The organism is Tritonibacter sp. SIMBA_163 (assembly GCF_046535935.1).
Classification (GTDB): Bacteria; Pseudomonadota; Alphaproteobacteria; order Rhodobacterales; family Rhodobacteraceae; genus Epibacterium; species Epibacterium scottomollicae.
The window spans coordinates 167,956-222,491 of the sequence record NZ_JAWJBP010000003.1 but is presented as its reverse complement, the minus strand read 5'-3'; the positions used below and the strand labels follow the sequence as shown (position 1 = coordinate 222,491).

The window sequence follows — 54,536 nt, the reverse complement described above, 5'->3', positions numbered from 1 at the left end:
ATTGCGGCGCACAGTATGAGGTGCCCGAGGACGTGATCCCGGACGACGGGCGCGATGTGCAATGCTCCAATTGCGGCGATACCTGGTTCCAACCCTCCGCTCAGATGCAGGCACAGGCGGAGGCGGCCCCGGAAGAGGATAGCGCACCGGTGCAGGCCGCGCCCTCTCCCGCGCCAGAACGCGAACCGGACCCTGTTCCGCCAGCCCAGCCAGAGCCGCAGCCCGCCCCGGAACCGCAGCCAATCCCTGAACCACAGCCTGAGCCACAGCCAGACCCCACCCCGCAGGAGGTGCCCGAGCCGGAACCAGAAGACCCCTGGCCGCCCACGCCAGAGCCGGAGGTGCAGACTGCGCGCTCCGAGGCGCCGCAGGAGGAGCCCTCCGTGGTTGTGGACAGCCCCGCCTATGCCGCGGCTGACGGTTCGGATGACGACGACGAAGAGGACGACACGGCAGAGGCGCCGTCTCATATGGCGGTCCCGCCTCCGGCAACCGCAGAGGCGGCGCCACGGCGGCGGCTCGATCCGGAGGTTTCGCGCGTGTTGCGCGAAGAGGCGATGCGCGAGGAGGCCCTGCGGTCTGGTGGAGAGGGGCTTGAAACCCAGACGGAGCTGGGTCTTGAGACCCCAGCCGAAGATGAAACCGCCCGGCGGACCCGTGAAGCACAGGATCGCGTGGCGCGGATGCAGGGACAACCGTCACCGCCGCCCGACCGTCCCGCGCCGGAGGTCACATCCCGCCGTGGCCTGTTGCCAGATATCGAAGAGATCAACACCAGCGGCCCCGGAGAGGCGAAAGCTGCGCCACCGCCCGTGGACGCGGAGCGCCCCGCCCCGCGCAAGAGCGGGTTTTCGCGGGGGTTCCTGCTGGTGATTCTGCTGATGGTGGCGGCGATCCTCGTCTACACAAATGCGCCGCTCATTGCCGAACGGCTGCCGCAGGCCGATCCCTATATCAGCGGCTACGTGGCCTGGGTGGATCAGTGGCGGCTGTGGCTGGATACGCAAGCCAAGGCGCTGGCCGCAGAATAAACGGCCGATACCACAGAGCAAAGCCGCGCATCCCCTTCCGGGCTGCGCGGCTTTTGCGTCGGCATCTCTGCATCAAAACTTGTCGAGCAGCCGCTGCAGGTAGTTGCGTTCGCCTTCGCTGCGCTCACGTTCGCCGGCGCGGCGACGGATTTCCTCCAGCAGATCCCAAGCGCGGCGATAGGCCTGCCCGTTGCCGATGGTATCCGAGCGCAAGGTATCACCGCCCTGCCCCCCGCGATCCCGGCCCAGAGGGTCCAGCGCGTTGCCCTGTCGATTGCCCTGCCCTTGCTGAGTGCCGGGTTGCTGGCCCTGCTGCTGTTGCTCTGCCATGGCCTCGCCCAATGCCCGCATACCGTCGCGCATGGCCTCCATGGCCTCGGACTGGCGGTCGATGGCTTCTGCGTAATCGCCTCCGCGCAGGGCCTCCTCGGCGCCCTCCATGGCCCGGCCGGCCTGATCCAGGCTGTCGCGTGCGGCCTCGCCCTCGGCGCCGCCCAGGGGCAGGCCGTCACGTTGGCGTTGCAGTTCGTTGCGCAGGGTCTGTTGACGCTGCGCCAGATCCTCGGGGCTGTTGCCACCGGCGGATCCCTGTCCGCCTTCGCCCTGCTGTTGCCCCTGCTGCTGGCCGGGTGACTGGCCATCGCTGCCCTCGCCCCCTTCGCCGCCACCCTCATGGCTGTCGCCGCGACCAAGGCCGCCATTGCGCCCTTCGTTGCCCTGGCTCTGGCCACGTTGCGCATTGGGATTGAACTGTTCCTGCAGGTCGCGGAATGCCTGATCGGAGAGGCCCTGCTGTTCGCGCAATGTATCCGCGAGCCCTTCCATCGCCTCCTGCCCGGGATTGCTGCCCTCTCCGGCCTCGCCCTGCGTGACCTGCATATTCTCCATCATCTGCTGGAACTCGCGCAGCGCCTGCTCTGCCTCCGCCATGCGGCCCTGCTCCATGAGGTCCTGAATGCGGTCCATCATCGCCTGCAGATCCGACTGGCTGAGCTGAATGGCGTTGTCCCGGCTCTCGCGCCCGTCCTCCCCTTCGGCCTCGGACTGGGCCTGACGCGACAATTGGCGCATGTAATCCTGCGTTGCCTCGCGCAGCTCCTGCATGAGGCGCGCGATTTCCTCGTCACTGGCGCCATCGCGCATTGCCTGGCTCAGACGTTCCTGCGCCTGTTGCATGCGCGCCAGCGCGTCGCCGACATCGCCATCCTCAAGCTGGTTCGCCAGAGCCCAGAGAGCCGCTGCAATCTCGTCCTGATGCTCGGCGCTCAGCTCTGCCTCGGTGGTATAGCCTTCCAGCCGCTTCAGAATGGTGCGCAGTTGCAGGTAGTTGCCCATGTCGTGAAAGACGTCCTCGGGCCGATGTGTGAGTGTGCGCAGGATCTGCGCCACACGTGGGCCATTGGAGCGCGCCCAGAGAAGATCGCGGCGCTGTTCGATCAGGGCCGCCGCCATGGGGTCAAAGAAACGCCGGGCAGTCAGCGGCGCGGACAGGGTTGCAGGCGTGCTCTGCTGCGCGGCCGCATCCTCGGATCTGAAGCTGTAGGTTACCGGCATATTCGCCCAAGGGTGCGCCGAAAACTCCTCGACCAGCGCCTCGCTGAACAGACGGCGGTCCCCTGTCAGGGACAGGGGCAAGGCCAGCTCGACAGGCGCACGGGGGTCGGGCGTGGTGGCCAAGCCGTGGCGGCGGTCCAACGCGTCCTCATCAAGGGTGATCACGATACTGCCCCCCACCACGCCATAATCATCAGAGGCGCTGAATGGCAGCGTCAGGGTGCCATCTGCGGAGAGGTCCGGCTCCCCGGCGATGGACACGCGCGGGGCTTCATCCTCGATCACCTCGATCTGCCAATCGCGCCCGCCGGGGCCGTCGATGGTCAGATTGCCCGCCTGCGTCACCACAAAGCTCTGCTCGGGTTCGGAGGCAGAGGGCAGCTCTCCGGTGCGGCCGGAGATGGTCTCGGCCAGGGTCAGATCGCCAACCTCGCCATAAAACCGCAGGGTTATCTGGCTGTTGTCGGGAATGCGCAGCGACGGGTCCGTCATGTCACCGAGGTAAAGCGTTGGCAGACCGGTATAGCGCGGCGGCTCCACCCAGCCTTCCCACGTCGGCCCCGAGAGGCCCGCGGTGCCGCTGCCCGGCATGAGATCAGCGACCGACCCGGTGCGCCACGCAGTGCCGAACAGCGCCCCGGTCACCAGCACCAGAAGCGCCACGTAGCGCAGGGCATAGGGGTCACGATCCGCGATGCGCAGGTTGGGCGCCGGCGCCTCGGCCTGCGCCGCGCGGGCTGCCATTCGATCCTGATGGGCGCGCCACAGCGCGATGGAGGCGGGATCCCGCGCACCGGAGGCCTGGGTGTCCAGAATCGCGGCAATCGGGCGGCCCGGAAGGGTCTCGTCCAGTCGCAACAGCGCCTCGTACCGAGTCGGCCAGCGAAAACGCCATGCTCCCCAGATCAGCGCGGCGACGGCGCCTGTTGCCACCAGAACAGCCAGTGTCCAGACGGCCTCCAGCAGGATCCAGTCGAGTATCCCCAGCAGCACCAGACCAAGCGCCAGAAACAGGATCGTGGCCAGCGGCCAGAAGGCGCGCCAGATCCGCTCTGCCACCATACCCAGACGCGTAAACGTCAATGCACGGCGCAGCGGTGCCAGCGCCGCCGCGCTCTGGGTCGGGTGCTCCTCGACAGCTGTGTCGGGGGGGATGTGCTCGGTCATACCGCTCTGCCTCCGCGCGCGGCCCGGCAAAGACGGGGCCGCCTGTCGTGTGGCCACTGCCCCCGGAGGCCCGACCGCATGTGTGGCTTCACATGCGCGGTCGGGACTGCCGTGACGGTCAGAGCCACTCCGGGATGGTATCGCGATTTATCATGTCGTCAAAGGTCGGGCGTTGCCGAATGACTGCAAATTGATCGCCATGCACCAGAACCTCGGGGATCAGCGGGCGGGAGTTATACTCGCTCGACATCACCGCGCCATAGGCCCCGGCACTGCGAAAGGCGACCATATCCCCCGCTTCCAATGGCGGCATAAGCCGCGCCTTGGCAAAGGTGTCGCCGCTTTCACAGACAGGACCGACGATATCATAGGGCTGCGGCTCAACGCCGGGCGTGGCTTCGGTGACGGGCACGATATCGTGGTAGGCCTCGTACATCGCCGGGCGGATCAGGTCATTCATCGCACCGTCGAGGATCAGGAAATCGCGACCTTCGCCGTGTTTCACGTAGATCACCTTGGACACCATCAAACCCGCATTGCCGGCAATCAACCGGCCCGGCTCGATTTCGATTTCGCAATTCAGATGGCCCAGCTCTTCCTTGATCATCTGGCCGTATTCGACCGGCAGCGGCGGGGCTTCATTTGATCGCGTGTAGGGAATGCCCAGCCCGCCCCCAAGATCGAGGCGGCGGATATCGTGGCCATCCTCGCGCAAGGCCTGCGTCAGATCCGCAACCTTTTGATAAGCAAGGCGGAACGGGTCGAGATCCGTGAGCTGAGAGCCAATGTGAACGTCGATCCCGATGACCTCAAGCCCCGGCAGGCTGGCGGCATGGGCGTAGACCTCGCGGGCGCGCGCAATGGGGATGCCGAACTTGTTTTCCGATTTTCCCGTCGCAATCTTGGCGTGGGTTTTGGCGTCCACATCCGGGTTCACCCGCACGGTGATCGGCGCGGTCGTGCCCAGCTCCAAAGCGACGGCGTTGATCACCTCCATCTCCGGCTCGGACTCGACGTTGAACTGGCGGATGCCGCCGCTCAGCGCGTAACGGATTTCGTCAGCCGTCTTGCCAACGCCGGAAAAGACGATCTTGTCGCCCGGCACGCCTGCGGCTTTGGCGCGACGGTATTCGCCCTCGCTCACCACATCCATGCCCGCGCCCGCCTCGGCCAGCGTCTTCAGGATGGCCTGATTGGAGGCCGCCTTCATCGCGTAGCAGACCAGATGGTCGGTGCCCTCCAATGCCTCGTCGAACAGGCGGAAATGGCGCAGCAACGTCGCGGTGGAATAGACGTAGAACGGCGTGCCCACCGTAGCGGCAATCTCGGCTACGGGGACATCTTCGGCGTGCAAAACGCCATCGCGATAGAGAAAATGATCCATGGCCCGCGTTTAGGGCAAAAACAGACCCTTGGGCAAATGATTCCAATGTGCGGGTACAGTCTTTGCAGCCGCTGCGGGCTGGACCTGCCGTTTTATCGAGAGGGGTGGCGGTGGTTCACCGTTACCGGCAGGACGCGAGGCAGGCCATGTCAGTCGCCCAGAACAACGCCCACGCGGGCTTCGCCCGAGATATGAATGCCCGGCTCTGTTGGCTCTGAGCGTTGTTTCAGGGGCGCGCCAGAGTAATCGCAGCCCGCCACAACGGCCAGACACAGGATCAATGCAGTGCGGATCATAGGCCGATACTCACGGAAACGGGGCCTTTGCTGACCCCCACCGCGCCACCCAGATGGACGCCGCTGCCAGAGATCCCGAGACCCGCATTCAGGCTCGGGCGCACGGGTTCGCCGTCCACACCGCAGGCGGTGAGCGACAGAACAAGACCGAGAGCAATCAGAACACGGGTCATAGGGGTCTCCTAAAAGCGGGCCTCAGCCCAGGATCTCTTTCCAGCGGGCGACCTGCGCGCGCACTTCAATGGGCGCGGTGCCCCCGTAGGACGTGCGCGAATTCACCGAATTCTCCACACCCAACACGGTAAAGATATCCTCGGTGATGCCGTCATGCACGCTTTTCATGTCCTCAAGGCTGAGATCTGGCAGATCCACGCCGCGCGACTCGGCCATCGCCACCAGCGCGCCGGTCACATGGTGGGCATCGCGGAACGGCACCTTGAGCACCCGCACCATCCAATCCGCCAGATCGGTGGCGGTGGAGAAGCCGGACCCAGCCGCCGCGGCGAGGCTGTCGCGGTTGGCGCTCATGTCCTTGACCATGCCCTGCATCGCCGCCAGCGCCAGCATCCAGTTGTCGGCGGCATCAAAGACCTGTTCCTTGTCTTCCTGCATGTCCTTGGAATAGGCCAGCGGCAGCCCCTTCATCACCATCATCAGCGCGGTGTTTGCGCCAAAGATCCGGCCCACCTTGGCGCGGATCAGCTCGGCGGCGTCGGGGTTCTTCTTCTGCGGCATGATCGAGGAACCGGTGGAGAAGCGGTCCGACAGGGTCACAAAACGGAACTGTGCCGACGACCAGATCACCAGCTCCTCGGCAAAACGGCTGAGGTGCATGGCGCAAATCGAGGCGACGGACAGGAACTCCAGCGCGAAATCGCGATCCGACACGGCATCCAGCGAGTTGGCGGTGGGGCGGTCAAAGCCCAAGGCGTTGGCGGTCATGTCGCGGTCGATCGGAAAGGAGGTCCCGGCGAGCGCGGCAGAGCCAAGCGGCGATTCGTTCATCCGGGCGCGCGCATCGCGGACACGGGACAGATCACGGCCAAACATCTCGACATAAGCCATCATGTGGTGGCCCCAGGTCACCGGCTGTGCAACCTGCAGGTGGGTGAAGCCCGGCATCACCCAGTCGGCACCCGCCTCGGCCTGGTCGACCAGTGCGGCGATCAGCGCCTCCAGCCCCTTGGCGGCGGCGTCCAGCTGGTCGCGCACCCAGAGTTTGAAGTCGGTCGCCACCTGATCGTTGCGCGAGCGGCCCGTGTGCAGACGGCCCGCCGGTTCGCCGATGATCTCCTTCAGGCGCGATTCGACGTTCATGTGGATGTCTTCCAGCGCGGTGGAGAACTGGAACTGACCGCTTTCAATCTCTGACAAAACGGTGAGCAGGCCTTCACGGATCGCCTCGGCATCATTATCCGTAATCACACCGGCCGCGGCGAGCATCGCCGCATGAGCCCGAGAGCCCGCGATGTCCTGTGCTGCCATGCGCTGGTCGAACCCGATCGAGGCGTTGATCGCCTCCATGATCGCGTCCGGTCCGGCGGCAAAGCGGCCGCCCCACATCTGGTTCGAGGTCTTGTCTGTCATGGCCCAACCCTGGAGATACTATGCGTCTTGTTCGTCAGCTTTCCCTTTATATGGCCCTTGCCCTCGGTGCAAATGCCGCCTTCGCCGCCGATCTTAGCACCGTCGAGGCCCTGCGCGAGGGCGACATGCAGAAATTGGTTTTCCACAGTGAGGCCAAACCGGCCTCTGACGCGGCTTTCGAGCTGGCAGATGATGCCGGTCAGGCGCATCTGTCTGACTATGAAGGCAAATATGTGCTGGTGAACTTCTGGGCCACCTGGTGCCCGCCCTGTCGCAAGGAAATGCCGATGCTCTCGGCCCTGCAGGACGAATTCGGCGGCGACACTTTCGAAGTTCTGACGCTGGCGACAGGTCGGAACAATCCCGCCGGCATCAAGAAGTTCTTTGACGAGATCGGCGTGACCAACCTGCCGCGCCATCAGGACCCCAAGGGCGCCGTAGCCCGCGACATGGCGGTGCTGGGCCTGCCGATCACCGTCATTCTGGACCCAGAAGGCAATGAAATCGCCCGGTTGCGGGGCGAAGCGGACTGGAATTCCGACAGTGCCCGCGCCGTGATCGGTGCATTGGTGGCAGGCTCCTGACTGCAACTGCCCTGCCCTCTCGTCCCGCGAGAGGGCAGCTAGATAAAATGCCGTTCTTAATCCCCATGCAACTCTTTTGGAAGATTGTAGGGTCATTGGACAACTCGATCGGCGTCCACAACCGCCCGGTCGCCGCAAACCGATGGGGTTTTGAAGGTGAAGAAAAGGCATTTCTGGAAAACCGACATCCCGGAAGGGGCGGAAAACCCGCTCTCTGCAGCCGTAGTGGCCCGGGATCGCAACGTCGTGGACATGGTGGCGGAGGCGGTCAAACACGACCAGACCCTTCTGGCCTATCAGCCCATTGTACAAAGCCACGCGACAGACATGATCGCCTTCTACGAGGGCTACATCCGTGTGATGGACGCCACGGGCCGTATCATCCCGGCACGGGAATTCATGAGCGTGATCGAAGAGCGCGAGTTGGGGCGCAAGCTCGACTGTCTGGCACTGGAGCAGAGCCTCCGGGTACTGCAGCGCAATCCCAACGTACGCATGTCCGTCAATATGTCCGCCCGCTCCATCGGCTACAGCCAGTGGAACAAGGTACTGGAACGCTTTCTCGAAAACAGCGAATTCCTTGGCGAACGGCTGGTGCTGGAGATTTCCGAAGCTTCCGCAATGGCGGCACCAGAGCTGGTGATCGACTTCATGGACCAGATGCAGCAACACGGCATTGCCTTTGCACTGGATAATTTTGGCGCCGGCACCACGGCAATCGGGCATTTTCGCGAGTTCTTCTTCGATGCGGTGAAGATCGACGGGCAGTTTGTCCGGGGCGTTCATGCAAACCACGACAATCAGGCCGTGATCCGCGCCCTGATCGCGATCGCCAAGCAATTCGACATGTTCATCGTTGCCGAATCCGTCGAACGGCAAGAGGACGCCGAATTCCTGATCGAGGCGGGTGCCGATTGCTTGCAAGGCTTCCTCTATGGTGCTCCGTCGATCACCCCACCCTGGCAGGCGGAAAACGACGCGCGCGCCCGCGCCTGAGGTCGCCCGAAGCACCGATTCGCGGCGCTTGCCCTGAACGCGTCAGACCCAGTCTGTTTTTCAGGCTGGGTCTAAGGCGTCCCTGATCTGCCCCCGATGCGACCAGCTGTCTGTGCCGCCTGGGGGCGGTGTCTGCACCATCACAGCCCATGCCGTGCAACGCCGCCTTTTTGCGCGGGTGTTACGCTGCCGCACTCGGAACAGTTGCTGCAGGTGCACGGTTGGGCTATTCCATGGCGGAAGGGAGGAGACGTCGCACAAGCCGGGTGACGCTTAAGCACCCCACCGCGTCGGCGTTTCCGCAGAACATGCAGAGGACTGACCGAATGACCAACGTAGTAATCGCATCCGCCGCGCGCACCGCCGTCGGCAGCTTTGGCGGCGCGTTCGCCAACACGCCCGCCCACGATCTGGGCGCCGCCGTGCTGGAGGCCGTGGTGGCCCGCGCCGGCATCGACAAATCCGAGGTCTCGGAAACCATCCTCGGCCAGGTGCTGACCGCCGCTCAGGGGCAAAACCCTGCCCGCCAGGCCCATATCAACGCTGGCCTGCCGCAGGAAAGCGCCGCCTGGAGCATCAACCAGGTCTGCGGCTCCGGCCTGCGCGCCGTGGCACTCGGGGCCCAGCACATCCAGCTTGGTGATGCGTCCATCGTCGCCGCAGGTGGTCAGGAAAACATGACCCTCAGCCCCCATGCCGCCAACCTGCGCGCCGGTCACAAGATGGGCGACATGCAGTATATCGACACGATGATCCGCGACGGCTTGTGGGATGCGTTCAACGGCTACCACATGGGCCAGACCGCCGAGAACGTCGCCGCAAAATGGCAGATCTCCCGCGATATGCAGGATGAATTCGCCGTCGCCTCGCAGAACAAGGCCGAAGCGGCGCAGAAGGCGGGCAAATTCGCCGATGAGATCGCCGCATTTGTCGTCAAGCACCGCAAGGGCGACATCACCGTGGATCAGGACGAATACATCCGCCACGGCGCCACCATGGCCGCAATGCAGAAACTGCGCCCCGCCTTCACCAAGGACGGCTCGGTGACCGCAGCCAACGCCTCCGGCCTCAACGACGGTGCCGCCGCCACCCTGCTGATGAGCGCTGATGAGGCCGAAAAACGTGGCATCGAGCCGCTGGCACGCATCGCCTCTTATGCCACCGCCGGCCTGGACCCGTCGATCATGGGTGTGGGGCCGATCTACGCGTCCCGTAAGGCGCTGGATAAAGCTGGCTGGTCCGTGGATGATCTGGATTTGGTCGAGGCCAACGAGGCCTTCGCGGCGCAGGCCTGCGCGGTCAACAAGGACATGGGCTGGAACCCCGAGATCGTCAATGTGAACGGCGGCGCCATCGCCATCGGCCACCCGATCGGCGCATCCGGGTGTCGCGTACTGAACACGCTGCTGTTCGAGATGAAGCGCCGCGGCGCCAAGAAGGGTCTTGCCACGCTCTGCATCGGTGGCGGCATGGGCGTCGCTATGTGTGTTGAACGGCCCTGAACCCGGGACAACGCAGATTAAGTGACTAGAATATCAGCAAGACTTGGGGCGCTTTCGGGCGCCCTTTTCTTTTTCGTTCTCACGTTACAATCTCCGGTTTAGTGTTACCTCATCGGCCAGCGTGCGGCATCAGGATGATGCAGCATGTTGGTGGTGAAATTTTATTGCTACGCAATCACCTCGCGTGCAATAAGATTACAAGTGAAGTAAAGAAGTTGGAGGAACTCTCATATGGCTCGTATTGCCCTTGTTACCGGCGGATCACGCGGTATCGGCGCCGCAATTTCCAAAGCGCTCAAGGCACAGGGCTGCAATGTTGCCGCGACCTATGCCGGCAATGACGCAGCGGCTGCGCAGTTCACCGAAGAAACCGGAATCAAGACCTACAAGTGGAACGTGGCCAGCTATGAGGAGAGTAAGGCCGGGATTCAGCAGGTCGAGGCCGATCTTGGCCCCATCGATATCGTGGTCGCCAACGCAGGCATCACCCGCGACGCACCGTTTCACAAGATGCAGCCCGAGCAATGGCAGCAGGTGATCGACACCAACCTGACCGGGGTATTCAACACCGTACATCCCGTTTGGCCGGGGATGCGAGAGCGCGGCTTTGGCCGGGTGATCGTGATCTCATCCATCAACGGTCAGAAGGGCCAGTTCGCACAGGTGAACTATGCCGCGACCAAGGCCGGGGACCTCGGCATCGTGAAATCGCTGGCACAGGAAGGTGCGGCCAAGGGCATCACCGCCAATGCAGTCTGCCCGGGCTATATCGCCACCGAAATGGTGATGGCGGTGCCGGAAAAGGTGCGCGACGCGATCATCGGCCAAATCCCCACCGGGCGTCTGGGTGAGCCCGAAGAAATCGCCCGCTGCGTGGGCTTCCTCGCCTCGGACGAGGCATCGTTCATCAACGGCTCCACCATCTCGGCGAACGGCGGTCAGTTCTTCTCCTGACGGCTGATTTCGACGACATCAGGTACAGCAAGGGCCGGCTCATCTCGAGCCGGCCCTTATCTCATCCCGTAAGTGCCTGTGTTGAGCTCGCGCGCGCTCAGGCCCAGCGGGAAACCCGGATGCCCGGGGCCGAAGTCCGGCGGCGAGCAAAGATCCATGAGATCGCGTCGCGCAGGACCTGCGCACGCGCTTCGTGAGCCCGGGCCATGCCCTGTTTCACTTCGGTTGTTGCAGCATATTCAATCATCCTGGCCACCTTTCGGTTTAGCGTCTCTGTTGTGACATCAATATGCGCATTTGTAGCATTGACGACAAACGAGAGTTTTGAGACCTTCAGTTAAATTATTCTTGAGTGATACATGTCCAGCAACCTGCCCCCACTCACCGCTTTGCGCGCCTTTGATGCTGCGGCGCGACATATGTCCTTTGCCAAGGCGGCGGACGAATTGAATGTCACACCGGCCGCCCTGTCGTTTCAGATCAAGTCGCTGGAAGAGCACCTGGGGGCGCCCTTGTTTCGCCGCCTGAACCGCGCGGTGGAGCTGACGGAGGCCGGAACCGCATTGGCGCCGGGCGCGGATGAGGGGTTTCGGGCACTGGCCGCAGCCTGGCAGCAGGCCCGGCGTGTGCTGGACACCACCTCGCTCACGGTGACGGCGGGGCCTGCGTTGACGGCAAAATGGCTGGCACCGCGGCTCTATGAATTTGCCCGAAGCCATCCGGAGATCGACCTGCGCCTGTCAGCCGGCCTGCGGAGGGTCGATCTGCGGCGTGACAGTGTCGATGTCGCAATTCGATTCGGCTATGGCGATGACGAAGGGCTGGTCTCGCAGGAGGCCCGCGCCGAATGGCTGACGCCGGTGATGACGCCAGAGCTTTTTGCGCAATACCCCACCCCGGACAGCCTGCGCAACGCGCCGCTGATTTACGATGACAGCATCAGTTTTCTCACCCCGCCCTGCGATTGGCCGACGTGGTTCCGCGCCGTTGGATGGGAGTTCACCCCCGGCCCCGGCACGCATTTTTCCAACGCCGATCATGCCATTGATGCGGCCTGCGCCGGTCTGGGCGTGGCGCTGGGACGACGCCCGATGATCATCAAGGACGTACAAGAAGGTCGCCTCGTGGCGCCCTTCAAGGTCGCCATCGAAACCGATGCGCGTTTCCGTTTCCTGTGTTTGCCAAGCACCAAGGACCGCCCACAGATCAAAGCCTTTCGCGAATGGTTCTTTGCAGAAATTGAGAAAACTGCGCATATGTGGGACGATTTCGACATCATCCCTGCCAAGGATCTCTGACTTAAAATGTCCCGCACTCGCGCCACCGCCATCGGCTTTGTCGCCGTCCTGCTCTGGGCGCTTCTGGCGCTGTTGACTGTGGGGTCCAGCCCGACGCCACCGCTGCTGCTGAACACGATCTGTTTCACCATTGGCGGTATTATCGGGTTGATCTGGGTGCAAGTGACCGGCAGCTGGGCGCAGCTGCGCCGGGTGCCACTGCGGGTCTATGCCTTTGGCTCCATCGGGGTGTTCGGGTACCACGCGCTTTACTTCTCTGCCCTGCGCGCGGCACCGGCTGCGGAGGCCGGTCTGATCGCCTATCTCTGGCCGCTGCTGATCGTGCTGTTTTCCGGCCTCCTTCCGGGTGAGCGGTTGCGCCTGGGGCATTCTGTCGGCGCGCTATTGGGGTTTGCCGGGGCGGCCTGCATCATCACGGGCGGCGGCGTCGGCTTTCAAGCGCAACACCTGCCAGGCTACGGCCTCGCCTTGCTTTGTGCGGTGTTTTGGTCGAGCTATTCTGTCGGCTCTCGCTTGCTGGGCAGCGCCCCGACCGCATCTGTCGCGGTGTTCTGCCTTCTGAGCGCGGTCGCCTCCGGACTGCTGCACCTGCTGCTGGAAGACACCGTATGGCCCATTGGCGCGCTTGGCTGGACCTCTGCTTTGTTGCTCGGCCTCGGACCCGTCGGCCTTGCGTTTTATGTCTGGGACATCGGGGTCAAGCAGGGGGACATTCAAATGTTGGGGACCAACTCCTACGCGGCGCCTCTTTTGTCGACCTTGATTCTGGTCGCTGCAGGGATCGCGGCCCCCTCATGGGGGTTGGCACTGGCAACAGCACTGATCACCGGCGGTGCATTGCTGGCCGCACGCGCATCGGGCACCGCGCGCGTGAAGCCACCGATAAATCGCACATTGCGGTAGGCCGGCAGCAGTTTCCAACTTTTGAAATAAATAAAGGCCCTGCGGATTGCAGGGCCTTGGCTGTCTCGGGGTCAAATTTTGCCCCTGGATCGCGTTAAACCACGGCGGGCTTACGGGACTTGGCGCCGGGGACGGTGCTGGACGTGCAGTCGCCCCCGCGCCGCTTTTGTCATCAGGCGTGATGGAGGCGTTCGATCTCATCCTTCAGGCGCAGCTTTTCCTTTTTAAGGGATTTGATGTGCATTCGGTCGGTGGCCGGGGATTTCTCTGCTCGTTCTACTTCAAAGCTCAGATGCTCGTGCTTCTTCTTCAGTTGGTTGAGATGCGAGCTGAGGCTCATGTCATTCCTCCTTCTACAAAGCTTGAGTAATCTACATGGGGATTGGAGCATGCTTCTTTCAACCTGTCACGCTGCAAGCGCACAATTCGGCATGGTTCTTTTGGACAATTTGTAACTTTTGGCTAGTTCCCGCCTATACCGGCGGGCGATTAGGCAGGTCCTGTCCGAATTCTCACATGCCGACCACAACACCAGCGCAAATTGTCACGACCACCTTGTTCCACGGCCACCGTATCAGCTGCCGGGCCAAGGCAGCTCCGCTGCGGAGCGTAGAATCGCGCGCACCGGCGCACTGTAGTCCTCGCCGTCCCGTTCATGCGCCGCACCCTCATGCAGGATCAACGGGGGATGCAGGCAGAAGTCACCTCGTCCGCCCTTGCGGGCCCGCAGGATCACCAACTCAGCCGCGCGCCCGACACGCGGGGCCAAGGGCAAGACCTCAAGGGAGCCAAGCCGCCCGTGCGCGGCCGCGATCATGTCGGGCAGACGATCTGCCCGCTGAATCATATGCAGGTACCCTCGGGGGGCCAGTCGCCGCGCTGCCGTCTCGAACCAGAGATCCAGCGGCGTGCCTTCGCCAAGTGCCGTGCGCCGACCTGCATCCTGGGCAGGGCTATGAGCCCCGGCGCGATAATAGGGCGGATTGGCAATCACATGGTCAAAGCTCTGCTGGCGCAGCTCTGCCGGAAGCGCAGTCAGATCGGCGGTCCAGATGCGGGCTGACGCCGCGTTGGCGGCGGCATTTCGACGCGCAAGATCCGCATAAGGCGCCTGCAGCTCCACCCCGCAGAGCGCCAGATCGGGCACCCGCGCGCCCAGACACAGCAGCGCCTGACCGGCGCCGCAGCCAAGCTCCAGAACCCGCTGCCCAGCCCGGGCATTGACCGCGGCGGCCAGAAACACCGGGTCCACCCCCGCGCGATACCCGGATCGGGGTTGTAAAAGCGTGATTTTTCCGCCGAGAAAACCGTCCGCACTCAGCTCCGCGTCGGTAAACCCAACCGCATCATCCACGGTCGGACACCGGCAGATCATTGTCGCGCATCACCACCTGCGCATCCTCCAAATCATCGGGATGCACCAACAGGCGGCGGGGGAAAATTCCTATGCCGCCCTCGAGCACGCTCATATTTACGTCCATTTCAAAGCAGTCTATACCCTCTCCGTCGAGAAGAGCGGAGGCAAAGGCGATGACCGTAGGGTCTGTGCTGCGCAAAAGTTCCTTCATATCATGGATCTAAGGGCAAGACCGGGGTCTTGTCGAGCCTATCAGTCGGGAATGTGATGAACCAGGTGATGACGCAGAAACCCCATGAAATGCTGGCTGCCACCCTCGCCGAGGAGCTGGACGCCGTGAACCTGCTGATCCGCGAGCGGATGGCCTCGAAACATGCGCCCCGCATTCCCGAGGTGACCGCGCATCTGGTCGAGGCAGGCGGCAAGCGTCTGCGCCCGATGCTGACGTTGGCGGCGGCGCGGATGTGTGGCTACGAGGGCGATCACCATCTGAAACTGGCAGCAACGGTCGAGTTCATTCATACCGCGACGCTGCTGCATGATGATGTGGTCGACGAGAGCGCGCAGCGCCGGGGGCGGCCCACCGCCAACCTGCTGTGGGACAACAAAAGCTCGGTCCTGGTTGGGGATTACCTCTTTGCCCGCAGCTTCCAGCTGATGGTGGATACCGGATCGTTGCGGGTGCTGGATATCCTCGCCAATGCCTCGGCCACGATTGCCGAGGGCGAAGTGCTGCAGATGACGGCGGCCACCGACCTGGGCACCACCGAAGACATCTATCTGCAGGTGGTGCGTGGGAAGACGGCGGCGCTGTTCTCCGCCGCGACCGAAGTGGGCGGTGTCATTGCAGGCGCGCCCGAGCCGCAGGTGCAGGCGCTGTTCGACTATGGTGATGCGCTGGGGATCGCCTTCCAGATTGCCGATGATCTGCTGGATTATCAGGGTGATGCGGCAAAAACAGGCAAGAATGTCGGCGATGATTTCCGCGAGCGCAAGCTGACCTTGCCGGTGATCAAGGCGATCGCGCAGGCCACGGATGAGGAGCGCGCTTTCTGGGAGCGCACCATCGCAAAGGGGCGCCAGCAGGACGGCGACCTGGAACACGCGCTGGAGCTGATGGCGAAATACGCCACGCTGGAGGCCACTCGCGTGGATGCCGTCGCCTGGGCCGAAAAGGCAAAAACCGCACTGACAGCCCTGCCAGAGCACCCGATCCGCACGATGCTGATTGACCTGGCTGATTACGTGGTGTCGCGGCTGCATTGATCCGAGAGGCCGGTCAGCCAGACATCCCCGCGCTCTGTGCGGCAGGGGATGTCGTTGGAAATTATCCGAGCTCCGTGGCCACGCACCACCAGTCGGGATGCTCTGCGCCGATCTCATAGGCGGCAAAATGCGCGGCCTTCAGGCTTGGGTAGAGCGCGAAACAGGTCGCGCCAGAACCCGACATCCGCGCCATCAACGCATCGCGCGAGCTGCGCAAATCCCCCAGGGCCCGTTCGATCAGCGGGGCCACGGTAAGGGCGGCAGGCTCCAGATCGTTGCGCTGCGCCGCCAACCATTCGGCGCAATCCTCGACACCGTCGAACAGCGGCATATCAGCGGGCATGACGGTATTTTCACGTTCTTCCAGCGCCGAGAACACAGCGCCTGTCGGCACCTCGACACCAGGATTGACCAACAATGCGGGCAGCTTCGGCAGGGGCACGGGGGTGATCTCCTCACCGATGCCCTGCATGCGCGAGGCACGTGCTGACATGCACACAGGCACATCCGCGCCCAAAGACAGCGGCAAGTCTGGCGGCACAGGCACCCCCTGCTCCTGCAGCGCAGTTAGCAGCGCCGCGGCATCGGATGAGCCGCCGCCAATGCCGGCCCCATGCGGCAGGTTCTTCTCCAGATCAATCTGGCCGCGCCAGCCCGCCCCTTCAGCCGCACGCCAGACCAGATTGCGCTCGTCTTCCGGCACGCCCCTGGCAAACAGTCCGGTCACAGACAGCGATAAATCCGCGCCGGAGGTCAGCCGCAACCGGTCGCCGACATTGGCAAATGCCACAAGACTGTCGAGCAGATGATACCCGTCCGCGCGGCGACCGGTCACATGCAGGGTCAGGTTGATCTTGGCCGGGGCAAAGACCTCAGCTGTCGTCATTGGCGACCTGCAGGGGCTTGGCCCCCTCCTCGGCCAGCACCACGTCCAGACCGACATCCAGCTTGCGCCGGATGCGCTCTGGATCGGCCTCGGCATCCGCGTCATCGGGGTCGACGAAGGACAGCGCACGCTTCCACTGAAACTCTGCCTCCAGCTTGCGCCCAACGGCCCAATAGACATCGCCCAAATGGTCATTCACCACAGGGTCCACCGGCATCAACTCCACCGCGCGTTCCAGGTGACCAACTGCCGCCTCATAGTCGCCAAGCCGGTAAAGCACCCACCCGAGACTGTCGACGATGTAGCCGCTATCTGGACGTGCGGCGACGGCGCGTTCGATCATCGACAGCGCCTCGTCGAGATTCTCCTGCCGCTCCACCAGCGAATAGCCGAGGTAATTGAGCACCTGCGGCTGGTCCGGGTCGATCTCCAGCGCGGCGCGGAAGTCGGCTTCTGCTGCATCCCAATTCTTGAGACGTTCGTGGCAGATGGCACGCGCATAGAGCAGGAACCAGCGATTGTTCGCCCCCTCCGGGCTAAGCTCCAGCGCACGATCATATGCTTTGACTGCACCGGCATAATCTTCCTGCTGGCGCATCAGATCGCCGAGGTCGATATGCACCGCGATGTGCTGCGGAAAGTCGCGCACCAGCTGTTCCAGCACTTCGGCCGCGGCCTGCGGGTTGGCGGACCGGCGCAGGGCCTCGGCACGGCCCAGTTCGGCGGCGTGGAAATCGGGATGATCACGCGGCACCTGTTTGTAGGTGGCAATCGACAGCTCGTAGCGTCCCATCTGATCCAGCAGACCGGCGCTGAGCAGAATGGCGTCCACATGCGCCGGGCTAAGGGTCGCGGCCATCCGCGCATACATCAGCACGTAGTCATTGGCCGCCTCTCCCGACAGGGCCTGACCGAGGCTGAAGAAGACCTCTGCCATACCATCGCGCGGCGTCGGGGCGATGGAGAACGCTGCAGTCTCTCCGGCGGCCAGTCGGTCGGCCAGGTCGCTCAGCGCCGGATCGAACCCTTCGCCGAAACTCTCGACGAGCACCTCCAATGCCTGTTCGCTGCGCCCCAGCTGCGACAGCACCTGCACGCGCGCGATCGCGGCCCGGCGGGATGACCGGCCCAGTTGGCCCTCGTTGGCAGCAAAGAGGTCTTCCGCACCCTCGTAATCACCGACGGAGGCCAGCGCCAAGGCCTTGTGATACATGGCAAAGAAGCGCAGCCCATCTTGCTGTGCGACCGCGTCGAACTGCTCCAGCGCGTGCGAGACCGCCCCCTGGCCCATATAGGCCCATGCGTCCAGCAGCCCATCGACCAGCGGGCTGATTTCAAATTGTTCGGAATCGCGGGCCAGCAGCCCATCGTAGTCGTCCTGCAGGGCGAGATTGCCCGCCATGACGATATTGGCCACCTGGCTGCGCACGCCTGCGCCCCACATCCGCTGCGCCACCGGCAGTGCGGATTTCACATCCCCAAGCGCCAATTGTGCGTAGACGAGGTTTTCCATCAGCGTGACGTTCTGCGGATCGCGGACCAGCGCACGGGTGTAATATTTGGCCGAAGCGGCAAAGTCGCTATCGTAAGTCGCCGCCCGCCCGGCCAGATAGGACCCAGCTAGCCCGTCCGCCACGGCCATCGGGCCCGTGGTCAGAAGAAGCGCCGCTGCGCAGGTCAGGGAACGAAGATAGGATACTGGCACGAAGGGGCCTCCCCAGCATGATCACAAGAAAACTGGAGGCGAGCGTAGACCCCGGATTCTCAATGCGCAATGGGGCGACCCGCAGGCCGCCCCATCAAAACGATCATCATGGCAAATCTGCCCGTCACATATTCGGGTAGTTCGGCCCGTCGCCACCCTGTGGCGTGGTCCAGTTGATGTTCTGGCTCGGGTCCTTGATGTCGCAGGTCTTGCAGTGGACACAGTTCTGGAAGTTAATCACGAACTCTGCCTTGCCGTCCTTTTCGACCACCTCATAGACACCCGCCGGGCAGTAGCGCTGCGCCGGCTCGTCGTATTTGGGCAGGTTCACGGAGATCGGCGTGTCCTTATTGCCCAGATGCAGGTGGCAGGGCTGGCTTTCTTCGTGGTTGGTCGCCGCGAAGGACACGTTGGTCAGCCGATCAAAGGACAACACGCCATCCGGTTTCGGGTAATCGATGGTCTTGTGCTTCTCGGCCGGTTCCGTCGCCTCGGCATCGTTTTTGCCATGACCAAGGGTGCCAAAGAGAGACAGGCCAAAGAGGTTGTTGGTCCACATGTCGAAGCCACCCAGCGCCAGCGACGCGGTGAGGCCCCATTTGGACCACATCGGCTTGACGTTGCGAACCATCTTAAGGTCCTTGCCGATGGGGCCGTCGCGCACGTCGTCCTCGTAGCCGGTCAGCTCGTCCGAGGCGCGGCCCGCCTGGATTGCAGCATAGGCGGACTCTGCAGCCGCCTTGCCGGAGAGCATGGCGTTGTGATTGCCCTTGATGCGCGGCACGTTGACCATGCCAGCAGCACAGCCCAACAGCGCGCCGCCCGGGAAGGTCAGCTTCGGCATCGACTGATAGCCGCCCTCGGTGATGGCGCGGGCACCATAGGCCACGCGTTTGCCGCCCTTCAGCAGCTCCGCCACCATCGGGTGATGTTTGAAGCGCTGGAACTCCATATAGGGGTAGAGATGCGGGTTCTTGTAGTTGAGGTGCACCACGAAGCCCACATAGACCTGATTGTTATCAAGGTGATAGATGAAGGACCCACCGCCCGCGTTGGAATTCAGCGGCCAGCCCATGGTGTGGGTGACGGAGCCTTCCTTGTGCTTGGCGGGATCGATCTCCCAGATTTCCTTCATGCCGAGGCCGTATTTCTGCACTTCCTTGCCATCGGCCAGACCGTATTTGGCGATCACTTCCTTGGAGAGCGACCCGCGCACGCCCTCGGACAGGAAGACGTATTTGCCGTGCAGCTCCATGCCTGGCTCGGTGTTGGGGCCGTAAGAGCCGTCTTCCTCAAGGCCAAAGACCCCGGCAACGACGCCTTTGACTTCGCCCTTGTCGCCATAAACCAGCTCGGAGCAGGCCATGCCGGGGAAAATCTCGACGCCCAGCTCCTCGGCCTGTTCCGCCATCCAGCGGCAGACATTGCCCATGGAGACGATGTAGTTGCCGTGGTTGTTCATCAGCGGCGGCATCGGCGCGTTGGGGATGCGGATCTGGCCCGCTTCGCCCAGCATGTAGAAATTGTCGTCCTTGACGGCGACGTTCAGCGGCGCGCCCTTTTCCTTCCAGTCGGGCATCAGCGCGTCCAGACCGCAGGGGTCCAGAACCGCGCCGGACAGGATATGCGCGCCGACCTCGGATCCCTTCTCCAGCACCACGACGTCCAGATCGGCGTCGAGTTGCTTTAGACGGATCGCGGCCGACAGACCGGCGGGACCGGCCCCGACGATCACAACGTCGTATTCCATTGCTTCGCGTTCAATCTCGGCCATTCGAGGTGCTCCTTGGCTATCGTACGGACCCGCGCGTCTGGTCCTTGGCTGGTGGGCGCATGCGGCATGCGCTGGCGGTTGGGCGCAACATTCTTGCGCGGTTGCTTAGCGGTTGCAGCATGGAGAGGTCAATCCATACCCTACGTAGGATCCCTGAAAGACCCGGAAATGCGACATAGGGCGCGCCGGATTTCGTCACCCGAAGCGCAAATAACGGCGTTAATCGACAGGAGTGTCAAGTTTCGGGCCGATCCCCCATCAGATAACGCGGTCCCTGCCCGTTTTTTGCGGCTTTATCCTCCGCATTATAGAGCGCGCAGGTGGGCAGCGACAGGCAACCACAGCCGATGCAACCATCCAGATCGTCCCGCAGTTTCTCAAGGGTTGCGATTCGCGCGTCCAGATGGGTGCGGAACCCGGCCGACAGACGCGACCAGTCGTCCTTGGTCGGGGTGCGCTTGTTGGGCAGGCTCTGCAGCTGCTCGCGGATCTCCGGCAGTGTGAAGCCGAATTTCTGTGCGATCATGATGAAGCTCAGCCGCCTTATGTCGGCGCGGTGGAACCGGCGCTGGCCGCCGGCATTGCGCCAGGGTTCCAGCAGGCCCTGCGCCTCGTAGTAGCGGATCGCCGAGACCGCGAGGCCGGTGCGCTCCGCCAGATATCCGATCGACAGTCCATGTGATGCGGGCATATGTGCCTCCTGTCTTGTCGCGTCGTGTCGCCCTCGCCGCGCAGCGAAACCCGAGCGGAAAAAATTGTGCGTCAGTCAAAAAAACCTCTTGAGCTAAAGTTAGGTTTAGAAATTACCAAGGTCACAGGCAAGCAAAATCGAAAGGAACCACAGCCATGACCGCAACGCTCGAACACGCGAATCTCTGTGTGAGTGATCCGCACAAGACCGCCGCATGGATGGAGAAAATATTCGGATGGCATATCCGCTGGCAGGGTCCGGCACTGAACGGCGGGTACACCGTGCATGTGGGATCAAAGTCCAGCTACCTCGCGCTTTACTCCCCGGCCGAAGAGCTGACGGACCCCCCAAGACCCTATTCCACCAAGGGCGCATTGAACCATCTGGCCGTGATCGTCGATGATCTTGATGCCGCAGAGGTCGCCGTGAAGGAGGCTGGATATGCGCCCATGAACCATGGCGACTACGAACCGGGACGGCGGTTCTACTTTCACGACGAGGAGGGGGTGGAATATGAGCTCGTTCAATATGATTGATCTGCTGTTTCTGGCCGCCCAGGGTCCACGCGGGCTGCGGGATTTCGGCCTTGGTCGACGCCATCGTACAAATCACCCGCGTCAGCCCAGCCTGTCCGCCCCGCTGCCCTTGCGCGCGGCATGGCTGCGTTAAACACCCGCAACAGCCAGCAAAACCCTGCACAAGGATTGCAGCCCCCCTTGCAATTGCGTCCGCGATTGGGTCAGGTATTTGCCAACACGACGGTTCGCCCCGCTGCTCCTTGCGGCGGGGCGGCGGCGTTCATAAGACATGAAACAATAAAAGAACGAACCACGAAAGCGGACAAGACCATGGAAAAGATCCCGATGACGCCTGCGGGCTTTCAGGCCCTCGAAACGGAGCTGAAAACCCTCAAGAGCGTGGAACGCCCCGCTATCATCCAAGCCATTGCCGAAGCTCGTGAACTTGGGGATCTGTCGGAAAACGCCGAATATCACTCCGCGCGCGAAAAGCAGTCCTTTATCGAGGGCCGCATCAAGGAACTTGAAGGCGTGCTGTCGCTCGCCGATGTCATCAACCCGGCCAAGCTGTCCGGCTCGATCAAATTCGGCGCAAGCGTCACCTTGGTCGATGAAGATACCGACGAGGAAAAGACCTGGCAGATCGTCGGCGAGCATGAAGCCAACATCGAGGCCGGCCTGCTGAACGTGAAGTCCCCCATCGCGCGCGCCTTGATCGGCAAGGAAGAAGGCGACAGTGTGGATGTGCGCACGCCCGGCGGAGTGCGGTCCTACGAGATCCTCAAGATCGACTACGCCTGAGACAACGCCAGGCATTCCAAAGCAACAGAGCGGGCAGACAATGACCAGCGACGTCAGTCAAAAGGACCAGCCGGCCGCCAACGGGCAGTCCGGTTTGGCATTGCCGGAACTGGAAAGCAGCCCGCGCATGTCGCTGGGTCTGGCCGAAGTTGTTGCGATGGCGCTTGGCGTATTGTGGCTGCTGGTGGTCGGGGCCGTCTACCTCATGGCCCCGGAGATGGCGCTCGCGACCGAGTGGAATGCGCCACTGGTGCGCATTCTGGCTGTGATGTTGCCGGTGCTGATGCTGCTGGTGGCCGCCATTGCCATGCGCTCTGCCCGGATCATGCGTGAGGAGACCGAGCGTCTGCACGGGGCGATCTCAAGTCTGCGCCACATGTATCTGGCACACACGCAGGCCGCGGCGGTCGTGACAGAACCCTCGGTCACCAAAAAGCTGGACGAGATCGCAGAAACTGCACGCAAGACGGAAACGGTGCTGGCCACCTTTCAGTCCACCCGTGGCGCGCCGACGCGCCTGGCGATCCCGTCAAAGGCGATGGAGGCCGTTACGGAACAGGGCTCGCTCGAATTGGGCACCTCGGCCGAAGACCTGTCGCCGCCGCTCTCGAATGAGCACTTTGTGCGCGCCCTCAACTTCCCGGAATCGGCGGAGGACGAAGAAGGGTTTGTGTCGCTGCGTCTGGCGCTGAAGGACCGGAATACCGCACAGGTGATCCGCGCGGCCCAGGACGTGCTGACGCTGCTGAGCCAGGAGGGCATCTATATGGATGACCTGCGCCCGGACCGGGCCCGTCCCGATATCTGGCGCCAGTTCGCCAATGGCGCCCGTGGTCGCGCGGTCGCCGCCCTTGGGGGCGTGCGTGACCGCTCCTCGCTGGCGCTTTCGTCGGCGCGGATGAAGCAGGATCCGCTGTTTCGCGACAGTGCCCATCACTTCCTGCGCTGCTTCGACCAGATGTTCACCCGTTTCGAGGCCGAGGCCACGGATGCGGAAATCTCCGCCCTAAGCGACACCCGCACCGCCCGCGCCTTCATGCTGCTGGGCCGGGTGGCGGGCACCTTCGACTGAACCGGGCCGTGGCTGGGGGTTTCCCTTCAGAGGCATGCGCCGTGACGGAGCCCAGCCTGCGGCCGGCCAAGGCATCGGATGCCTCCAGCCTCGCGGCCCTGTCGCTCGAGGTCTGGATCGGCACCTACCTGCGTCAGGGCATCTCGGCCCATTTTGCCGACCATGTGCTGGCGGACTTTACAACTGCACGCATGCTGGACCGGATCAAGGACGAGCGCCAGACGCTGATCGTGTCGCAGAACCGGGATGGCATCGACGGCTACATCCGTCTTTTGCGAGACAGTCCTGATCCGGTGGCGGGAGATCACCAGACCGAGGTCGCCACGCTCTACGTGCAGCCGCGCCACCACGGCAGAGGTCTTGGCCGTGCGTTGCTTCACGCCGGCATGGAGGCTGCACGAGAGGACGGCGCTTCCTCCCTCTGGCTGAGCACCAACTCCGAGAACACCCCGGCTATCGCCTTCTATCTGGCGCAGGGGTTCAGCCGGATCGGGATAAGTGATTTCCGCATCGACGATCAGGCCTATCAGAACGACGTGTTTGCCCGCGGCTTGTAATCCCACCGTGGAGGGCACTCGCATCCCGGATAGGGGGAGGGCTCCCGCCCGTCGGACCTGCATTGAAAATGCCGTCCCTCCCGTTGGGCCGCGCGCCCTTCGGGCGCGTGAAACACCTCAGGACAGGTGATCGATAACCTCGGCTGTCTCACCGCCCACAGCGCGCCCGCAGGGGGCGCTGCCGGGCCCAAACGGGGGTGGTGGCATCTGTGATGCCGCCGCGCTCGGCGGGAGCCTCCCCGCCCCAGCGGCCAAGCCTCAGCCCATGCCAAAGCTTGCGTAAGGGATGAACCGCACCGGGTCACCCGGTGCAATCTCTGCCGCACCGTCGGGCAGCTCCACCAGCCCCTCGGCCCAGCTGAGGCCTGAAATGCGGCCGGAACCCTCGGACTTGAACACCTCTGCCTGCCCGTCCCGCATCCGCGCCCGCAGATACTCACGCCGCCCCGGCTTCTTGCGCTTGGCAAATCCGGCAGGCACGTCAAAGCCCTGCGGCGCAGCCCAGCCCGCACCTGCCATCAGCCCCATCGCGGGGCGGGCAAAGACCAGCGTGCAGACCAGTGCGGCCACCGGGTTGCCCGGCAGGCCAAAGACCGGCGTGCCATCCCACATGCCAAGTGCCAGCGGACGGCCCGGTTTGAGCGCAATACGCCATTCCTGCATCGCGCCTGCGTCCCGCAACAGGGCCGAGACATGATCCTCGTCCCCCGCCGAGGCACCGCCACTGGTCAGGATGACATCCGCTCGCAACGCCGCATCATCCAGCGCCGAGCGCAGGGCCTCGCGGTCATCGGCGACGCGGCCCATGTCGACGGCCTCAAACCCGAACTGCCGCATCAGTGCCAGCAGCATCGGCCGGTTGGCGTCATAGATCTGACCCAGCCCCGCCTGCTGCCCCGGCTCGACCAGCTCATCTCCGGTGGACACCACGGCCACACGCAAGGGTTTGCGCACCACAAGCTGTGACAGCCCGGTGGCCGAGGCCAGCGCCAGATCCGCCGGTGTCACCACCCGGCCCATGGGTAGGATCACGTCGCTCGCCGTCACGTCTTCGCCGGCCTTGCGCGTATTGGCGCCCTGTTTGAGCGGCCCGTTGAAGGCGATCTGCTCCCCATCCGTGCGCACATCTTCCTCGAGGATCACGGTGTCGACCCCCTCGGGCAAGGCCGCGCCGGTCAGGATGCGGATCGCCTGGCCCTCTGGTACCACACCGTCGAACGGCACCCCCGCCGCCGCGCGCCCCACGATCAACGGCAACATATGTGCGCCGTCATCTCGCCCGCCGGCAAACCCGTAGCCATCCACCGCCGTATTCGGCTGCGGCGGGTTGGAGCGCAGCGCCACCGCGTCTTCTGCCAGCACCCGCCCCAGCGCCTCGGCCAAGGCCACGCGCTCTGCCCCGGTCACCGGACCCAGCCGGTCGCGCAACAACGCCAGCGCGTCATCGACCGGCGTCCAATCCACCCCCTGCGGCAGGGCGAAGCAGTCGTTGCTGAGAGGGGGCGGGGTTAGGGTCATCGGTCAGGCTCCACGCCGAGAATCCAGCCCTCTTCCAATGCGATAGGGGCGGTCACGGTCAACATCTGCCTCAGGTCTGCCACAGGGCGGGAGGCGAGGTCCAGTGCGACGCGGTGCACTTGCCAGGCATCCTTGATCCAGCCCTCCGGTGCCGGGCCTGCCAGCAACGTCGGCCAGATCTCCAACAGCGCCACCGGTGCGTCCAGTGGCTCGAACGGCCAGGCCGCCATATGGGGCGCAAACCGCGCGCGGAGGCGATGCAGCACTGGCAGCCCCATCATCACCTGCCCGCCGACGGAGCCCGCACCGGACATCTGCCAGCAGGTAAAACTGCCCTTGGCGCGATGTTCCACCTGCCGACGATCAGGAAAAGGGTTATGATAGAAGGTCTTGCGACGCGGCAACCCGGTTATGTCGCGCTTCAGCCCATTGCCCCAGAATGGCCCGTTGCCACCCCAGCGTTCATTCAGCATGCCTGCAATATCAAAGCGATTGTTGCCGGTTGGTGCATCCTCGACACGCTCTGCAAACCAGCGCCACAGGGCGAGCGGCTCCGGTCTGCCGGTCAACTCCTCGGAAAAGCCCGCTGGATACCCGAAGGGAAAATCAAACCCCAGCGCCAGCCTGCGCCCGGCTGTCAGCTCACCCTCAGTCAGCGTCGCCAGCCAGTCCTCGGCCCGGGCGCGATTGCGCAGATAGATCGGATCCTCAGCCACCCCCTGTCGCACCACACAGGCCCAGATCGCATCCTTGCGCGGGCGGGCGCCGGTGTCATTGCCGCCGGACCAGTCTACCATGGCAAAGGTCTCAAAGGGTGTCAGAGGCCCAGCTCCGCGGCGATGAAATCGGCTACCCCCTTGGTGTCGTCCAGATCAAACACCGGGCGATCCAGCGTCAGCGGCGTGTCAGAGGCCACCGCGCGGATGGTCGGATCATCCGGCGCAATCAGCGGCTTTCCAGCCTCGGTGCGATGCGCCTCGATCTTCGGGTGTGGCTCGCGCTTGAAGCCTTCGATCAGGATCAGATCCACCGGGCGCATGCGGGCCAGCAACTCGGTCAGCGACGGCTCAGCCGCGCCGCGCAGCTCCTGCATGATGGCAACGCGGTTGGGCGAGGCCAGCACCACCTCTGCCGCGCCTGCCGTGCGATGGCGAAAACTGTCGGTGCCCGGCTGGTCCACATCCGTGGCGTGATGAGCATGTTTGAGGGTGGAAACCGTGAGACCGCGCGCCGTGAACTCCGCCACCAACCGCTCCATCAGCCCGGTCTTGCCGTTGTTCTTCCAGCCGGTGACACCGTAGAGCTTCACCACAACCGCGCCCCTGTCTGCGCCAGATTTTCGGCCTGAGCCAGATCCTCGGGCGTGTTGACGTTGAAGAAGGGATCGAACGGCTCCGCCTCAAACAACGCCTCGCGGCCATTATGCTGATCGGTCCACAAAACCACCTTGCGCAGGCCGCCCTGCAGCGCCGCACGCAGATCATCACGCAAGGCCACCGGCCAGAGGCCGAAGGTGGGGTGGCGGTTCACACGGCCCTTGCCACCGGACTTCAACACCTCCGCGCCGCTCTTGGGTGTGGTGGCAAGCACCAGCGGATGCGTCTGCCCGTCTGAGGCCGCAACCAGCCGCACCACCAGATCGGTGGGAAAGAACGGCGTGTCGGCGGCAGCTGTGACAATCGCATCCGCGCCCTCCTCCGCCGCCCAATCGAGGCCAGCAAGCACCCCGGCCAAGGGTCCGGCAAAACCGTCGATACTGTCAGGCACGACTGGCAGGCCAAGACCCTCGAACCGTGCCGCATCGCCATTGGCGTTCAGCGCCAGCCCGGAGACCTGCGGCGACAGCCGGTCGATCACACGCGACATCAGGTTTTGCCCGCCAAGGCGCAACAGGCCCTTATCGCCCCCGCCCATCCGCGTGGCGAGGCCACCGGCGAGGATCACACCGAGAGGTTGGGTCATGTCATGTCTCCCTTGCGGCCTGCGCCCAGAGCGGTATCGCCGCGACGCGCGCCGAGTGGGCCTCGATGGCCCCGAGGTGCGCCCCTGCCCGCCCCGTTCATTGCGCGCTTTTCCTGCGATGTTTGCGCTCTTCTTCCGGCATTGCCTTTGGATCCACATCCCGCAGCAGCCGCTCCTCACCTGCCAGACAGACAAACCGCTGTCCGCGCATGCGGCCGATCAGCGTCAATCCAACCTGCCGCGCGATCTCCACGCCCCAGGCGGTAAAGCCCGAGCGCGAGGCCAGAACCGGAATGCCCATCATCGCGGTCTTGATCACCATTTCCGAGGTCAGCCGCCCGGTGGTATAGAGGATCTTGTCCGCCGCCTCGACGCGCTCGGAGAGCATCCAGCCGGCGATCTTGTCCACCGCGTTGTGGCGGCCCACATCCTCCATATAAACCAGCGGACGATCCTGATGGCACAGCACTGTGCCATGAATGGCCCCCGCCTCGAGATAGAGCGAGGGCGTACGGTTGATCTCATGCGCCAGCGCATAAAGCCAGGAAGTCTTGACCGGGGTCGCGGACAGGCTCACGTTCTCCAGTCCCGCCATCATGTCACCAAAGACCGTGCCCACGGCGCAGCCCGAGGTGCGGGTCTTCTTCTGCAGCTTTTCCTCATGCGAGGTCTCGATCTCGGTGCGCACAACCACTGTTTCGACTTCTTCGTCGTAGTCGACGCGCGTCACCACATCGTCAGGCAACAGCATGCCCTGATTTTTCAGGAACCCGAGCGCCAGATACTCCGGGTAGTCACCGATGGTCATCGCGGTGACGATTTCCTGCCGATTGAGGTAGATCGTGAGCGGGCGCTCCTCGACCACCGCGATCTCGGTTTGCTGTCCCAGATGATCGGTACCGGTCACCGCACGGGTCAGCCGCGGGTTGCCGGGGGCGGGGGCGATCAGGTACCCAGACTTTTTTTGCAGCTTTGACAATTGCCAACTTCCTCCAACCCTCGTAGCCATGTGTCACGTAACCTAAGGCCCGGCCATGACAATCTCCACCGTGAAATCCGCCTTCTGGAAGGGCATGCGCGACAGCGCGCCCTTTGTTCTGGTCTCCGGGCCTTTTGGACTGCTGTTTGGCGTCCTTGCCGCCGAGGCAGGCCTGAACGTGCTTGAGGCAACCTCTTTCTCGTTGGCGGTGTTTGCGGGATCGGCGCAGTTTACCGCATTGCAACTGATGCAGGAACAGACGCCGACCCTGATCGTGCTGGTCTCTGCACTCGCGGTCAATCTTCGGGTGGCAATGTATTCGGCCTCGCTGACGCCATATCTGGGTGGCGCACCACTGTGGCAACGCGCTTGTGCGGCCTATCTGACGGTCGATCAGGCCTATGCGCTGTCGATGATCGAATTCGAGCGTCGCGCAGACTGGGGCGTATCCGAGCGCATGGCCTATTTCTTCGGCACCAACGGGCTGGTGGCCCCCGCCTGGATGGCGGCCACCATCACCGGCGCGCTGGTTGGCGCGTCGATCCCCGACAGCCTGGGACTGGATTTTGTCCTGCCGATCGCCTTCCTTGCGATGATCGGCCCGATGCTGCGCACGCCAGCTCATGTGGTGGCCTGTTTCACCGCCTGCGCGGTTTCACTTCCGGCAGCCCTGATGCCCTATAATCTGGGCCTGATCATCGCAGGGCTGGCAGGCATGATGGCGGGTGCGCAGGCCGAGCTGTGGTTTGAACGCCGCACGGCACGCACGGAGGAGGCCGAAGGATGAACGGCACAGAGATGACATTTGACCGCAGCACACTCTGGATCGTGATCGTCGGGCTGGCGATTGGCTCTTACGCGCTGCGATTTGCCTTCATCGGCTTGGTGGGCAACAAGGCGATGCCGGACTGGCTGATGCGCCACCTGCGCTATACAGCCGTTGCAATCATTCCCGCGCTGGTGGCGCCGCTGGTGGTCTGGCCTGCGCCCACGGATGGCGAACCGAGCCTTATCCACTTTGCCGCTGCGGCCCTGACCTTTGCAGTCGCCGTGTTTTCCAAGAACGTGCTGCTCGCCATGATCACCGGTGCCTGTAGCCTCTGGTCGCTGATGTATCTGTTTGGCTAGACGGTTGGGCCAACCTCTGCGGTCACGTCAATTTCAGTGACTGGCATTCAAATCAGCGCGCGGCCAATAGAAAAGGGCGCTGTTGCCAGCGCCCGGATCACAAAATCAGGTCTCTCAGATCAACGCCAACCCTGAGGCCTGCGAGGTCAGATGCGTCACGAGTCCGCTTCGGCATTCAAAGTGACATTCCCTGCCGCAAGGCCGGATTGCAGATCATCACTGTCATCTTCGTAGAATTTGTCCGTCACCACGCCGGGCACCTGTGCAAACTGTTCCTGCAGCTTGACCGGATAATAGGTCACGTCGATGCCCTCGAAACCCGGAATTTGTCGCAGAATGGAAGAGGTTGCATTGGCACAGAAGGCCCCCGGCACCCGCCCGTTGGTGGTGACCAACTGATAGGCCGTCTGTGCCTGCGCCGGTGTCAGCTCGACAGTCTGTGTAACAACATGGAAGGTCGAGCGCGCGTGGGCGCTGCGGTAGGCTCGAAAGACACTCGGCGAGATACCGTAGAGCACGTCCTGACGCTCCGGCACCACATCGGCATAAAACGATCCGGCCGGATCAAAGATCACCCGCTCGGAGGCGTTGACCATAAGCGCCGTATGCCCGCCCTGCCCGGTCCGGTTGTTGACCACCGTGACCAGCGACATCGACGGGTTGCCCGCGTCACGATAGGCGACGCGCGCAATTGTGTCCGGGTCGGCATCCGGGCGCTGAGGTGCCGCGCACCCCGCGAGAGCTGCGCAGAGCGCAAGAATCAGGATCGGCGTCCGCATGCAGCTAAGCTCCGGTGCTATGGATCGGGTCAGGTGGCGAAAACTGCCAGGAACAGGGCAAAGACCACCAAAGCGATGGTAACGCGGGTCACAAAGGTCATGAAACCCGCATAGGTTTTTTCCTGAACGCTATAGTCCATGCTGCCGTGCTTGTGTTCAGCCATTTCTCGAGATCCTGTTCGCATCTGTTCACTTGAAGCTGGTGATACTGGATTTCCAAACCGCTGTCACCACCCCTATCGCGCCACAGACGCAATGGGGCTGCAACGGGCCATAGGCATGACAAGGCTTTGCAAATTCTCGTTCAGGTGCCGCTCATCCGCCGGCAACGGACCCTGCCCCGTCGCGCGATGCGCAACAAAGCAGAGCCGTTTGAGCATACCTTGTCTCGTGGCACCTCATTGGGAACGGTTGTCAGGCCGCATCTTCCAGTTCCGCCACCAGACGGAAGCCAATGCGTTTGGCTGGCTCTTCCGGTTTGGGTTTGGGCATTGCCCGCAAGATCACGTTGAGCTGGCTCACATGCTGCACCAACTGCGTTTTGGCCCCCCGCGAATCGCTACCGTAGAAGGTCACGATATCCGGGTCGAAATACCCCATGCCTTCGATCCGCAGCACGCCGGCATCACCGCCGGCAAAGCCCATGGCGACCTCGTGTTCGCCATCCAGCGTCTTTTCGAAGTTCTGGATATAAAGGATCATGCGTTCATAGGCCCAACGCGCCGGGCTCTTCTGCTCCGGAGACGGCACCTTCTGCATAGGTGCGGGGACATCCTTCAGCGCTTCAGGCGCATCCGGATCGGTGTGAACCTCGCGATGGCAGGGCAGCGCCGCCGCCTCTGCCACTTCGGCGCTGGTTGAAATCTTGTCATCCATTGGAAAATCCCCGGGTCGTCAAAGTTTCAACCAAGGTGGCAGGCTTAACGCCGTTGGTAAACCCAAGCCTCATCATCGCGCCGTGTGCGCGAGACCTGGCCGGTGCGGTAGAGGTGATTCACATGGGCCACCGCCTCCACCAGCGCGAGGCCGTATTCGCCGGGGCCGATCTTGCGCTTGAACAAGGGCGGGAAACACTCCGCGGCGCATTTGGGGGTATCGAGGTGGTCGAGCAACCGCTCCAGCGCACCATGATGGTTGTCGATGAGCTGGCGCATCCGCAGTGGCAGTCGGGTAAAGGGCAGCTTGTGACCGCCCAGCGCCAGATGGTCGGGACGGGCCAGCGCCGCCAGCCGCTCGCAGGCTTCCAGCCATTCGGCCAGAGGGTCGGCCTCGGGCTCAGTCGCATAGACGCCGATATTGGGGCTGATGGACGACAGCACCTGATCGCCAGTCAGCACCAGATTGTCGTCCCGGCTCCAGAATGTTGCGTGCTCGGGCGCGTGGCCATTGCCCATATGCACGTCCCAGTCACGCCCGCCCATGCGGAACACATCGCCCTGCTGCACCCGGGTGAAGCCCAGCGGCATCGGGTAGACCGTGTCGGAGAAGTTGAAGGGTCGTTCTGCCTTGCGCGTGGCGTAGGTGTCCGCATCCATACCGGCGCTGCGGTAATAGGCCAGAGTTTCCGACGGCCATTCCTCCTGCACATCGAGCGTCAGCATGCGCGCAAACAGCCAGGCGGTCCGGGTGGTCACCAGTTCCGCGCCATGTTCGGACTGGAACCAGCCCGCATTGCCGATGTGGTCGGGGTGATGATGGGTCACCACGACGCGCCCTACCGGCTTGCCGCCCAAGGGCCCGGCCATCAGCTGTTCCCAAATGCGGCGGGTCGTTTTTGACGACATGCCGGTGTCCACCACGGTCCAATGATCGCCCTCATCCAGCGCATAGACATTGACGTGGTCGAGCTTCATCGGCAGCGGCAGCCGCATCCACAGGACACCTTCGGCGACCTCGATGGCCTCTCCTTTTGCGGGCGGTTCTTGCCAGGGCGTGCGCGGGGCGACTTCGGGAACAGAGGCCATATACTCAGCCCGCCAGTTCTTCGGCGGTGAGGGCAAAGGCACCCGCTGCGCCCTCTTGCGCATGCACCAGATAGGCCGCGTGCTGGGGCAGCATCCGCTTGATATAGAAGCGTGCGAGTTTCTCGCGCGCACCGCCCTTGTCGGCGAGGGCTGCGGCCAGGTGGTAGTGACCACCCAGAACCCGCGCGAAGGCCATCAGATAGGGCACCGCGCCCGCGAAACGGTCCTGCATGTCGGCCTCCACCAGCCATTCGGTGGCCTCGCGCAGGGTTTCGCAGGCCTGCCAGACCGCCTCGGCCATTTTGGGATGGGTGGGGCGGGCCCGTTCGGCCTGTTCCTCGATCTCGTCGATCAGCCGATGCGCCATCTCGCCGCCGTCCATCATCTTGCGCGCCACCAGATCCATCGCCTGAATGCCATTGGTGCCCTCGTAAATCGCCGTCACGCGGACATCGCGGTAGAACTGCGCGGCGCCGGTTTCCTCGATGAAGCCCATGCCGCCATGGACCTGCACCCCCTGTTCCGCCACACGGATGCCGGTTTCCGTGCCAAAGGCCTTGGCGATCGGCGTCAGGAACGCGGCGCGGGTCTTCCACTCCGCTGCGCCGGTGGCGGTCCCCATGTCGATGGCACCGGCGCAGGCCAGCATGATGGCGCGCGACGCATAAACATCCGCCTTCATTTCCATCAGCATCCGGCGCACATCGGCATGGTCGACAATGGTACCTGTCCCGCCTTCAACCGGCGTTTTGCCTTGCTTGCGGTCCAGCGCATAGGCCAGCGCGTGCTGATATGCGCCTTCCGCCACGCCGACGCCCTGGCCGCCCACCCCGAGGCGGGCATTGTTCATCATGGTGAACATCGCCGCCATGCCACCGTGCTCGCGGCCCACAAGCCAGCCGGTGGCGCCATCATATTGCATCACGCAGGTGGGAGAGCCATGCAGGCCCATCTTGTGCTCAAGGCTGACCACCTTGAGGTCATTCGCCTTGCCGGGATTGCCGTTCTCGTCCGGAATATACTTGGGCACCAGAAACAGCGAGATCCCCTTGGTGCCCGCCACCCCGTCCGGCAATCGTGCCAGCACCAGATGGCAGACGTTTTCGGCAAAGTCGTTGTCACCCCAGGAGATATAGATCTTCTGACCGCTGACCGCATAGGTGCCGTCACCATTCGGCTCTGCCTTAGACGAGAGCGCGCCCACGTCCGACCCTGCCTGCGGCTCCGTGAGGTTCATGGTTCCGGTCCATTCGCCGGAAATCAGCTTCGGCAGATAGACATCCTTCATCGCGTCCGAGGCGTGATGTTCCAGCGCCTCGATCTGGCCCTGGCTCATCAGGGGCGCCAGTTGCAGCGACAGGCAGGCGCCGGACATCATCTCGTTAACCGCAGTGGTCAGCGACATCGGCAACCCCATGCCACCATACTCGGGGTCTGCGCTCATGCCGACCCAGCCGCCACTCGCAATGGCCTTGTAGCCGTCACCAAACCCGGAGGAGGTCCGCAACACCCCGTTTTCCAACCGCGCCGGTTCCAGATCGCCGTTGCGCTGCAAAGGGCCCAGCACCTCGTCACACATCTTGCCCGCTTCGGTCAGGATGGCGCTGGCCACATCGGAATCTGCCTCGGCAAACCGGTCGGTGGCGGTGATCTGTTGGTAACCGAGGATATCCTGCAGCAGGAACTGATATTCGGAAACGGGGGCGCGGTAGCTCATCGGGCGGGACCTCTTGTGATCGGGCGGGCGTCTCAAACGGAGCACATCGACGGGGTGCGGAGTACCTTGGCATCCGGTCCGCTACCCGTTATCTACTGTGCCTTGGTCATTTAGGTAAACAGCTCCGGTGTCCGCGCAATCAGAACGCCGCGTCAGGAGCCATGTGACGGAGCGACCAAACGGAATATGACGCCGGGACATGCACCGATGAGCGAGACCAGAATAGAGACCGAGGCGCTGACGCCCTCGCGTGCGGGCATTGATCACGCCGCCGCACTGCTGCGGGCCGGTCAGCTGGTGGCGTTTCCGACAGAGACGGTCTACGGGCTCGGCGCCGATGCGCGCAATGGCGCGGCCGTGGCGGCGATCTATGCCACCAAGGGGCGCCCCTCGTTCAATCCGCTGATCGCCCATGTGGCAGATGTGGCCGCGGCGCAGAAGCTGGTACAATGGAATGATTGGGCCGAGGCGATGGCGGCGGCCTTCTGGCCCGGTCCGCTGACGCTGGTGCTGCCCCTGCGGGAGGGCCATGACGTGTCACCGCTAGTGACTGCCGGGCTTCAGACGCTGGCAGTGCGTGTGCCGGCCAAAGCCTGCGCACGCGACTTGCTGGCCGCGGTGGATGGTCCGGTGGCCGCACCTTCGGCCAATCCGTCGGGTCGGATCAGTCCAACCACTGCCGAACATGTGCGGGTCGGCCTGGGCGGCAAGATCGCCGCGATCCTGGATGATGGACCCTGCGCTGTCGGCGTGGAATCCACCATCCTGGGGCTGGCGGGCGATATGCCGGTGCTGCTGCGCCCCGGTGGTCTGGCGGCGGAGGACATCAGGTCGGTGCTCGGCCACCCCGTCGCGGATCGCGATGCAATGGACCCGCTGACCGCACCGGGACAGTTGCTGTCGCATTATGCCCCAAATGCCAGCGTGCGACTGAACGCGACGGAGTATGTCCCGGGCGAGGTCTCCCTGGGCTTTGGGCCCGGCATTTTTGATCTCAACCTCTCTGAAAATGGTGATCTTGCGGAGGCGGCGGCAAACCTCTTTGGTCACCTGCATGCGCTGGATGCGCGGGGCATGCCGATCGCCGTGGCGCCGGTGCCAGAGGTTGGCCTGGGCGTTGCGATTAACGACCGGCTGCGACGGGCGGCGGCCCCACGGTAGGGTTGCACCTGAAACCGCTCTTTGATGCGAGGCTCTGCCTCGCGCTCCGAGATATTTCTGAAAAGATGAAGGGGAGGATGGCTCCCGCGCCGCGCCAGCGGCGCCCGGCCCAACGGGAGTGTCTGCATTTTCAATGCAGATGCGACGGGCGGGAGCGCCCCGGCCTTGCAAGCCTCAGATTTACCGTCTTGCGTCAGGGCCTGCTCAGGCGTGCCCCGCGTCCATCGACAGGTTCAGCGGCGTCACGCCGATACTGGCCAGGGCCGCCTCCCATTTGTCATCGGCGGTGTCGGTAAAGATCATCTCCGGCTGCGCATCTGCGGTGAGCCAGCCGTTCTGGGCAATCTCGTCCTCCAGCTGCCCTGGCCCCCAACCGGCATAACCAAGCATCACCAGATATTGCTCCGGGCCGCGCCCCTCGGCGATTTCCTCCAGCACATCCAGTGTGGCGGTCATCGAGACCCCCGGTTTGATCGGGAGCGAATTCACGGTGGAAATGTATTCATCGGAATGCAGCACGAACCCGCGCTGGGTTTCGACCGGGCCGCCGAAATAGACCGGCGTGTGTCCTGCGGCGGGCCGCGTCTCTATCTCCAACTGGTCAAACAGCGATTTCAGAACAACACCCGGGGCGAGCTTGTTGATGATCAAGCCCATTGCCCCCTCATCCCCGTGCGAACACAGCAATACCACCGAGTTGTCAAACCGGGGATCGCCGATTCCCGGCATTGCGATCAGCAACTTACCTGTCAGTTCCATATGACTGCCTCTGTTGCGGCGCGCGGCCTTTGCACCCAGCATGACGCGCGGAAACAGCAGTTGCAACCCTCCGCCCTGCCCCCCTTCGCCGTCGCCGCCTGTCACGTTTCGGTGACATTACGGTAGCCTCGCCCGGATGTGACTTGGCTTTTACGGAGCCTCCGGCGATAGCTTTGACATGAGTGTAAATCTGCGATCTTTTCTGGCGTCTGCCGCACTGGCGCTGGCGTCTTTGACCTCTGGTGCCGTGCCATCGATGGCCGGCAACAACTGGGACAATGTGGCGACGATCAACGTGTTGGATGGCGGCCCGACTGCGGACGGGCGCTATCTCGGTGCGTTGCATCTGCGACTTGAAGACGGGTGGAAGACCTATTGGCGCGCGCCGGGCGATGCGGGCATTCCGCCCCAATTCCACTGGCAAGGCTCCCGGAACGTCGCCGATCTCCGCATTACATGGCCAACGCCAGAGGTTTTCCTGACCTCGGGCATGCGCACCATTGGCTATCACGACGAGTTGGTGCTGCCGATCGAGATCACGCCCAAGAGCCCCGGCAAGCCAATCCGCCTAAAGGGGCGCATGGAACTGGGCCTGTGCAAGGATGTCTGCATTCCTTCCGAATTGCGCTTTGATCACCGTGCCGATCTTGCGGCCGGGCGCCACCCCGCGATTGCCGCTGCTCTGGCGGCCCGACCATACTCAGCGTCCGAGGCAAGGGTGCGCGGTGTCACCTGCCACCTGTCGCCGACCCCCTATGGCATGAAGGTATCGGCCCGGATTTCCATGCCCTCCGCCGGCGCGGAAGAATACGCCGTGATCGAGGGCGGGGGCGCAGCCCTGGTGGCCACCGAAACCAAATCCTGGCGCGAAGGATCTGAATTGGTGGCTGAGGCAGAGCTTTTGCCTGCACGTGACGGCCCGGTTGCGGTTGACCGCTCCGCTCTGCGCTTTACGGTGCTGGGAACATCTCATGCTGTGGACATTCGGGGCTGCACATCAGGCTAAGCGTCTGAATTCATGCAGCATTGATGTCGCCGCCGCCCCCTGTTCCGACAGATTCTCGACAGAAGGCCTCGTCCCGATGACCAAAACCCCCACGGCCCCGCCACGTCGCCCGATCCTTGGTGCCCTTGGGGTGGTTTGTGCGCATGTAGAGGGGGAGGATTGCGTGATCCTCGTGAAGCGAAAGAACCCGCCAAACGCTGGGACCTGGGGCTTTCCCGGCGGTCATGTGGAACTGGGCGAGACTGCCGCCGAGGCCGCGGCGCGGGAGTTGCAGGAAGAAACCGGCGTGATCGCAGAGCCAGGTGCGCAGCTGATGACCTTGGATGTAATTCCACGCGATGCGGATGGTGTGGTTGGCGGGCAGTACTTCCTGGTGGCAACGCTGTGTCATTATGTGTCCGGCCAGCCGGTGCCCGATGATGACGCGCTGGAGGCCCGCTGGGTGCCAGTGGCGCGGATCGAGGCGCTTGGCCTCGACCTTCTAGACCGGGTGGCGGAACTGGCGCGGTTGGCTCAGGCACGCTGGCGCCAGGAGCCGCGCAGCGCCCCCATCGCACCAATCACATAGGTCAAGAACGACAGCACCGCAAAACCAAGCAGACAGAGCACGAGCGCCGCGCGGACCGGCTCCATTTCGGCCAGAGCCGGGAGCATCTGCCGGAACGCTGCGGGCAGGATGCCGGTTGCCATGGTCTGGCCCAGCGTCACCGCCAGCCAGCCGAGATGCGCCGCGCCACTCAGCCCCATCAGCAGCCGCAGACGGCGCGCACCGGCGTGCTGCCCCGCCGCCAGCGCCCGTTTCAGCGATTGGATCGGGCGGGAGATATCCGCCTGGATCGCCACCAACGCCGGCACCACCAGCAGCACCAGGAACATGCCAAAGCCAAGGCCATAGACCAGCGTGATCACCGTCGGCTTTAGGAACTGCGCCTGTTGCGAGGATTCGTACATCAGGGGAGCCAGCCCCAAAACCGTGGTCAGGGTGGTGAGCATCACGGGACGCAGCCGGTCCGCCGCGCCGTCAATGATAGAGGGCACCAGCCCGCGTTCTGTGGCGTATTCGTCGATGGTGGAGACCAGCACGATCGAGTCGTTGATGATGATGCCGGTCATGCCCAGCAGCCCCACCACGGTGAACATGCTCATCGGCAGCTCCCACAGGTGATGCCCCCAGATGGTGCCGACCAGGCCGAAGGGGATGATTGCCATCACCACCAATGGCCGGGTCCAGCTGGAGAAAACCCAGCACAGCACCAGGTAGATCCCCGCCATGCAAAGCACGAAACCGTTGCGCGCATCGGTGAGGAACGCGTCCTCCTGTTCGCTGAGGCCCGAGAGACGGGTTTCGACCTGCCGCTCCTCGGCGATCTTCGGCAGGATCTCGGTTTCCAGAGCAGTCATGATGGCCTCGGCCTGCACCGGATCATCCTCGGAGATGTCGCCCGTCACCGAGATCAGCCGCACGCCGTTTTCGCGCCTGACGGTCGAAAACCCGGTGCGCTGGCTGACGGTGACGATATCGGCCAGCGGCACATAGATGCCTGAGGGCGCGCGCATCTGCGTGCGACCGAGGAAATCCGCCGTCAGCTCTCCCTCCGGCAGCTCCACCCGGATCTGGGCGGAGCGCGGCCCGTCGGGATAGGTGGCGGCCTCGATCCCGTTGAGACGGCGACGCAATGCCTGACCGAGGCTTTCGATGGTGAAGTTCAGCGCCTGCCCCTGCGGGGTCAGGTCGAGCACCAGCTCCTCCTTGTCATAGGCGAGGTTGTCCTCCACCGCCGAGACCTCAGGATAGCGGGTCATGGCGGTCTTGAGATCCTCGGCGGCGGCCTTCAGCGTGGTGACATCGGCGCCGTAGAACTGCACATCGAGCGCATCGCCGCCGGGACCGGAGCGCCAGCCGCGGAAGGAAACCACCTCGGTCAGGGGCAGTTGCACCACCCGTTCCTGCAGCTCGCCCACAAAGGCAAAGCTGGAATAGGGCCGCAGATCGGCGTCGATCAGTTCGATCGCAATGCCGCCCAGCAAGTCACGGTCCTTGGTGTCGGTGCCTGCAAGACCGCGACCGGTGTTGCCGCCGACCTCCGCCATGACAAAATCCACCGGGTTGCGGCCATGGCGTTCCTCGTACTCGGCGCCCAGCTCCTCCACCGCGCGCTGAAACTCGCGCATCTGCGCCAGCGTGTCGGCGCGGGTGGCCCCTTCGACCATGGCGAAGTTACCCGAAACAGAGGCGCGTTCCGGCGCGTTGAAGAACCGCCAGGTGACATCGCCCTTGATGAACAGCGCCATCTGGCTGGCCAGCAGGACAAATGCCCCGGCAACCACCACGTAGCGGGCACGCACCACTCCCACCATCAGCGGGCGGAACAGCCTGTCGCGGCACCAGCGAAAGCCCCGGTTCACCACACGGTTCGGCGCGTCGTACCAATGCTGCTCTTGCGTGTGGGTCAGCGCGTGGGCCATGTGGTGGGGCAGGATCAGGAAACATTCCATCAGGCTCGCGGCCAGCACCGCGATCACGGTGAACGGAATGTCGGCGATCAGCTCGCCAAAGCGCCCCCCGATCGACACCAGCCCGAAGAACGCGATGACGGTGGTCAGCGTGGCGGCAAACACCGGCATTGCCATGCGCCGGGCGGCATTCTCCGCAGCGACCATCGGCGGCTCGCCCAATCGGCGGGCGCGGAAATCGGCGTGTTCGCCCACCACGATGGCGTCATCCACCACGATCCCCAGCGTGATGATGAGACCGAAGAGCGAGATCATGTTGATCGTCAGCCCGCCGAGATACATCAGCGCAATGGCGGCAAACATCGCCGCCGGAATACCCGCCGCCACCCAGAAGGCGATGCGCGCATTCAGAAACAGGAACAGCAGGATCAGCACCAGCCCGAGCCCCATCAGCCCGTTGTCGACAAGGATGTCGAGCCGCCCGGTGATTGCCTCGGCGCGGGTGCGGATCAGGGACACCTCGACCCCTTGCGGCAGCGACAGGTTCATGTCGGCCACCACCTCCTCGACCTGGCGCTGGATGTTGATCGCGTCGCCCTTGTCTGAGCGGTCCACACGGATCGACATGGCGCGGTTTTCGCCGACAAAATAGCTGCGCTGACGGTCCACGCCTTCAACCCGGATCGAGGCCACATCGCCAATGGTCAGTGCCGAGCCATCCGCCTCGGAGCGCAGCACCACCGCCTCCAGTTCCTCGGGCGTGCGTTTCTGGGTGCCGGTGCGCACGCGGGCATTGGCGCCCTCAACCTCGCCCGCCGGATTGATCTCCACCTCGGCGGCGATCACTGATGCGATCTCGGCCATGGTGATGTCATGGGCAATGAGCTGGCTGGACGGCACCTCGACGATGGTGCGCGGCGCGGCAACGCCACGAATGGTGGTGCGGGTGACGCCCACCTCAAAAAGCCGCAGGATCAGCTCGTCCGCCAAAAGCCCCAGTTGCTGCGCGCCAACCGGGCCGGTGATGACAATATCGGTGACCCGGTCACGCCAGATTGCGCGTTCAACCTCTGGGTCCTCGGCGTCCTCGGGCAGGGTGGTGACCGCATCGACCGCATTCTGCACGTCATCGGTGGCGCGGGCCATATCCCAGCCCGGCTCGAAGTCGATGTCGATCACCGCGCGCCCCTCGCGGGAGGAGGATTGCGTCTCCTCAACCCCGTCGACGGCCAGTAGCGCTGGCTCCAGCACCTGCACGATGGCGCTGTCCACATCCTCGGGACCGGCGCCCTCCCAGACCACGCTGACATCGACGGATTCGACGATCACATCGGGAAAGAACTGTGCCCGCATGTTGGGGATTGCCGCCGCGCCGAGGATCAGCAGCAGCATCAGCAGCAGGTTCGCCGCCGTGCGGTGGCGGGTGAAGTAGCTCAGGATACCGCTGGCCTTCTGGATCGGAGACGTCGCCATGAGAATTCACCTGTGGCTGTCGCGCCGCAGCTTCAGCGCGGCGGGCGGGACGATGTAATGGGGCGAAGGCCGGGCCTCAGCCCCCCTTGTTCTGTTCGATGCGAGACACCAGCGTCGCAGGGACGCGGGACTGGTCGAGCTGTGCCAGCATGCGGGTTTTCACCTCGCGGGGCATGCGGCCATTGTCGGTCACCATGGCCTTCAGGCGGGCGCGGCGTTCCTCGGTCAACTCGATCAGGGTCGGCTCGGTGATTGCGGCATTGTCGGCACCCTGGGACAGTGGCCGCACCTTGATGCCCGCGCCCAGGAGCGGCGTGCGCCCGGTCACCACCTGCCTGCCCGCAAGACCCTCGCCCCGCACGAGGATGTCATCCCCCTGACGGCGCACCAGCTCTACCTGCAGCTCTTCCAGCCGGTCATCCGGGCCAAGTGCCAGCACCGTCCGGCGTGAATCCATCGCAGAGGCGGGCAGACGTGCAAGACCGGGAATGGCCGGTTCGCGCACGGTGACGGTAACAAAATCGCCGGGTTTGAAACCGGCGGCCTTGTCCATCCGGGCATAGATCAACCGCCCGGACTGACCATCCCCGACGGCCCCGCTGGCGCGCGCCAGCGTGCCTTCTGCGCTGATCCCCGCACCTGCCGCATCCAGCGTTACCGTGACCTCCGCCGGGATCAGCCCGCCCGCTTCATCCAGCAGCCGCGCGTATTGGGTGGTGGAGACGCGAAAGGCAACCTCCAGCCGGTCCGGATCCACCAGCTGTGCCAGGATCTCGTTGGCGGAGACCAGTCGGCCCTCCACCAGCGTCACAGATTGCAGAGTTCCGGTGAACGGCGCGGTGACGGTGGTGTCCTCGAAATCGCGCTGCGCCTCGTCGAGCGCAATCTGTGCGCGTGCCACCAACGTCTGGGCCTGATCCACCCGCGCCTCGGCCTGGCTGACGGCTTGGCGGCGGGTCAACACGGATTGGCGGGCCTGCGTGGCGGTCAGCTCCGCCGCCTCCACCAGCGCTTCGGTCCCGACCCCGCGGGTTTTCAGGTCTACCTGACGCTGATAGGCGCGCTGCTGAAGCTCCGCCTGCATCTGGGCTGTTTCCAGTTCGTCCATTGCAAGGCCCAGGGCCCGCCCGGCATCTCGGCTTTCGGCCTGTGCGTCCATTCGGTCCGCCTCGGCCCGCTCCAGCGCAGCACGGGCATCCGCCTTGTCGATCTCCACCAGAATATCGCCTGCGGACACTCTGCCGCCGTCTTGGAACCCATCCGCCAGCCCGATCACCCGACCGGACACGGCCGACCGCAGCTCCAGCGTGCGGCGGCTTTCGACACGGCCAAACCCCACCAACTCTGGACGTTCTGATCCCAATGTCGCAGTGACCACATTGACCGCAAAAACACGCTCGCGCGCGGGCGGTGCACGGCGTTCCTCGGACAGGCTCTGCTGCACGGCGGATGTGATCATCTGCACCGCGAACAGCGCCAGCGCTGCCGCCAAGCCGAGCAGGAACAACCCCATCACGCTATGTCGCAGAAATCGCATAGAAAATCCTCTTCCGTTCGCCTTGGCCTGAGGTCACGGAGCCACATGCGACCATAGCACGGTTTGTCCATACTACGTCTTTATACGTGCCACCGGATCACTTCCGTCGCAAATGTTCGTCAAGCCTGGGCATTATTTCGACGAAATTACAGGGACGGTGACGGAAATCGAGCTGTTTGAGCAGGATCTCGTCCCAGGCGTCTTTGCAGGCGCCGGGGCTGCCGGGCAACGCAAAGAGATAGGTGCCCTGTGAGACGCCCCCCGTGGCACGGCTTTGCACCGCCGAGGTGCCGATTTTCTGCATCGACACGATGGTGAACACGGTGCCAAAGGCATCGATTTCCTTCTCATAGACATCACGGTGCGCCTCCACGGTCACATCGCGCCCGGTCAGCCCGGTGCCGCCGGTGGATATCACCACATCAATCTGCGGATCTGCACACCAAGCGCGCAGCTGGCCTGCGATCTCGTCCCGCTCGTCCGGCAGGATCTGGCGATCTGCAAGGCTGTGGCCCGCTGCCTGCAGCCGGTCCACCAACACCTGACCGGAGCGATCCTCGTCAAGACTGCGGCTGTCGGAAACGGTGAGAATGGCAATACGGACCGGGATGAAGTCCTTGCTGTCGTCGATACGGGACATGGCTGTCAGGCCCTTTCCAAGAACGCGAGCCTCAGGGCGAGGCCTGCAAATATGCCGCCGGTGATGCGGCTCATCCAGCGCGCGGCAGCGCCACCGCCAGCAAACAAGCTGCGGGCGCGGCCGGCAAAGACACCCACGCCGCCGTTGATCAGCACGCCGCCCAATCCGATGATGGCCCCGAAGATCAGAAACTGGCCCAGAACCGATCCGGCCTCGGGGTGGATGAATTGCGGCACGAAGGCCAGCACAAACAGGATCACCTTCGGGTTGGTGAGGCTGACCATCACCCCGGCGCGGAACGCACGTCTGGCGGGCACCGCCTGCCCCGGGGCCTCGGCTCCACCCGGATGCATGATCGCACCCCACGCCAGATAAAGAAGATAGGCCACACCCACCCAGCGGATGATGTCGAACAACCCCGGTTGCGTCGCGACCACGGCGGCCACCCCAAGACCCGCCAGCGCCACATGCACCATGCCGCCCGCCGCCACGCCGAGACTGGCGGCCACGGCCGGGCGCGGGCCGGATTTCAAACCCTGACCCAGGCAGAACATCATGTCCGCGCCGGGGGTGATATTGAGCGCGAGGGCAGCCGGGACGAAGGCCACCAGCGTCGACAGCGCGATCATGGCGCAACCTCGAACCAGTTCGGCGTCGGGCCGAGGTTGGCGCATTGCGTGGCACCGATCTGGCCGCGATACCCCCAGCAGTCATGCACATGGCCATAGACGGCCAGCTTGGGCTGCAGTGTCTCGATGGCCGCGCGAATGCTGTCGGACCCGATCGACAACCCCGCAGAGGTGGTATCGCCCGCCCCTTTTGGCGGCGAGTGGGTCACCAACAGGTCGATCTCTCCCGCCTGCGCCAGTTCGCGCGCCGCCGCCCGGTCCGACAGATCAAAAGACCAGTCGCCAAAGGGTGTTTCCGGAATTCCACCGCCAAGGCCAAAGATCCGCAGCCCCTCCACCTGCGTGCCCTGCCCGTGCAGAACGGTCATCGAGGCCAGCGCACAGCCGCGCAGTTCCTCGGCGCTTTCGGCATTGCCGGGCACCACCACCATCGGTGCGGCGATGCCGGCCAGCATCTCCATCGCACGTGGCAACCCCTGCCGCGTGTTGCAAAAATCCCCGGCGCCAACCACCAGATCAGCCTCGACACAAGCCGAGACCAGATCGGCGGCCAGCTCCTCGACCAGATGCAGGTCGGAAAACGCGAGGATTTTCATGGGCGTGGGTCCTTTTCTAGAGATCGGGCCGCAAGGATCAGTTCAGACTGTTGAGACGGGCGCGCAACTCCAGCAGATCCGCCCAGGCCTGCCGCTTTGCCGGTGCTTGCCGCAGCAGGTAGGCGGGGTGGAACATCGGCAACACCGGCTTGCCCCAGGCCTCAGCCCAGGTGCCGCGCAGACGGGTGATGCCACGTTTGCCCAGCACTGCCTGACAGGAGATATTGCCCATCAAAACGAGCACATCCGGCTGCGCCAGCGCCACGTGACGCTCGACGAAGGGCACCAGCATGGCGATTTCCGCTGGCAGCGGGTCGCGGTTCTGCGGCGGCCGCCAGGGCAGCACATTGGTGATATAGACGTTCTTGTCACGGCTGAGGTCGATGGCCGCCAGCATCTTGTCCAGAAGCTGCCCGGCACTTCCCACGAAGGGCTTGCCCTCCAGATCCTCGTCCCGCCCCGGCGCCTCGCCGATGATCATCACCCGCGCGCCTGCCTGACCGTCCGCAAACACCAGATTGCGCGCGCCGCGCTTCAGGTCGCAATGCTCGAATGCCTCCATCGCCGCGCGCAGGCTGGGCAGCGCATCTGCGGCGCGCGCGGCCTTGGTTGCCTCGGCAATCGGGTCGATTTTCTTTGGCCGCACCGGAGGGGGCGGCGCATCGGTGGCGCGCGCGGGCTTGGGTTTTTGATCCTGCAACCCGTAGCGATCAATGGGCGCGTCAAGCATGGCCTCGGTGGCGCCAAGCTCCACCTGCCAATCCAACAGCGCCTTGGCGCCCCAATAATCCAGCTCCGATTCCATCCGGCTACAGTAGCCCCCTGCGTCACAAAGGAAAACGCCCCTTTAACGCTTTCAGCTTCCTGCAAATATCCAAATCCCACCCTCCGCCACACTCCGCGCTGGTCGGTGAGCGCGCCCACCGCTTGCCCCAAAAGCGCCGCCCTCCTATAAGGGCCGAAACAGCGCGGAGTTCGCCCATGCAGCCCCCCTCTTTCGACCAGCCCCACCTCCTCGGGATAGAGCCGCTTCGCCCGCATGAGATCACCGCCATTCTGGATCTGGCCGATGATTACGTGACGCTGAACCGCCAGACGGAAAAGCACTCTGATGCGCTGGCGGGCCTCACTCAGGTCAATATGTTCTTCGAGAACTCCACCCGCACGCAGGCCAGTTTCGAGCTGGCGGGAAAACGTCTTGGCGCCGATGTGATGAACATGGCGATGCAGGCCTCCTCGATCAAAAAGGGCGAAACGCTGATCGATACGGCGATGACGCTGAATGCGATGCACCCGGATTTGCTGGTGGTGCGCCATCCGCATTCCGGCGCAGTGGATCTGTTGGCGCAGAAGGTGAACTGCGCGGTGCTGAACGCCGGTGATGGCCGCCACGAGCACCCGACCCAGGCCCTGCTGGATGCGCTGACGATCCGGCGCGCCAAGGGGCGGCTGCACCGGCTCAATATCGCCATCTGCGGTGATATTGCGCACAGCCGTGTGGCGCGCTCGAATCTGATCCTGCTGGGCAAGATGGAGAACCGCATCCGCCTGATCGGCCCGCCGACGCTGGTGCCGCAGCAATTTGCCGAATTCGGTGCCGAGATCTACGACGACATGCATGAAGGCCTGAAGGACGTCGATGTGGTCATGATGCTGCGCCTGCAAAAGGAACGGATGGACGGCGGCTTTATTCCGTCGGAACGCGAGTATTTCTACCGCTACGGTCTGGATGCCGACAAGCTGGCACAGGCCAAACCCGACGCTATCGTCATGCACCCCGGCCCGATGAATCGCGGTGTCGAGATCGACGGCACCATCGCCGACGACATCAAACGCTCCGTTATTCAAGAGCAGGTGGAAATGGGCGTCGCCGTACGCATGGCCGCGATGGACCTGCTGGCCCGCAACCTGCGCAGTGCCCGGCAGGCGGAGGCCTCCTGAGCGATGGTGGATGTGATCGAAATCCCGAAAGGCGCGCGCGATCAGGTGCTGGTCTTTGCCCTCGACATGCCCGCCGAGCAGGCCCGGTTCCTGCGCGAAGAAGACGGTGCGCTGGCGCAGGTGCTGGGCCTTGCGGAGCTCGACATGGAGCAGGCCGAAATCTTCCCGGTTGAGGATCTCGAAGGGCTGGGATTGCTGGGATATCTGCGCGAGGGGCTCGGCGTGCCCGAGGCGGATCTGTCCGAGCATGGCATGGCGCTTGACGGGATCACGGGCTGGGTGCTGGTGCTGCGCGCCCGCGCGTTTGATGGCGCGGAGACCCGGCTGACACCGGCCGACAGCCTGACACTGGTGGCGCGCCTTGGGGAATCCCGGACCGACTGGAGCGCGGGAACGCCGCTGCGAAGTGACGCCGCCCAACCCAAGCTGCGCGTCGCCCCGCGCGAGGCCCGCAACCGGGCCCGGCGTATAGGCAGTACGCTTTTTGCAATCGTGATGGGACTGTTGCTTGCGCTGGTTCTTTTTCTTCTGCTTCGGTGAGGCGGAGATGACTGATACCAGCCCGGCCTCCTGCAACCATGCCATCATATATCGCCGGTTATTTCTCTCAGACCTGATGCCGGCCACCCGGTGTCGTCTGGGCACTGGTGTCTCCCAGCTCCAGGCCCGCCTGATCGGTCGCCTTGCGACATTTGGGGGAGGCTTTTGATGACGGCGCGCGATGGATGGGACGGCATTTTTGAGCCGGGCGAAACCGTTCTTTGGCAGGGACAGCCGGTGCCCGGTTTCACACTGACCGCGCGCACCACCACGATGTTCGTCTTTGGATTGGTCTTCTCAGGCAGCGCCTGGTTCATGATCACGATCATGGTATCTATGGACAAGGTGCTTTTGTGGATGCTCGGGCTACCTTTTCTCGCTGCCGGGCTCAGTATGATTGCGGGCGCGACTGTTTGGCCGCCCTATGTGCAAAAATACACTTGGTACACGGTGACCCAGAAACGCGCCATGATCGCAACCGCGGTTCCGCTTTTGGACAGACGGCTGGACACGTACCCCATATCGACGGAAAACGAGATTGCGCTTGTCGATGGCGCTCTGCAAACAGTGTACTTCGCCACCGGGGTCGATAGACGCGATGGTCAAGAGGTATCGTTTAAAATCGGGTTTGAACGCATTTCCGAAGGCCATAAGGTCTACCGGCTTTTGTGCGATATTCAGGCGAAGGCTCAATACCCGCGACAACGGAGAAACCGATAGATGTCCACTCTCTTCATCAATGCGCGCCTGATCGATCCGGAGGCGGGGACAGATGATCTTGGCAGCCTTCTCACACGGCACGGCCAGATCGTTGCCCGGACCAACGGCGACGAGGGTGTGGAGACGATCCTCGCCGCCCATGGTCTCGCGGCGGCGGACGTGCAGGTCGTGGACTGCGGCGGCAAATGCATTGCGCCGGGGATCGTCGACATTGGCGTCAAGGTCTGCGAGCCGGGCGAGCGTCACAAGGAAAGCTATAAATCCGCAGGGCTTGCGGCGGCGGCAGGCGGCGTGACCACCATCGTGACCCGTCCCGACACCACCCCGTGCATCGACAGCCCCGAGACGCTGGAGTTCGTCACCCGCCGCGCTCAGGTCGACGCGCCGGTGAACGTGCTGCCGATGGCCGCCCTGACCAAGGGCCGCGACGGGCGCGAGATGACCGAGATCGGCCTGCTGATGGATGCAGGTGCCGTGGCCTTTACTGACTGCGACCATGTGGTGACCAGCACCAAGGTGTTCTCGCGCGCGCTGACCTATGCGCGCAGCCTCGGCGCGCTGGTCATGGCCCACCCGCAGGAGCCGGGCCTGTCCGCAGGCGCCGCCGCGACCTCCGGCAAGTTCGCCGCCCTCCGAGGGCTGCCCTCGGTGTCGCCGATGGCCGAACGCATGGGGCTGGACCGCGACATCGCATTGCTGGAGATGACCGGCGCCGCCTACCATGCCGACCAGATCACCACCGCCCGCGCCCTGCCCGCGCTGGAACGGGCCAAGGCCAACGGGCTCGACATCACCGCTGGCACCTCAATCCACCATCTGACCCTGAACGAGCTGGACGTGGCCGATTACCGCACCTTCTTCAAGGTGAAGCCGCCCTTGCGCTCCGAGGACGACCGCCTTGCGGTTGTCGAAGCGGTGCGCACCGGATTGGTCGACGTGATCTCCTCGATGCACACGCCGCAAGACGAAGAAAGCAAGCGCCTGCCGTTTGAAGAAGCCGCCGCAGGTGCGGTGGCGCTGGAAACGCTGCTGCCCGCGGCGTTGCGGCTCTATCATGCGGAGCTTTTGGACCTGCCAACCCTGTTCCGCGCCATGTCTTTGAACCCGGCGAAACGGCTTGGCCTTACCTCCGGGCGTCTGAGCGATGGTGCGCCTGCGGATCTGGTGCTGTTTGACCCGGACGCGCCGCTGGTGCTGGACCGGTTCAAGCTGCAGTCGAAATCCAAGAACACGCCCTTTGACACCCAGCGTCTGCAGGGGCGGGTGTTGGCGACCTATGTTGCGGGTGAACCCGTCTACCGAAAGGACAACTGATGCTGCCCGTGATCGAGACCGCCCTGCCGCTCCTGCTCCTATGGGGCGCCCTCGGCTATCTTCTCGGCTCCATCCCCTTTGGCATGGTGGTCACCAAGGCCTTTGGGCTTGGCAACCTGCGCGAGATCGGATCGGGCAATATTGGCACCACCAATGTGCTGCGCACCGGCAGCAAGGCAGCGGCGGCGGCAACGCTGATCCTCGATGGCGGCAAGGGCGCCGTGGCAGTCCTGCTGGCGCGCGCGCTGGCCGGAGATCTGGCGGGCGAGGATGCGGCACAGCTGGCCGGGCTTCTGGCCTTTGTTGGCCATTGCTTTCCGGTCTGGCTGGGGTTCAAAGGCGGCAAGGGGGTGGCGACCTTCCTCGGGCTGATGCTGGCGCTGGCCTGGCCCGTCGGCATCGCCTGCTGTCTGACATGGCTGGCCATGGCGCTGCTGCGCCGGATGTCCTCGCTGGCCGCGCTGACGGCGGCGGTGAGCGCTCCGCTGTGGTGTCTGTTGCTCGGCTACCAGCCTGTCATATTGCTCGCCGTTGCTCTCGCGGCGGTGATCCTGTGGCGCCACAAGGACAATATCGCCCGGCTGCGCGCTGGCACCGAGCCAAAGATCGGTCAGAAGTAGCGCGACCCGAATCCCGAACAACCTGTTGAATTCAAACGCCTCGCCCCATCCGGCGGGGCGTTTCACATTTGGCTCACGGGATCGTTTCACCGCACCTGCGCAGGGGTATTCCGCGTTTCTGCACAGACAAAAGGAGTTGTTTTGCATGTGATGCGCGGCCTCCCCAGATCAGCATCGTGGCGGCACTCACCCATCACACCAAGTCCGGATTTCGAACATCTGTTCATAGTCCCCCTCCACACCGGGTGCATTTTCGCCCGGGCTGATTGAAAGGTTCAAACCGATGACCAAGACCACTTCTTTCCTGGGCGGCATCGCCCTCTCCGTTGCCCTGGCAACCTCCGCACTGGCAGCAGGTGTCGAGATCAACGCCTCCTCCACTGGCCTCGCGATGCAGGGCTACGACCCGGTGGCCTATTTCACCGAAGGCGAGGCAAACAAGGGCAGCTACAAGCTGACCACCACCCATGACGAGGCCACCTATTGGTTCGCTTCCGAAGAGAACAAGGCGCTGTTCGAGGCCAACCCGGAGGCTTATGTCCCGGCCTATGGCGGCTATTGCGCCTTTGGTGCCGCGATGGGCTTCAAGTTCGATGGCGACCCGAACCAGTGGAAGATCGTCGATGACGTGCTGTATCTGAACCTGTCCAAGGACATTCAGGAACGCTGGGTCACCGACATCCCGGGCTACATCGAGAAGGCCGATGTGAACTGGGACGAAATCGAAGGTGCCGAACCGGCCGAACTGCTGCAGTAATTGCTGCCCGCCACTCACGGCTCACAAATAAAAACCGGCGGCAGAGATTTCTGCCGCCGGTTTGTCGTTTGGATCTCAGGTGCCGCACCGCGCGGGATGCGGCTTACTTTGCGGCCAGACGCTCAACCGCTTCGGCCGTGCGCTTGGTGTTGTTGTAGATCCCCAGCGCCAGATACAGCGAACCGCCGATCAGGATGACGTAGAGCGAGCCGCCGACCAGCACCAGAAGCGCCGGCAGAAGACCACCACCCATCGGCTCCAACAGGGCGAAAACCGCGCCCACCGCCACCGCGAGCAGCAGCAGCACAACAACAAGACCAACAAGTTTTTCAAATGCAGAGATAAAGAAATTGCCCATGACAGTACCTTTCGGAGCGTGTGAAGACGCGCGTTTAAGGCGCCGGTGAACAGCGGGCAAGCGCAGGCTGCGGGGAAAGTTCCGCGGCGCGCATCAGGATCGCAACCTGCGCGCCAGCCACCCTCACGGCGCCCACACGCCTCGCGGGCGCCGCACATCCGCCGCGCGCAGCAAAAAGGGGCGTCTCAGCGGCGCCCCTTCTCGGTCTGACTGCGCGGTCCGGCTGACGCGGTCCGGTCAGTAGCTGTAGTCGGCGTAGATGCGGCTCAGATCGCCGCTCCAGTCACCGTTGTAACGCTCGAGCAGCTCGTCCGCCGGGACCTTGCCGCTCTCGACACTTTCCTTCAGCGCATTGAGGAAATGGGTCTCGTCCGGCACCAGTCCACCGGCCCCCTGACGGGCCCGCGCCTTCAGGCCGCCCTCGGCGATGGCGAGCACCTCCCGGGCCAGGTCGTGCATTTTCACTTCGCCGACCTCGGCCTGCAGCCCGCCGATGGCGGCCTGCACGCGCAGCGCCTCGCGGGTCTCCGCATCCCAGCCCTTGACCAGATCCCAGGCCGCATCCAGTGCGCTCTGGTCATACATCAGACCGACCCAGAACGCCGGCAAGGCACAGAGCCTGCGCCAGGGGCCACCATCGGCGCCGCGCATCTCCATGTATTTCTTGATCCGCGCCTCCGGAAAGGCGGTGGTCAGGTGATCGGCCCAATCGCTCAGCGTCGGGGTTTCACCCGGCAGTGCCGGCAGCTGACCTTTCAGGAAATCGCGGAAGGACTGGCCCAGCGCGTCGATGTATTTGCCGTCGCGATAGACAAAATACATCGGCACATCGAGGGCATAGTCGGCGTAGCGCTCGAACCCCATGCCGTCCTCAAAGACAAACGGCAGCATGCCGGTGCGGGCATCATCCAGATGCCGCCAGATGTGGCTGCGCCAGGATTTCATGCCGTTGGGCTTGCCCTCGAAGAAAGGCGAATTGGCAAAGAGCGCCGTGGCCACCGGCTGTAGCGCAAGCGCCACGCGCAGTTTCTGCACCATGTCCGCCTCAGACGCGAAATCGAGGTTCACCTGCACCGTGCAGGTGCGGCGCATCATCGACCGCCCCATGGTGCCGACGCGCTCCATGTAGTCGTTCATCAGCTTGTAGCGCCCCTTGGGCATCAGCGGCATTTCGTCATGCTGCCAGATCGGAGCCGCGCCCAGACCGATGAAGCCGACGCCGATTTCATCGGCGATGTCCTTCACCTCGCGCAGGTGAGTGTTCACCTCGTCACAGGTCTCATGAATGGTCTCCAGCGGTGCGCCCGACAGTTCAAGCGCGCCACCCGGCTCCAGGCTGACATTGCCCATACCCTTGGTCAGGCCAATCAGCTTGTCGCCCTCAGTGACCGGATCCCAGCCATGACGGTCGCGCAGGCCTTCCAGCACGGCCTGGATGGAGCGTTTCCCCGCATAAGGCAGCGGCGCCAGCGTGTCCTTGCAGTAGCCGAATTTCTCGTGCTCGGTGCCGATGCGCCAGTCATCGCTGGGCTTGCAGCCAGCTTCCATATATTCCGCCAGCTGCGCATGGCTTTCGATCGGTCCGCCGCCGGACTGGGGAATGGACATGGGTAGGCCCCCTTCGTAGGTCGCCGCCAAAGGCAGGCGTGGCATTTCTGACAAAGGGCCCGAAGCCCGAGGTTAAACTGGTGCTGCGAAACGCGCCCGGTGTCAATGCAGGCGGTGCAGGCTGCGCGGCTCCGGTGATCTCTGCCATATCACGACCTGGTGAGGACCTTTGTGATGTAGTTCACTCAGCATGCGTTCTGTTTTCAACCCCGGCAGGCTGGCAAAGACATCAAACAGCGCCTCCGCTCCGGTCGCCGTGACCGGGATTGCCAGCGGCGGCTGACCGGGCTGCTCCAGCACCCAGTGCGAGGGCCGTGCGGTATGATCGAGCCGTAGCGTTTCGATCTCTGAACGGGCAACCGCACCGCCAGTAAGAGGCCCGAAATAGCTGATCTGGCCTTCGGTGACCTGCACCACCCCCGGCCCACCTGAGCCGAGCCGGAAGCGCATCCTCTGCGCGCCGACAACGCCGAGAATCACCGCTAGGGCGACACAGGCCCAGCCGGTCATCTGGATAAAACCAACACCAGCAAGCGCCCAGCGCAGCCCCAGCGCCAACAGAGCCAAAGCTCCCAGAAGTTCTCGCCAGCGCCACAATGCAGCGCGCGCCTCCGGTCGGATAAAATTCATGTGCGTCCCTCCACAGAGGCTGCGCGTATCTGCGCAGGCTTGGAAAACAGAACCAATGCAAATGTCCCTGCCGGGCAGAAGCCAACGGCGATATAGGCACGCGCGGCGGCTGCGCTGGCGGCAAAGAGCACCGCTTGCCTCGCGCCGCGAGCGCGCACCTGCGCCATATGCCGACCGACGACGCGGCGCGCGTAGCCTTTTCCGCGTAACGCCGGCGGCGTGTAGACCCCGCCCACCTGCACCGCCTCGTCAAACGCGGTGTTGTAACCACTCATTGCCACCGGCTGCCCTTCTGCCAGCAGCACCCGGTGGCTGTCATTGGCAATGAAGGTCGCGATATCTTTCGCGGCCTTTTTGCGGGCGGCCTCCGGTGCCATGTTCAGCGCCTCGATCTCATAGGCAGTGCGCCACTCCTCGACCAGGGCGCGCGGCGCATCTCCCAGAGGGATGATGTCTTCCCCGGCGCGGACCTCGACTTGCAGATCCTCCATGTCGAGCACAAAGCCCGGATCATCGCTGTCCAGCTGGCGTGGATGATCCTGCAGGCCATTGGCGGCCAGAAAACCCCGCACCTGCGCGGCATTGCCCAGCACTGCCGTCACGTCGCGCCCGCACAATAGCTGGCCCGCAGCATGCCAGTCTTCTGGCGTAGAGCTCGGCGCCATCATCAGGACCGAGCCTGCGTTGGTGATGCCAAACACCCCGTCCCGCCCCTCCCGCGCCCAGAGGGTCAGCCCATTGGGATGGCTCGACGCAAACCCGTGGGTGCGCAGGTTGCCGATCAGGAACATCGACCCTTCGATATGGGCAAACAGCAGTGCCTCGATCCAACCGAGGTCAGAAGGCTCTGCGGCGCGCCACATCTTACCAGTCTCCGAGTTTCTGTTGCCACAGGGTCATCGCGGCCACGGCGGCGGTATCCGCCCGCAGGATGCGCGGGCCGAGACTGACCACATGCGATTGTGCCATTCCGTGCAGGCGCTTGCGTTCGGCGGGCGAGAACCCGCCCTCCGGGCCGATGAGAATCGCCCAGGCCTGACCTTCGCCAAGTGTCACATCCAGAAACAACTGCTGCCCTACCTCGGCCTCGTCACAGAACATCAGCTGACGTTCGGCGGGCCAGTGATCCAGCAGGCCGGAGAGCTTCTGCAGATCCGCGACCTCTGGTACATAGGTGCCGCCGCATTGCTCTGCGGCCTCCACCGCGTGGGCCTGCAGGCGGTCTTGGCGGATTCGTTCGGAATTGGTGAACTCCGTCCCCACCGGCAAGATCCGCGCAGCCCCCATCTCGGCGGCCTTCTCGACGATGAAATCCGTGCGTGCCTTCTTGATCGGAGCAAAGATCAGCCAGAGGTCGGGCGGCATCTGCAAGGGTTTGGACTGTTCCACACAGCTCAGCACGCCGCTGCGCTTGCTCGCCTCGGCCACCTCGGCCTGCCATTCCCCGTCGCGCCCGTTGAACAGCGCCACCCGCGCGCCAACGGCCAGCCGCATCACCCCAAAGAGATAATGCGCCTGATCGCGGTCCAGAGGAACCGTTTGCCCTGCCCCCAAGGGGTGATCTACATACAGTCTGACTTTAGCATTCATGAGGTCCTACATATGCAAGGCCAGTCGCCAACACCAGATGGACGTGTCGCGGATGCGGTGAAAGACAATTGGGTCGACATCTATGCCCCAGCGTGGACGCGCCCCTATTTGCGCCTGAGCCGCGCCGACCGCCCCATCGGCACCTGGCTGTTGTTGCTGCCCTGTTGGTGGGGGCTGGCGCTGGCCATGATCGCAGGGCAGAATCCGCGCTGGGAGGATTTGTGGATCTTTGTCGGCTGCGGACTGGGTGCGTGGCTGATGCGCGGGGCGGGG

60 protein-coding genes (2 of these 60 only partly in view) are annotated in these 54,536 nt (G+C 63.8%); 25 read left to right on the top strand and 35 right to left on the bottom strand.

Annotated features, from left to right (window positions below; all coding sequences use genetic code 11):
* Window positions 1-1,031, top strand: the 3' portion of a protein-coding gene (locus R0J92_RS07995; RefSeq protein ID WP_411051303.1) for a zinc-ribbon domain-containing protein. 19 nt of this gene lie to the left of the window's left edge; 1,031 of the gene's 1,050 nt are visible here — the last part of the coding sequence; the start codon falls outside the window, past its left edge; the stop codon is at window positions 1,029-1,031.
* A gap of 72 nt (window positions 1,032-1,103) precedes the next feature.
* On the opposite strand, the gene R0J92_RS07990 is transcribed toward R0J92_RS07995, so the two are convergent.
* The 5 genes from R0J92_RS07990 to argH form a co-directional block, all read right to left on the bottom strand.
* The gene (locus R0J92_RS07990) at window positions 1,104-3,752 is read right to left on the bottom strand and encodes a TIGR02302 family protein (protein WP_411051302.1); all 2,649 of its coding nucleotides are present in this window, start codon (window positions 3,750-3,752) and stop codon (window positions 1,104-1,106) included.
* Window positions 3,753-3,870: 118 nt separating this feature from the next.
* Complete coding sequence (gene lysA, locus R0J92_RS07985) at window positions 3,871-5,136, bottom strand: diaminopimelate decarboxylase (protein ID WP_411051301.1); 1,266 nt, start codon at window positions 5,134-5,136, stop codon at window positions 3,871-3,873.
* Between the two features lie 149 nt (window positions 5,137-5,285).
* Entirely contained in the window at window positions 5,286-5,432 is a 147-nt protein-coding gene (locus tag R0J92_RS07980; RefSeq protein ID WP_411051300.1) for a hypothetical protein, read from the bottom strand.
* Window positions 5,429-5,605, bottom strand: coding sequence for a hypothetical protein (locus R0J92_RS07975; protein ID WP_165798072.1), 177 nt, complete (start codon window positions 5,603-5,605; stop codon window positions 5,429-5,431). The genes R0J92_RS07980 and R0J92_RS07975 overlap by 4 nt, the downstream gene beginning before the upstream one ends.
* 22 nt (window positions 5,606-5,627) lie before the next feature.
* Window positions 5,628-7,019 carry an argininosuccinate lyase gene (gene argH / locus R0J92_RS07970; RefSeq protein WP_207796865.1) on the bottom strand — a complete coding sequence of 464 codons (1,392 nt, stop codon included), beginning with the start codon at window positions 7,017-7,019 and terminating at the stop codon, window positions 5,628-5,630.
* 20 nt (window positions 7,020-7,039) lie between these two features.
* Between argH and R0J92_RS07965 the strand changes: the two genes are divergently transcribed.
* The 4 genes from R0J92_RS07965 (at window position 7,040) to phbB (ending at window position 11,055) form a co-directional block, all read left to right on the top strand.
* The gene (locus tag R0J92_RS07965; protein ID WP_106161675.1) at window positions 7,040-7,603 is read left to right on the top strand and encodes a TlpA family protein disulfide reductase; all 564 of its coding nucleotides are present in this window, start codon (window positions 7,040-7,042) and stop codon (window positions 7,601-7,603) included.
* A 156-nt stretch (window positions 7,604-7,759) separates the two neighbouring features.
* Window positions 7,760-8,599 (top strand): EAL domain-containing protein, encoded by an 840-nt coding sequence (locus R0J92_RS07960; protein ID WP_106162297.1) that lies wholly within the window; start codon window positions 7,760-7,762, stop codon window positions 8,597-8,599.
* Window positions 8,600-8,925: 326 nt separating this feature from the next.
* On the top strand, window positions 8,926-10,101 hold the full coding sequence (locus tag R0J92_RS07955) for an acetyl-CoA C-acetyltransferase (RefSeq protein ID WP_106161673.1): 1,176 nt from the start codon (window positions 8,926-8,928) through the stop codon (window positions 10,099-10,101).
* Between the two features lie 231 nt (window positions 10,102-10,332).
* Complete coding sequence (gene phbB / locus R0J92_RS07950) at window positions 10,333-11,055, top strand: acetoacetyl-CoA reductase (RefSeq protein WP_106161671.1); 723 nt, start codon at window positions 10,333-10,335, stop codon at window positions 11,053-11,055.
* A gap of 97 nt (window positions 11,056-11,152) precedes the next feature.
* Here phbB and R0J92_RS07945 read toward each other — a convergent pair whose 3' ends face one another.
* On the bottom strand, window positions 11,153-11,302 hold the full coding sequence (locus R0J92_RS07945; protein WP_317384398.1) for a hypothetical protein: 150 nt from the start codon (window positions 11,300-11,302) through the stop codon (window positions 11,153-11,155).
* A gap of 112 nt (window positions 11,303-11,414) precedes the next feature.
* On the opposite strand from R0J92_RS07945, the gene R0J92_RS07940 reads away from it, so the two are divergent.
* Both R0J92_RS07940 and R0J92_RS07935 read left to right on the top strand, forming a co-directional pair.
* On the top strand, window positions 11,415-12,353 hold the full coding sequence (locus R0J92_RS07940; protein WP_317384399.1) for a transcriptional regulator GcvA: 939 nt from the start codon (window positions 11,415-11,417) through the stop codon (window positions 12,351-12,353).
* 6 nt (window positions 12,354-12,359) lie between these two features.
* The gene (locus R0J92_RS07935; protein WP_411051299.1) at window positions 12,360-13,256 is read left to right on the top strand and encodes a DMT family transporter; all 897 of its coding nucleotides are present in this window, start codon (window positions 12,360-12,362) and stop codon (window positions 13,254-13,256) included.
* A 172-nt stretch (window positions 13,257-13,428) separates the two neighbouring features.
* Here the strand turns inward: R0J92_RS07935 and R0J92_RS07930 are convergent, their stop codons facing one another.
* From R0J92_RS07930 to R0J92_RS07920, 3 genes are all read right to left on the bottom strand, one after another.
* Complete coding sequence (locus R0J92_RS07930; protein WP_106161665.1) at window positions 13,429-13,596, bottom strand: YdcH family protein; 168 nt, start codon at window positions 13,594-13,596, stop codon at window positions 13,429-13,431.
* Window positions 13,597-13,830: 234 nt separating this feature from the next.
* Window positions 13,831-14,610 carry a tRNA1(Val) (adenine(37)-N6)-methyltransferase gene (locus tag R0J92_RS07925; protein ID WP_411051298.1) on the bottom strand — a complete coding sequence of 260 codons (780 nt, stop codon included), beginning with the start codon at window positions 14,608-14,610 and terminating at the stop codon, window positions 13,831-13,833.
* Window positions 14,603-14,824: a DUF2007 domain-containing protein gene (locus R0J92_RS07920; protein ID WP_106161661.1), complete on the bottom strand. Its 222-nt coding sequence runs from the start codon at window positions 14,822-14,824 to the stop codon at window positions 14,603-14,605. Before R0J92_RS07920 ends, R0J92_RS07925 begins: the two co-directional genes overlap by 8 nt.
* Window positions 14,825-14,880: 56 nt before the next feature.
* On the opposite strand from R0J92_RS07920, the gene R0J92_RS07915 reads away from it, so the two are divergent.
* Window positions 14,881-15,879: a polyprenyl synthetase family protein gene (locus R0J92_RS07915; protein ID WP_106161659.1), complete on the top strand. Its 999-nt coding sequence runs from the start codon at window positions 14,881-14,883 to the stop codon at window positions 15,877-15,879.
* A 61-nt stretch (window positions 15,880-15,940) separates the two neighbouring features.
* Here the strand turns inward: R0J92_RS07915 and R0J92_RS07910 are convergent, their stop codons facing one another.
* From R0J92_RS07910 to soxR, 4 genes are all read right to left on the bottom strand, one after another.
* Entirely contained in the window at window positions 15,941-16,765 is an 825-nt protein-coding gene (locus R0J92_RS07910) for a 4-(cytidine 5'-diphospho)-2-C-methyl-D-erythritol kinase (RefSeq protein WP_411051297.1), read from the bottom strand.
* Window positions 16,752-18,470: a tetratricopeptide repeat protein gene (locus R0J92_RS07905; protein WP_411051296.1), complete on the bottom strand. Its 1,719-nt coding sequence runs from the start codon at window positions 18,468-18,470 to the stop codon at window positions 16,752-16,754. The genes R0J92_RS07910 and R0J92_RS07905 overlap by 14 nt, the downstream gene beginning before the upstream one ends.
* Window positions 18,471-18,594: 124 nt before the next feature.
* A complete protein-coding gene (locus tag R0J92_RS07900) occupies window positions 18,595-20,244 on the bottom strand; it encodes an electron transfer flavoprotein-ubiquinone oxidoreductase (protein WP_317384404.1) in 1,650 nt (549 codons plus the stop codon).
* A gap of 235 nt (window positions 20,245-20,479) precedes the next feature.
* Window positions 20,480-20,935 carry a redox-sensitive transcriptional activator SoxR gene (gene soxR, locus R0J92_RS07895; protein ID WP_106161652.1) on the bottom strand — a complete coding sequence of 152 codons (456 nt, stop codon included), beginning with the start codon at window positions 20,933-20,935 and terminating at the stop codon, window positions 20,480-20,482.
* A 155-nt stretch (window positions 20,936-21,090) separates the two neighbouring features.
* On the opposite strand from soxR, the gene R0J92_RS07890 reads away from it, so the two are divergent.
* From R0J92_RS07890 to R0J92_RS07870, 5 genes are all read left to right on the top strand, one after another.
* Window positions 21,091-21,471 carry a VOC family protein gene (locus tag R0J92_RS07890; RefSeq protein WP_411051295.1) on the top strand — a complete coding sequence of 127 codons (381 nt, stop codon included), beginning with the start codon at window positions 21,091-21,093 and terminating at the stop codon, window positions 21,469-21,471.
* Window positions 21,449-21,604 carry a hypothetical protein gene (locus tag R0J92_RS07885; RefSeq protein ID WP_317384406.1) on the top strand — a complete coding sequence of 52 codons (156 nt, stop codon included), beginning with the start codon at window positions 21,449-21,451 and terminating at the stop codon, window positions 21,602-21,604. Before R0J92_RS07890 ends, R0J92_RS07885 begins: the two co-directional genes overlap by 23 nt.
* Window positions 21,605-21,783: 179 nt before the next feature.
* On the top strand, window positions 21,784-22,254 hold the full coding sequence (gene greA / locus R0J92_RS07880) for a transcription elongation factor GreA (protein ID WP_411051415.1): 471 nt from the start codon (window positions 21,784-21,786) through the stop codon (window positions 22,252-22,254).
* A gap of 40 nt (window positions 22,255-22,294) precedes the next feature.
* Window positions 22,295-23,326 carry a hypothetical protein gene (locus R0J92_RS07875; protein WP_411051294.1) on the top strand — a complete coding sequence of 344 codons (1,032 nt, stop codon included), beginning with the start codon at window positions 22,295-22,297 and terminating at the stop codon, window positions 23,324-23,326.
* Window positions 23,327-23,367: 41 nt separating this feature from the next.
* Window positions 23,368-23,883, top strand: coding sequence for a GNAT family N-acetyltransferase (locus R0J92_RS07870; RefSeq protein WP_411051293.1), 516 nt, complete (start codon window positions 23,368-23,370; stop codon window positions 23,881-23,883).
* A 258-nt stretch (window positions 23,884-24,141) separates the two neighbouring features.
* Here R0J92_RS07870 and glp read toward each other — a convergent pair whose 3' ends face one another.
* From glp to R0J92_RS07845, 5 genes are all read right to left on the bottom strand, one after another.
* A complete protein-coding gene (glp, locus tag R0J92_RS07865) occupies window positions 24,142-25,401 on the bottom strand; it encodes a gephyrin-like molybdotransferase Glp (RefSeq protein WP_411051292.1) in 1,260 nt (419 codons plus the stop codon).
* Window positions 25,398-26,198, bottom strand: coding sequence for a molybdopterin guanine dinucleotide synthesis (locus tag R0J92_RS07860; RefSeq protein ID WP_411051291.1), 801 nt, complete (start codon window positions 26,196-26,198; stop codon window positions 25,398-25,400). Before R0J92_RS07860 ends, glp begins: the two co-directional genes overlap by 4 nt.
* Before the next feature lie 20 nt (window positions 26,199-26,218).
* Entirely contained in the window at window positions 26,219-26,710 is a 492-nt protein-coding gene (gene mobB / locus R0J92_RS07855) for a molybdopterin-guanine dinucleotide biosynthesis protein B (protein WP_411051414.1), read from the bottom strand.
* Window positions 26,707-27,363 carry a molybdenum cofactor guanylyltransferase MobA gene (gene mobA / locus R0J92_RS07850; RefSeq protein ID WP_411051290.1) on the bottom strand — a complete coding sequence of 219 codons (657 nt, stop codon included), beginning with the start codon at window positions 27,361-27,363 and terminating at the stop codon, window positions 26,707-26,709. The genes mobB and mobA overlap by 4 nt, the downstream gene beginning before the upstream one ends.
* Window positions 27,364-27,460: 97 nt before the next feature.
* A complete protein-coding gene (locus tag R0J92_RS07845) occupies window positions 27,461-28,372 on the bottom strand; it encodes a formate dehydrogenase accessory sulfurtransferase FdhD (RefSeq protein WP_411051289.1) in 912 nt (303 codons plus the stop codon).
* A gap of 25 nt (window positions 28,373-28,397) precedes the next feature.
* Between R0J92_RS07845 and R0J92_RS07840 the strand changes: the two genes are divergently transcribed.
* Together R0J92_RS07840 and R0J92_RS07835 are read left to right on the top strand one after the other, a co-directional pair.
* Window positions 28,398-29,129: an AzlC family ABC transporter permease gene (locus R0J92_RS07840; RefSeq protein WP_106161633.1), complete on the top strand. Its 732-nt coding sequence runs from the start codon at window positions 28,398-28,400 to the stop codon at window positions 29,127-29,129.
* Window positions 29,126-29,470: an AzlD domain-containing protein gene (locus tag R0J92_RS07835; RefSeq protein ID WP_317384413.1), complete on the top strand. Its 345-nt coding sequence runs from the start codon at window positions 29,126-29,128 to the stop codon at window positions 29,468-29,470. The genes R0J92_RS07840 and R0J92_RS07835 overlap by 4 nt, the downstream gene beginning before the upstream one ends.
* Window positions 29,471-29,625: 155 nt before the next feature.
* Here R0J92_RS07835 and R0J92_RS07830 read toward each other — a convergent pair whose 3' ends face one another.
* The 5 genes from R0J92_RS07830 to R0J92_RS07810 all read right to left on the bottom strand — a co-directional run bounded on the left by R0J92_RS07830 (window position 29,626) and on the right by R0J92_RS07810 (window position 33,930).
* On the bottom strand, window positions 29,626-30,249 hold the full coding sequence (locus R0J92_RS07830; RefSeq protein WP_411051288.1) for a hypothetical protein: 624 nt from the start codon (window positions 30,247-30,249) through the stop codon (window positions 29,626-29,628).
* Between the two features lie 29 nt (window positions 30,250-30,278).
* Window positions 30,279-30,413, bottom strand: coding sequence for an aa3-type cytochrome c oxidase subunit IV (locus R0J92_RS07825; RefSeq protein ID WP_106161627.1), 135 nt, complete (start codon window positions 30,411-30,413; stop codon window positions 30,279-30,281).
* 250 nt (window positions 30,414-30,663) lie between these two features.
* On the bottom strand, window positions 30,664-31,125 hold the full coding sequence (locus tag R0J92_RS07820; RefSeq protein ID WP_106161626.1) for a DUF6173 family protein: 462 nt from the start codon (window positions 31,123-31,125) through the stop codon (window positions 30,664-30,666).
* Between the two features lie 44 nt (window positions 31,126-31,169).
* On the bottom strand, window positions 31,170-32,213 hold the full coding sequence (locus tag R0J92_RS07815; RefSeq protein WP_411051413.1) for an MBL fold metallo-hydrolase: 1,044 nt from the start codon (window positions 32,211-32,213) through the stop codon (window positions 31,170-31,172).
* A 4-nt stretch (window positions 32,214-32,217) separates the two neighbouring features.
* Entirely contained in the window at window positions 32,218-33,930 is a 1,713-nt protein-coding gene (locus R0J92_RS07810; RefSeq protein ID WP_411051287.1) for an acyl-CoA dehydrogenase, read from the bottom strand.
* A gap of 207 nt (window positions 33,931-34,137) precedes the next feature.
* Between R0J92_RS07810 and R0J92_RS07805 the strand changes: the two genes are divergently transcribed.
* Window positions 34,138-35,091: an L-threonylcarbamoyladenylate synthase gene (locus R0J92_RS07805; RefSeq protein WP_411051286.1), complete on the top strand. Its 954-nt coding sequence runs from the start codon at window positions 34,138-34,140 to the stop codon at window positions 35,089-35,091.
* A gap of 204 nt (window positions 35,092-35,295) precedes the next feature.
* On the opposite strand, the gene R0J92_RS07800 is transcribed toward R0J92_RS07805, so the two are convergent.
* Window positions 35,296-35,850, bottom strand: coding sequence for a YqgE/AlgH family protein (locus R0J92_RS07800; protein WP_411051412.1), 555 nt, complete (start codon window positions 35,848-35,850; stop codon window positions 35,296-35,298).
* A 178-nt stretch (window positions 35,851-36,028) separates the two neighbouring features.
* Here R0J92_RS07800 and R0J92_RS07795 point away from each other — a divergent pair, with 178 nt between their 5' ends.
* The gene (locus R0J92_RS07795) at window positions 36,029-36,856 is read left to right on the top strand and encodes a protein-disulfide reductase DsbD domain-containing protein (protein ID WP_106161619.1); all 828 of its coding nucleotides are present in this window, start codon (window positions 36,029-36,031) and stop codon (window positions 36,854-36,856) included.
* A 76-nt stretch (window positions 36,857-36,932) separates the two neighbouring features.
* Complete coding sequence (locus R0J92_RS07790) at window positions 36,933-37,424, top strand: NUDIX hydrolase (protein WP_411051285.1); 492 nt, start codon at window positions 36,933-36,935, stop codon at window positions 37,422-37,424.
* Here R0J92_RS07790 and R0J92_RS07785 read toward each other — a convergent pair.
* From R0J92_RS07785 to R0J92_RS07760, 6 genes are all read right to left on the bottom strand, one after another.
* Complete coding sequence (locus R0J92_RS07785) at window positions 37,370-40,783, bottom strand: efflux RND transporter permease subunit (RefSeq protein WP_411051284.1); 3,414 nt, start codon at window positions 40,781-40,783, stop codon at window positions 37,370-37,372. The two genes, R0J92_RS07790 and R0J92_RS07785, sit on opposite strands and share 55 nt — an antisense overlap.
* A 76-nt stretch (window positions 40,784-40,859) precedes the next feature.
* On the bottom strand, window positions 40,860-42,320 hold the full coding sequence (locus tag R0J92_RS07780) for an efflux RND transporter periplasmic adaptor subunit (RefSeq protein ID WP_411051283.1): 1,461 nt from the start codon (window positions 42,318-42,320) through the stop codon (window positions 40,860-40,862).
* Window positions 42,321-42,417: 97 nt separating this feature from the next.
* Entirely contained in the window at window positions 42,418-42,960 is a 543-nt protein-coding gene (gene moaB, locus R0J92_RS07775) for a molybdenum cofactor biosynthesis protein B (protein ID WP_411051282.1), read from the bottom strand.
* A 5-nt stretch (window positions 42,961-42,965) separates the two neighbouring features.
* The gene (locus R0J92_RS07770) at window positions 42,966-43,589 is read right to left on the bottom strand and encodes a LysE family translocator (RefSeq protein WP_411051281.1); all 624 of its coding nucleotides are present in this window, start codon (window positions 43,587-43,589) and stop codon (window positions 42,966-42,968) included.
* A complete protein-coding gene (locus R0J92_RS07765) occupies window positions 43,586-44,185 on the bottom strand; it encodes a metallophosphoesterase family protein (RefSeq protein WP_411051280.1) in 600 nt (199 codons plus the stop codon). The genes R0J92_RS07770 and R0J92_RS07765 overlap by 4 nt, the downstream gene beginning before the upstream one ends.
* A gap of 37 nt (window positions 44,186-44,222) precedes the next feature.
* Window positions 44,223-44,990, bottom strand: a complete 768-nt coding sequence (locus R0J92_RS07760) for a uracil-DNA glycosylase family protein (protein WP_411051279.1) — start codon at window positions 44,988-44,990, stop codon at window positions 44,223-44,225.
* Between the two features lie 176 nt (window positions 44,991-45,166).
* Here R0J92_RS07760 and R0J92_RS07755 point away from each other — a divergent pair, with 176 nt between their 5' ends.
* The 6 genes from R0J92_RS07755 (at window position 45,167) to R0J92_RS07730 (ending at window position 50,077) form a co-directional block, all read left to right on the top strand.
* Window positions 45,167-46,126 carry an aspartate carbamoyltransferase catalytic subunit gene (locus R0J92_RS07755; protein ID WP_106161604.1) on the top strand — a complete coding sequence of 320 codons (960 nt, stop codon included), beginning with the start codon at window positions 45,167-45,169 and terminating at the stop codon, window positions 46,124-46,126.
* A 3-nt stretch (window positions 46,127-46,129) separates the two neighbouring features.
* The gene (locus R0J92_RS07750) at window positions 46,130-46,666 is read left to right on the top strand and encodes a hypothetical protein (protein ID WP_411051278.1); all 537 of its coding nucleotides are present in this window, start codon (window positions 46,130-46,132) and stop codon (window positions 46,664-46,666) included.
* A 168-nt stretch (window positions 46,667-46,834) separates the two neighbouring features.
* A complete protein-coding gene (locus tag R0J92_RS07745) occupies window positions 46,835-47,386 on the top strand; it encodes an aspartate carbamoyltransferase catalytic subunit (protein WP_411051277.1) in 552 nt (183 codons plus the stop codon).
* Window positions 47,387-48,700: a dihydroorotase gene (gene pyrC / locus R0J92_RS07740; protein WP_411051276.1), complete on the top strand. Its 1,314-nt coding sequence runs from the start codon at window positions 47,387-47,389 to the stop codon at window positions 48,698-48,700. It abuts the gene before it with no gap.
* The gene (gene plsY, locus R0J92_RS07735) at window positions 48,700-49,320 is read left to right on the top strand and encodes a glycerol-3-phosphate 1-O-acyltransferase PlsY (protein ID WP_411051275.1); all 621 of its coding nucleotides are present in this window, start codon (window positions 48,700-48,702) and stop codon (window positions 49,318-49,320) included. Before pyrC ends, plsY begins: the two co-directional genes overlap by 1 nt.
* Window positions 49,321-49,603: 283 nt before the next feature.
* Window positions 49,604-50,077, top strand: a complete 474-nt coding sequence (locus R0J92_RS07730; protein ID WP_106161596.1) for a YHS domain-containing (seleno)protein — start codon at window positions 49,604-49,606, stop codon at window positions 50,075-50,077.
* A 103-nt stretch (window positions 50,078-50,180) separates the two neighbouring features.
* Here R0J92_RS07730 and R0J92_RS07725 read toward each other — a convergent pair whose 3' ends face one another.
* The 5 genes from R0J92_RS07725 to R0J92_RS07705 all read right to left on the bottom strand — a co-directional run bounded on the left by R0J92_RS07725 (window position 50,181) and on the right by R0J92_RS07705 (window position 54,263).
* Window positions 50,181-50,435 (bottom strand): hypothetical protein, encoded by a 255-nt coding sequence (locus R0J92_RS07725; RefSeq protein ID WP_106161594.1) that lies wholly within the window; start codon window positions 50,433-50,435, stop codon window positions 50,181-50,183.
* 237 nt (window positions 50,436-50,672) lie between these two features.
* A complete protein-coding gene (locus R0J92_RS07720) occupies window positions 50,673-52,043 on the bottom strand; it encodes a glutamate--cysteine ligase (protein WP_411051274.1) in 1,371 nt (456 codons plus the stop codon).
* Between the two features lie 102 nt (window positions 52,044-52,145).
* Window positions 52,146-52,673 carry a hypothetical protein gene (locus R0J92_RS07715; protein ID WP_411051273.1) on the bottom strand — a complete coding sequence of 176 codons (528 nt, stop codon included), beginning with the start codon at window positions 52,671-52,673 and terminating at the stop codon, window positions 52,146-52,148.
* Entirely contained in the window at window positions 52,670-53,536 is an 867-nt protein-coding gene (locus tag R0J92_RS07710; RefSeq protein WP_411051272.1) for a GNAT family N-acetyltransferase, read from the bottom strand. The genes R0J92_RS07715 and R0J92_RS07710 overlap by 4 nt, the downstream gene beginning before the upstream one ends.
* Window position 53,537: 1 nt before the next feature.
* Window positions 53,538-54,263 carry a 16S rRNA (uracil(1498)-N(3))-methyltransferase gene (locus tag R0J92_RS07705; protein WP_411051271.1) on the bottom strand — a complete coding sequence of 242 codons (726 nt, stop codon included), beginning with the start codon at window positions 54,261-54,263 and terminating at the stop codon, window positions 53,538-53,540.
* Window positions 54,264-54,275: 12 nt separating this feature from the next.
* Here R0J92_RS07705 and ubiA point away from each other — a divergent pair, with 12 nt between their 5' ends.
* Window positions 54,276-54,536, top strand: partial view of a 4-hydroxybenzoate octaprenyltransferase gene (gene ubiA, locus R0J92_RS07700; RefSeq protein WP_411051270.1) — the 5' end (the start) only. Its footprint extends 702 nt past the window's final position; only the first 261 of its 963 coding nucleotides appear in the window; it begins with the start codon at window positions 54,276-54,278; its stop codon lies beyond the right edge, outside the window.

Bases quoted from the DNA above. Each gene is read 5' to 3' on its own strand.
- R0J92_RS07990 (WP_411051302.1), bottom strand. From the start codon at position 3,752: ATGACCGAGCACATCCCCCCCGACACAGCTGTCGAGGAGCACCCGACC.
- lysA (WP_411051301.1), bottom strand. From the start codon at position 5,136: ATGGATCATTTTCTCTATCGCGATGGCGTTTTGCACGCCGAAGATGTC.
- R0J92_RS07980 (WP_411051300.1), bottom strand. From the start codon at position 5,432: ATGATCCGCACTGCATTGATCCTGTGTCTGGCCGTTGTGGCGGGCTGC.
- R0J92_RS07975 (WP_165798072.1), bottom strand. From the start codon at position 5,605: ATGACCCGTGTTCTGATTGCTCTCGGTCTTGTTCTGTCGCTCACCGCC.
- argH (WP_207796865.1), bottom strand. From the start codon at position 7,019: ATGACAGACAAGACCTCGAACCAGATGTGGGGCGGCCGCTTTGCCGCC.
- R0J92_RS07965 (WP_106161675.1), top strand. From the start codon at position 7,040: ATGCGTCTTGTTCGTCAGCTTTCCCTTTATATGGCCCTTGCCCTCGGT.
- R0J92_RS07955 (WP_106161673.1), top strand. From the start codon at position 8,926: ATGACCAACGTAGTAATCGCATCCGCCGCGCGCACCGCCGTCGGCAGC.
- phbB (WP_106161671.1), top strand. From the start codon at position 10,333: ATGGCTCGTATTGCCCTTGTTACCGGCGGATCACGCGGTATCGGCGCC.
- R0J92_RS07945 (WP_317384398.1), bottom strand. From the start codon at position 11,302: ATGATTGAATATGCTGCAACAACCGAAGTGAAACAGGGCATGGCCCGG.
- R0J92_RS07940 (WP_317384399.1), top strand. From the start codon at position 11,415: ATGTCCAGCAACCTGCCCCCACTCACCGCTTTGCGCGCCTTTGATGCT.
- R0J92_RS07935 (WP_411051299.1), top strand. From the start codon at position 12,360: ATGTCCCGCACTCGCGCCACCGCCATCGGCTTTGTCGCCGTCCTGCTC.
- R0J92_RS07930 (WP_106161665.1), bottom strand. From the start codon at position 13,596: ATGAGCCTCAGCTCGCATCTCAACCAACTGAAGAAGAAGCACGAGCAT.
- R0J92_RS07920 (WP_106161661.1), bottom strand. From the start codon at position 14,824: ATGAAGGAACTTTTGCGCAGCACAGACCCTACGGTCATCGCCTTTGCC.
- R0J92_RS07915 (WP_106161659.1), top strand. From the start codon at position 14,881: ATGAACCAGGTGATGACGCAGAAACCCCATGAAATGCTGGCTGCCACC.
- R0J92_RS07910 (WP_411051297.1), bottom strand. From the start codon at position 16,765: ATGACGACAGCTGAGGTCTTTGCCCCGGCCAAGATCAACCTGACCCTG.
- R0J92_RS07900 (WP_317384404.1), bottom strand. From the start codon at position 20,244: ATGGCCGAGATTGAACGCGAAGCAATGGAATACGACGTTGTGATCGTC.
- soxR (WP_106161652.1), bottom strand. From the start codon at position 20,935: ATGCCCGCATCACATGGACTGTCGATCGGATATCTGGCGGAGCGCACC.
- R0J92_RS07890 (WP_411051295.1), top strand. From the start codon at position 21,091: ATGACCGCAACGCTCGAACACGCGAATCTCTGTGTGAGTGATCCGCAC.
- R0J92_RS07885 (WP_317384406.1), top strand. From the start codon at position 21,449: ATGAGCTCGTTCAATATGATTGATCTGCTGTTTCTGGCCGCCCAGGGT.
- greA (WP_411051415.1), top strand. From the start codon at position 21,784: ATGGAAAAGATCCCGATGACGCCTGCGGGCTTTCAGGCCCTCGAAACG.
- R0J92_RS07875 (WP_411051294.1), top strand. From the start codon at position 22,295: ATGACCAGCGACGTCAGTCAAAAGGACCAGCCGGCCGCCAACGGGCAG.
- glp (WP_411051292.1), bottom strand. From the start codon at position 25,401: ATGACCCTAACCCCGCCCCCTCTCAGCAACGACTGCTTCGCCCTGCCG.
- R0J92_RS07860 (WP_411051291.1), bottom strand. From the start codon at position 26,198: ATGGTAGACTGGTCCGGCGGCAATGACACCGGCGCCCGCCCGCGCAAG.
- mobA (WP_411051290.1), bottom strand. From the start codon at position 27,363: ATGACCCAACCTCTCGGTGTGATCCTCGCCGGTGGCCTCGCCACGCGG.
- R0J92_RS07845 (WP_411051289.1), bottom strand. From the start codon at position 28,372: ATGGCTACGAGGGTTGGAGGAAGTTGGCAATTGTCAAAGCTGCAAAAA.
- R0J92_RS07840 (WP_106161633.1), top strand. From the start codon at position 28,398: ATGACAATCTCCACCGTGAAATCCGCCTTCTGGAAGGGCATGCGCGAC.
- R0J92_RS07835 (WP_317384413.1), top strand. From the start codon at position 29,126: ATGAACGGCACAGAGATGACATTTGACCGCAGCACACTCTGGATCGTG.
- R0J92_RS07830 (WP_411051288.1), bottom strand. From the start codon at position 30,249: ATGCGGACGCCGATCCTGATTCTTGCGCTCTGCGCAGCTCTCGCGGGG.
- R0J92_RS07825 (WP_106161627.1), bottom strand. From the start codon at position 30,413: ATGGCTGAACACAAGCACGGCAGCATGGACTATAGCGTTCAGGAAAAA.
- R0J92_RS07820 (WP_106161626.1), bottom strand. From the start codon at position 31,125: ATGGATGACAAGATTTCAACCAGCGCCGAAGTGGCAGAGGCGGCGGCG.
- R0J92_RS07815 (WP_411051413.1), bottom strand. From the start codon at position 32,213: ATGGCCTCTGTTCCCGAAGTCGCCCCGCGCACGCCCTGGCAAGAACCG.
- R0J92_RS07810 (WP_411051287.1), bottom strand. From the start codon at position 33,930: ATGAGCTACCGCGCCCCCGTTTCCGAATATCAGTTCCTGCTGCAGGAT.
- R0J92_RS07805 (WP_411051286.1), top strand. From the start codon at position 34,138: ATGAGCGAGACCAGAATAGAGACCGAGGCGCTGACGCCCTCGCGTGCG.
- R0J92_RS07800 (WP_411051412.1), bottom strand. From the start codon at position 35,850: ATGGAACTGACAGGTAAGTTGCTGATCGCAATGCCGGGAATCGGCGAT.
- R0J92_RS07795 (WP_106161619.1), top strand. From the start codon at position 36,029: ATGAGTGTAAATCTGCGATCTTTTCTGGCGTCTGCCGCACTGGCGCTG.
- R0J92_RS07790 (WP_411051285.1), top strand. From the start codon at position 36,933: ATGACCAAAACCCCCACGGCCCCGCCACGTCGCCCGATCCTTGGTGCC.
- R0J92_RS07785 (WP_411051284.1), bottom strand. From the start codon at position 40,783: ATGGCGACGTCTCCGATCCAGAAGGCCAGCGGTATCCTGAGCTACTTC.
- R0J92_RS07780 (WP_411051283.1), bottom strand. From the start codon at position 42,320: ATGCGATTTCTGCGACATAGCGTGATGGGGTTGTTCCTGCTCGGCTTG.
- moaB (WP_411051282.1), bottom strand. From the start codon at position 42,960: ATGTCCCGTATCGACGACAGCAAGGACTTCATCCCGGTCCGTATTGCC.
- R0J92_RS07770 (WP_411051281.1), bottom strand. From the start codon at position 43,589: ATGATCGCGCTGTCGACGCTGGTGGCCTTCGTCCCGGCTGCCCTCGCG.
- R0J92_RS07765 (WP_411051280.1), bottom strand. From the start codon at position 44,185: ATGAAAATCCTCGCGTTTTCCGACCTGCATCTGGTCGAGGAGCTGGCC.
- R0J92_RS07760 (WP_411051279.1), bottom strand. From the start codon at position 44,990: ATGGAATCGGAGCTGGATTATTGGGGCGCCAAGGCGCTGTTGGATTGG.
- R0J92_RS07755 (WP_106161604.1), top strand. From the start codon at position 45,167: ATGCAGCCCCCCTCTTTCGACCAGCCCCACCTCCTCGGGATAGAGCCG.
- R0J92_RS07750 (WP_411051278.1), top strand. From the start codon at position 46,130: ATGGTGGATGTGATCGAAATCCCGAAAGGCGCGCGCGATCAGGTGCTG.
- R0J92_RS07745 (WP_411051277.1), top strand. From the start codon at position 46,835: ATGACGGCGCGCGATGGATGGGACGGCATTTTTGAGCCGGGCGAAACC.
- pyrC (WP_411051276.1), top strand. From the start codon at position 47,387: ATGTCCACTCTCTTCATCAATGCGCGCCTGATCGATCCGGAGGCGGGG.
- plsY (WP_411051275.1), top strand. From the start codon at position 48,700: ATGCTGCCCGTGATCGAGACCGCCCTGCCGCTCCTGCTCCTATGGGGC.
- R0J92_RS07730 (WP_106161596.1), top strand. From the start codon at position 49,604: ATGACCAAGACCACTTCTTTCCTGGGCGGCATCGCCCTCTCCGTTGCC.
- R0J92_RS07725 (WP_106161594.1), bottom strand. From the start codon at position 50,435: ATGGGCAATTTCTTTATCTCTGCATTTGAAAAACTTGTTGGTCTTGTT.
- R0J92_RS07720 (WP_411051274.1), bottom strand. From the start codon at position 52,043: ATGTCCATTCCCCAGTCCGGCGGCGGACCGATCGAAAGCCATGCGCAG.
- R0J92_RS07715 (WP_411051273.1), bottom strand. From the start codon at position 52,673: ATGAATTTTATCCGACCGGAGGCGCGCGCTGCATTGTGGCGCTGGCGA.
- R0J92_RS07710 (WP_411051272.1), bottom strand. From the start codon at position 53,536: ATGTGGCGCGCCGCAGAGCCTTCTGACCTCGGTTGGATCGAGGCACTG.
- R0J92_RS07705 (WP_411051271.1), bottom strand. From the start codon at position 54,263: ATGAATGCTAAAGTCAGACTGTATGTAGATCACCCCTTGGGGGCAGGG.